The sequence below is a fragment of the Noviluteimonas gilva genome (assembly GCF_009740395.1).
Taxonomy (GTDB): Bacteria; Pseudomonadota; Gammaproteobacteria; order Xanthomonadales; family Xanthomonadaceae; genus Noviluteimonas; species Noviluteimonas gilva.
In genome coordinates this window covers 56819-111572 of sequence record NZ_WOXT01000005.1, presented here as the reverse complement: position 1 = coordinate 111572, position 54754 = coordinate 56819, and the positions used below count along the sequence as shown (strand labels likewise).

The window sequence follows — 54754 nt, the reverse complement described above, 5'->3', positions numbered from 1 at the left end:
GTTGGGTCGATCGGATCGCGTCGATCGATCTTTGAACAACACGCGATGCCCGGCCGGCAATGGGGCCGGCCGGGCCCGGAGGAGATCACAAGTGTTTCGCCGCCGGTGGCCGCGAATGCGGATGGAACTACAACAACCCTGTCACGGTCGCCAGGTTCCGTCCATTTCGTCGCGGTCGTCGTCGGTTTTCCTGTTCCATGCGGTGAATGCCGGCGGAACTACATCTGGTGCTTCCGGGTTCGATTCCCGGTTGCTCGGCAGGCAGCGATGCCCGTCGCGCTAAACGTTCCGCCACTTTTGTCACCGCGCCATTTCATTTTTCGGATTAACTTATGAGCATGCAGAACTACGACGTCATCCAGGATCAGGGGTCCGCGCCCATCAAGTTGTGGACGCGCGGCGTGCCGCTGGAGGATGCCGCGCGCGAGCAGTTGCGCAACATCGCCAAGCTGCCCTTCATCCATCGCTGGATCGCGGTGATGCCCGACGTCCACCTGGGCAAGGGCGCCACGGTGGGTTCGGTCGTGCCGACCATCGGCGCCGTCGTTCCCGCGGCGGTGGGTGTCGACATCGGCTGCGGCATGATCGCCGCGCGCACGACGCTGACCGCCTCCGATTTGCCCGACGATCTTGCCGGGCTGCGCAGCGCGATCGAGCGTGCGGTTCCGCATGGGCGTACCGCTGGCCGCGGTGTGCGCGACAAGGGCGCGTGGACGAATCCGTCCGCGCAGGTGGAGCAGGGTTGGTCGACGCTGGTCGATGACTTCAAGGTCATCTGCGACCGTCATCCGCGCCTGAAGAACACCAACAACCTCAACCATCTGGGAACGCTCGGCACGGGCAACCACTTCGTCGAGGTGTGCCTGGACGAGGAGGACCGCGTGTGGTTCATGCTGCACTCCGGTTCGCGCGGCGTGGGCAACGCGATCGGCACGCACTTCATCGAGCTCGCCAAGCAGGACATGCGCCGCTGGATGATCAACCTGCCGGACCAGGACCTCGCGTATTTGCCGGAGGGCAGCGAGCATTACGGCGACTACGTGTTCGCGGTCGACTGGGCGCAGCGTTATGCGCGCACCAACCGCGCGATCATGATGCGCCACGTGGTGCAGGCCGTGCGCGGCGTGATCGACAAGCCGTTCGAGGCGGACGCCGAGGCGGTGAACTGCCACCACAACTACGTCAACCGCGAGCACCACTTCGGCAAGGACGTGCTGGTGACGCGCAAGGGTGCGGTGAGCGCGCGCAAGGGCGAGCTCGGGATCATCCCGGGCAGCATGGGCGCGAAGAGCTTCATCGTGCGCGGGCTCGGCAACGAGGACAGCTTCCACAGCTGCAGCCACGGCGCCGGCCGCGTGATGAGCCGTACCGAGGCCCGCAAGCGCATCAGCGTCGACGACCACGCACGCGCCACGGCGCACGTGGAGTGCCGCAAGGACGCCGAGGTGGTGGACGAGTCGCCGGCGGCCTACAAGCCGATCGAGGCGGTGATGGAGGCGCAGCGCGATCTCGTGGAAATCGTGCACACGTTGCGCCAGGTCGTGTGCGTCAAGGGATGAACGAAAGGGAATGAAGCTTCAGAACGCCACCATGGACATGATCGAACTCGACGGCGTCGCGGGCGGCGGCCAGTTGTTGCGCACCGCGCTGAGCCTGGCGTTGTGCACCGGCACCGCGTTCACGATGCGCAACATCCGCGCGACGCGTTCGCGTCCGGGCCTGCTCCGCCAGCACCTCACGGCGGTGCAGGCCGCGGCCGCGATCGGCAACGCGCGCGTGCACGGTGCGGAACTCGGTGCGACCTCCATCCGGTTCGAACCGGGTGACGTCGCGCCGGGCGATTACAACTTCGCGCTCGGCACCGCCGGTTCCACCATGCTCGTGTTGCAAACCTTGCTGCCGGCGTTGTGGCACGCCGGCGGTTCGTCGCGCCTGCGCCTGGAAGGCGGCACGCACAATCCGATGGCGCCGAGCGCCGACTTCATCGCCGACACTTTCCTGCCCGTGCTTGCGCGGATGGGCGTGCGCGCGACGCTTTCGCTCGAGCGTCCGGGCTTCTATCCGGCCGGTGGCGGCGCGGTGGACGTGGTGGTGGAGCCGTGCGCGTCGATGTCGCAGCTCGTGCTCGACACGCGGGGTCCGCTCGAATCGATCGAGGCGACGGTGCTGTTGTCCGCGTTGGAGGCGAGCATCGGACGTCGCGAACTGGCCGTGCTGGCCGAGCGCTTCGATCTGCCGGAAGACCGTCAGCATTTCCGCAGCGTTCGCCCGGCGATCGGTCCGGGCAACGCGCTGATGGTGCGCGTGCAGCACGCCAGTCACGCCGAAACCTTCACCGGCCACGGCGAGCGCGGCGTGCCCGCCGAAGTGGTGGCCGAGCGACTGGCCAGGCAGGCGCGCGCGTATCTCGACGCGACGACGGCCTGCGTCGGCGAACATCTCGCCGACCAGTTGCTGTTGCCGATGGCGCTGGCCGGCGGTGGGTCGTTCACGACGCACGTGGCGAGCGATCACCTGCGCACGAACGCGACGCTGATCCAGAAGTTCGTCGAAGTGGATATCGACGTGCTGCCGGTCGACGACGCGGCGTGGCGCGTGGTGGTGACCGGCTGACGCCGCGAAACAGTTGCAGGCCACTTTGCCTGTGGCGCTGCCGGATGATACTAAGTCTCCGGCAGCGCCTCGCCGGGGAAGGCGGGGCGTCACATCAGGGGATCGACATGGGGATTCGGCGGGCGGCGCGCAAGCGGCTTCCAGAGAACTTCGAGCCTTCGGGTGTCGACCGAGCGCGCCGCGAGGTGCTGCTGTGACCAACCGCGCCATGGAGATCGCACGTGCACGTGCGCGCCTGTATCGCACGTGGCCGCGCCTGCAGATGAGCGTCATCGTGCTGGTCACCGCCGCGGCGGGACTGTTGTCTTCGTTCGCGCTCCGCGCGGCGGGGATGGACGGGATGCTGCTGCGCTACCCGCTGGCGATCGTCATCGCGTACGCGATCTTCCTTGCGCAGATGTGGATCTGGATTCGCTGGCGCGAGAGTCTGCTCGACGCCGTCGATGCCGGGTCCTTCGAGCCCCGTGGCGGCGGTGATGATTGGGCGGGCGGCGGTGGCAGTTCCGGCGGTGGCGGAAGTTCGGCGTCGTGGGAGTCTTCCCTCGATGCGGGCGCCTCCGCCGACGTCTCCGTGCTCGACGTCGTCGACGGCGATACGGCGCTTCCGTTGTTGGCGATCGTCTTGCTCGTCGTGGTCGCGGCGGTTGCGTTCGTCGCCGCGGGGTGGGTGGTCTGGTCGGCGCCGGCGTTGATGGCCGAGCTGCTCGTCGACGCCGCGATCGGTGCAGGTCTTTATCGACGCGTGCGCGGCATCCAGGCGCAAGGATGGTGGTGGCTGTGCGTGCGCCACACGTTCTGGCCGTTGCTCGTCGTCGTGGTGTTCTTCGCGGCGCTCGGCGGACTCCTGCAATACCTGGTGCCCGACGCGACGACGCTCATGGAAGCGATTCGCGCGCTGTGAAGGAAGCAACGCATGCTTGAGCGCCCCTTCACGTTCAGCTTCCTAATGTCGGCGCGCGTGGGTGCTTTGATTTCACATCGCCCCGGGCGCTAGCATCGATCGCCAGAGAAGAGGAGCTGGTCTTGGCTGAATCGGTTTCCGTTGTGGCGCTGTCGCGTGCGTTGGCCGATTGTTTCGGCTTCGAGGATCTCGTTGCGAAAGTCGCGGGCAGCGCACGCGCGCTGATCGGCTGCGACGGCGCAACCGTCGTGATTCGTCGCGAGGGCAAGTGCCACTACGTCGAAGAAGACGCCATCGGCGCCCTGTGGAAGGGGCAGGCGTTTCCGCTCGGCGATTGCGTGTCGGGCTGGGCGATGACACATCGCCAGCAGGTCGTGATTCCCGACATCCGCAGCGATCCCCGTGTCCCGCTGCAGTTGTACCTGGCCACGTTCGTGCGCAGCATGGCGATGACGCCCATCGAGCGGAACGGCGAGTCGATCGGCGCGATCGGCGTGTACTGGGCGTCGTATCACCAGGCTACGGACAGCGAATTGCTCGCGATGCGTGCGATCGCGCAGAGCGTGGCGCCGGTGTTGCTGTCGGCGCGCTCGGCAGCGATGTCCTGAGGGACGATCCGGTGATCAGGTCGGGGTAAAGGCGCGCGTCGCCTTCTTCTCTTTCTTCTCGTCGCGCTTTTCCTTCATCGTCTTCGCCGGCTTCTTCTTGTCTTCCTTCTTACGATCCATGCCTTTCATTTTCGACTCTCGCTAGATCGGCCCTGCGGATGTGCCGGGCGGGCCGGAGTGGTTTCGGGTGTGGTGGTCTGCAGCTTCTGCAACACGTGCGTCGTGCCCAGCTTTTCGATCTTGCCGCCGTTTTCGCGGAAGTTGTCCATGTCCGCTTCAAGTTGTTCCCGCGAGATCGAGCCCTTGGGCGTCTTGCGGTCGAAGGTTCTGGGCGATGAATTCTGTGAGGCGGTCATGCACGGCTCCTGCCAGGCGGAGCTGCACGGAGGCTCGGGTCACGACGCAGGAACCCCTGCATCGAGTGCAGGCCATCATAGCCTCCCGGGCCCCCTGAACCGTGAAGCCCATCAGGGCGCGGCGGGCATGTCACAGGAACAGGCGAGGGGGGGTGAGCTTCCGGCCCGCCCCCGGTGCGGACCGTCCGGGTGCTTTCGGCGATGACATTCATGGATCGACCGGAATGGGCGGGGAAGGGGGATGGTTTGCCCCACGCCCCAGGCGCGCCGCTTCTTCCAGTGCGATGCCGTGCGCCAACGGATCGGCATGTCGATGCGCGAGGCGCCAGGTGTCGCCGTCGCGGCGATAGACGAGCGTGACGCGCAGCGCCCAGGGTTGCGCCGGCAGTCCGCCGACTTCGACGTCGGCGCGCTCGATCAACGCGAGCACGACCATGTCGTCGGTGGCGAAGGTCTGCACGACTTCCTGTTCGAGCTTGCCGTTGCGGAAGAACTGCCCGATCGACTTCAACTTCTCCGGCGTGTACTGGCCGTGCGACGGCGCGCCGCCGAACGGGGACATCAGGACGAAGTCTTCCGTCAGCGGGCTCAGCGCTTCCCAGCGTTCGACATCGCCTTGCAACAGGGCGGCATTGGCCGCGTGCGAACGTTCGACCAATGTGTTGGTCGACTCGGTGAGCGGCGAACCGGCAATCGCCGGCAGCGCGAATGCGCCTGCGACCAGGGCAGAGGCGACGAGCGCCCGGGAGGTGGAGCGCGACTTGGAACGCGACATCGTGGAACTCCTGCGGCTTGGGGGCGCCGCTTCGGGGTGCCGAAAGCGTGCTCGACGGAGCCTCCTGAATCCAGTGATATGATTTCAGCGACATGCTGAATCAGACTGACCTCGCGCGCGTCGACCTCAACCTGCTGGTGTTGTTCGAAGCGGTGATCGAAACGCTGCACGTCGGGCGCGCCGCCGAGCGCCTGTACGTCTCGCCGTCCGCTGTGAGCCATGGGCTCGGTCGCCTGCGTCGGTTGCTCGACGATCCGCTGTTCCTCAAGACACCGCGCGGCGTGGTGCCCACTGCGCGCGCGCTCGAATTGACCAAGCCCATCGCGGACGTGCTGGCCGGCGTGCGCGGCGTGGTTGCCGCGGCCACGCCGTTCGATCCCGCGACGTCGACGCGTCGGTTCGCCATCGGCGCACCCGATGCGGTGTCGGTCGTGTTCCTGCAACCGCTGCTCGCGGCCGTGCGCGCGAAAGCACCGGGGATCGACCTGACGCTGCGACAGTTGTTGCCGGTGCCCGGCGAATCCGCGCCCGAGCGCGCGTGGCGCGGAGCATTCGCCGACCTCGACGACCGCGCGCTCGACATCGCGATCGTGCCGATGAATGCCGTTCCCGCACGGTTCGATTCGCGCCTGTTGTACGACGAAGACTTCGTCGTCGCCGCGCGTGCGGGACATCCGTTCGCGAAGGCGCCGACGCTGGATCGGTTCTGCGCGATGCACCACCTGGTGACGTCGCTGGGCGGCGATCCGCACGGATTCGTCGATGACGTGCTCGCCAAGCAGGGACGGTCGCGCCGCGTCGCGCTCACCGTTCCGAACTTCATGCTCGCGATGGCGGTCGTGGCCGACAGCGATCTCATCGCGGCGTTGCCGCGCCGCTTCGTCCAATCGCATGGCAAGGCCGCTGGCGTCGTGGCGATCGAACCCCCGATGCCGCTCGGGCAATCCCAACTCAATGCGGTGCTTCCGCGCGCCGCGGCGACCGACCAGGGCCTGGTCTGGCTGGCCGATCGCCTCGTGGACGCGGTAGGGCGCAAACTGTCGACAAGGAAGACACGGAGTCCACATGGAACAGAAGGACTACAGCATCGCGTTCGCGCGACTCAACGGCGGCCTGTCCGCGACGGTGCGGGGTGAGCGGACGCTGGGTAACACCGTCGCCTACTGGGAGCGGATCCTGGAGCAGATCCGCGAACAGCGCCCCAGGTGGGTGTATCTGTGCGATCTCCTGTCCGGCGACGAGCTCGCCATCTCGGAGTGGCGCGCCCTCGTCGAGACGATGAAGGGTCGCGGATTGGAAGGCCTTCGCATCGCGCACGTGAAGCCCAACGGCATGGATCACCTGGAGTATTGCGAAATCTTCGCGCGCGAGGCGGGAATCGATGCGCGCGCATTCTCCGACGCTGGCGTTGCGGATCGATGGTTGCGTTACGGCGTCGACGAAGAGTCGGCATGACGTAAGACATTGTGAGGCGCGAATAAAAAAGGCGGAGCCAGAGGCTCCGCCTTTTTCATCCGCGTCGAACTACCGGCTCAGCGCTGGGACTTGCCCGACGCATCATCGCTCGGTTCTTTGGTTTCGTTCTTCGCGTCGGACTTGGGCTCTTCCACCTTCGCCGGCTGCGCGTCGACCTGGGTCTCGCTCTTCTCGCCGAAGTTGGCCGGCTGGCCGGAGGTCTTGCTGGTATCCGTGCTGTTCGAATTGTTCATGCGTCTCACCTTGGAAGGATCCGTTGGGATCGATTCTTGGCCATGGCCAAAGATGGCCTGCGGAAGCAGGCCTCAGGGCTCAAAGGCGAGGGTGCAATTCGGTGAGTGCCGCCGGACAGACATCCATGCTGTCGGGTGCCCATGCAGAGTGGGCGCGCACCGATGACAGAAGCGTGATCCGACCTTCACGCTGGACGCGGGCTGCTACTGGAACAGGATTTCGCTCAACGCGATCGACACGATCGTCGGCTCGGGCGCCGTGCTTCCATCCGGATTGCGCGGCAGCACCCAACGCCTGGTCGGCACCGGGATGCCCGATACGTCGACATGGTCGGCCGTGTAATGCGCGGCCGCGGTACCGCCCAGAATGTCGGCGCTGTAATCGTGTCGCTTCAGCAATCGATCGGCGTCGAAGTAGAACGTCTGGACCGTGCAGTGGCTGGGAAGGTGGGCGGGCAGGGTGGCCTGCACGCGTCGCCAGCGTTCGCCATTTTCTTCCCAGGGCGAAAGCTCCTCCGTTTGCACGCCGTTGTATGCGAACAGGAACGGTGTGTTGAGGTAAGTCCACATCGCGTAACCGGCGAAATAGGCCAACTGCAACAGCGACCACGGCGTGTCGAGGCCGTGCCCGTCGAACGAACGACGCGGTTCCAGGAGTTCGGCTTCCACGTTCCCGTCGGCGTCCTCGATCGCGACGCGATGCGGTTGGAACGACGTGCGCAAGTGCGGCGCGGTGAACGGGAAATGCGACGCGCGCGGTTCGCGCAAGCTCACGCGTACGAAGATGTCGTCCATGACGCCGGCCTGTTGCTTCAACCCCCACAGCGCACCGCCGACGCCCAGGCGCGCCTCCACCGTGTCGAACCGATTCCAGCGGTCGAGGCCGCCGTAGCGTTCGATCACTTCGTTTGCGAGCGGCGCCATGATCACCCAGCATCATCGCTGGCGGAATGCCGCTTCCGTCATCACCGGATCGGGCGATTGCGCGCACGACCGGCCCGCACTTCTGAATGTAATATCCGGGCGCATCGGCGATGACGGGAGTCCACCATGTTCGCAAGGTTGCTTGTCCTGCTTGGCGCGCTGCTCGTCGTCGGCGATGCGACGGCGCAGGAGGCCGCAAAGCCCGCGCCGACGAAAGTCATGATCGTCGGCACCTTCCACCTGGACAATCCGGGACGAGACGTCTTCAACGTCCAGGTCGACGACGTGCTTGCCAAGAAGCGCCAGGCGGAACTGGCCGACATCGCCAAGGGGCTCGCGCGATTCGAACCCACGCAGGTCATGGTGGAGTGGCCGCAGGCGACGACGGACGAACAGTACGCGAGCTACCGAACCGGCAAGCTCGCGCCTTCGCGCAACGAAGTCGTGCAACTGGGATTCCGGTTGGCGGCGCTGCGTGATCTGGAGCGCGTCAACGGCATCGACGTCGGCGGTGAGTTCCCCTTCGATGCGGTGAAGGAATACGCAAGCACCCATGGCATGCAGCCGCGATTGGATGCGGCCCTCGCCGGCGCAGGGAAGGAAGTGAAGAACCTCAGCGAGCGCGTCGCAAGCGGCAGCCTCGGATCGGTCCTTCGCTACATGAACACGCCGGAGCGCGCGCTGGAGAACCACGGCTTCTACGTGGACATGCTGCGTTATGGCGAAGGCGACACGCAGCCGGGTGCGCGCCTGGTGAGCGCCTGGTATGCCCGCAATCTTTCGATCTGCGCCCGGCTGCTGCAAAGCCTGCCGGAGGGTGGGCGCGCGGTCGTGTTCTTCGGCGAGGGCCACGCCTATCTGTTGCGCCAGTGCATCGTCGAGGCGCCGGGCGTCGAACTGGTCGAGCCGAACGATTACCTGCCGAAGTAGGTCCTCCATTCGGCGCGCACAAAAAAAGCCCGCAACGTGTGCGGGCTTTTTCGTAACGCCTTGAATCGCATGGTGGCCGGGGAGGGAATCGAACCCCCGACACGGGGATTTTCAATCCCTTGTTTTGGAGTCTCACATCGCCCAGTACCGGATCGCATCTCAAGGCAATGCACTGAAATTACTGCAATTTGGCCTCCCAGTGCGTTCCAAGACGATCCATGCGATCCTGATGGAAACGGGCACCGGACGGGCACCAATGAGCGCGAGCAACAGCCGAGGTCGCTTGACGTCGCGGCGCGTGGCTACGCTGCGGGTCGGCGAGAGCGCGGCTGATCCGGCGGCTCGTGGGGCGGGCGTATTACAGGTCCGGCGTCTGGCCAATGGCCCGACGTTTTACTACCGCTACACGGCACCTGACGGCGAGCGCGTGCGTCTCCCGCTGGGGACCGGCCTCAACCTTGCCGATGCGCGGCGCCTAGCCGATGCCCTCTCGCGGCGCTACCAATCTGGAGAGCGGGACCTTCGGGCGGCGATTGACGCCGAGCGCCGGGAAGCGCATCGCCAGCAGGAGGCTGACGCACGTGCGGCCGAGGCCGAAGCGGCTGCGAAGCGCGCCACGCTAGGAGCCGTGCTCGCTGGATACGTCGCGCAGCTCGAACGAGAGGAAAAGGCGAGTGCCGCGGAGGTAAGGCGCGCGCTGTGGCGTCACGTCCATGACGCATGGCCGGTGCTGTGGTTAACCCCTGCCGGACAAATCACTGCGGATGACCTGCTGGCCGTAGTGGCAAAGCCTGCTGATGCCGGGAAGCTGCGCGAGGCTGCGAAGCTGCGTGCATATCTCCGGGCTGCCTACGCAGCGGCGGTGCGTGCGCGCCAGGACGCAAGAGCGCTTCCCGCGCTGCGCGAGCTTCGCGTCACTGCCAACCCCGCGCGGGACCTGGTGACGATTGAGGGCGCATCGCAGGCACGCCAGCGCGCGCTATCGGTTGCGGAACTGCGCGCCTACTGGCGACGCCTGCAGGTGTTGCCGGACCCTGGCGGGGCGTTGCTCCGATTCCACCTCATCACTGGTGGGCAACGAATCGAACAACTTGCGAGACTGACGCTTGACGATCTGGATTCCGACCTGCAAGTAGTGCGCTTGCGCGATACAAAGGGACGCCGACGCCAAGCGCGCCCCCATGACGTGCCGTTGATCGAACAGGCCATCGTTGCCCTTCGCGCGCTTCAAGGCGGAACATTGGGGACGTATTTGTTTACCGTTACCGCAGGCGAGTCAGGTGCCGTGTACGCGACGGTTCATCACCGCTTGCGTTCTGTGGTGGACGCAATGGTAGGGGCAGGCGAACTGGAAAAGGGGCCGTTCACCGTTGGCGACCTGAGGCGAACGGTGGAAACTCGACTTGCTGCCGAGGGGGTAAGCGCTGACGTCCGGGCACAGTTGCAATCGCACGGCCTGAGCGGCGTGCAGGCGCGGCACTACGACCGCCACGACTACCTACCAGAAAAACGCGATGCGTTGGAAACACTACACCGCTTGCTGATAGGCGTATCCGCGAAGGTGACACCAATTCGCAAGCGCAAGGCATAACGAACAGCCGCGCCTAGCCCGACGGGGCGAAAATGCCGTAACCCTGCGGCGCTGGCGCGGCCACTTTTCGGGGGCGCTGGGGCGCGCATGGACGAGCAAGACTTCGCGGATATCGCAAGCAAGGCGAAAGAACTCGGCGTTAGTGAAAGTGTCATTAGGGCCCGCGCCATGAGCGGCCAGATGGACGCATTCGTTTTTCTTCGCGAGCGCGTTGCAGCGACTCAGGAAGAGTTTCTCCCGCCTTGGTCGTATGAGGAGTATCCGAACGTACGTTGGAGGGATCTTGGGACGCCGTATGATCCGAGTGATACATACGAGCACGGCACGCGACACCTAATCGCAGGCAAGAAGCGAACGCTAACCCCGAATCCGCGATATGAGATGACGGGGTGGGTTCGCCTGACGCCGGAGTTTGCGGCCACCGTATTTACAAGGAAGACCCCTGTGAGCCTTCGGGGCTGGCATGTAGCAATTGATGGGCGCGACGATGGATTCACCGCCGTTGAAGTTATCGGGTCTTCAGAATTCCTTGGCGTTGAAACTAGCTACGTGACAAGCTGCCAGAAGGTCGCTTCCGAGGATGTGATGTTCTCATCCGAACAGCCGAAGGAAAGTGTCCGCGCCAATTTGGATGCCAGGCGCGAGAAAAGCCTGTTGAGGATCATTCGTGCTCTCGATGTCATGGCAAAGCTTCCCAACCGGGGTTCGGCTGGCTCAATTGAGAAACAATTGCAGGAACTTGGTTTTAGCGGGCCCAACGACGAAACCATCCGCAAAGTCATTGAGGAGGCCCGGGGCTTGGCCGTGGATGGCTAATAGGGAAAGAGCGGTGTCCTAATCGCCCATCGTGTCGGTCCTGCCACGGCTAAATACAACCCAACACGGCGCGTCAGGGTCGCTGCATTCCGCGGCGTCGCGCGCTGTGAAGGGTGAAATATGCGACATGGCATCCCGACAGCCACCAATGTCCTGCTGCGACTGCCGCAGGTCAAAGCCCGTACCGGGCTATCCCGTTCCGAAATCTACCGCCGCATTTCGTCTGGCGACTTCCCAGCACCCGTCAAGCTGGGCGAGCGTGCCAGCGCATGGCCCGAGAATGAGGTGACCGAATGGTGTGAGGCCCGCATTGCGGCCCGCGATGCAAAGGCGGCGGCATGACGAGCACAAAAAAGAAACGCCACGGCGGCAACCGTGGCGTTTCGGAAAATGCTGGCATTTGCGATGGCAGCGGGAGTGAGCATACCCACGACGACGTCGCTCCGCTATTCCTGGCCCGCGTGACGTTGGATGCTGCGCGGGCGCAACTAGACCGCCTGGACGCGGAGGCAATCGGACTAGCCCAATCAACCGATTCTGCGCACTCTAAAAAGGGCTGGAATTGGGGTGCCGCATGATGCCCCCGCGACTGACCGGCAACCGTTGCCAATGTCCGTCATGCGGCGACTACTTCGGCAGCGTTCGCGGCTTCGACCGTCATCGTATCGGCGCGATCGGTTCGCCCGAACGTCGCTGCCTCAGGGCAGTAGAGATGCTGCGTGCTGGCTGGCGTCGCAGTGAGCGAGGGTTCTTGCTGACACCTGATGCCAGACGTGCCGGGGCTAGCATTTCAAGCCAACGCAAGACCCCGCCCGCTACTGGGGTACAGGGGGTGGTGCCATGAGCCGACGAAGCCGCGAACGGTTCAAGGGGCGACGCGACAGCGGCTGGTTCTTTCGAATGCCCGTGGAAGTGTTGGACAGCCCGGCATATTGCGCGCTGTCCTTCAAGGCGCGTGCGTTGCTGCTGGACCTGGGCGCGCAGTATCGGGGCAACAACAACGGCGACATGGCTGCACCGTGGTCATGGATGAAGATGCGTGGCTGGAAGTCGAAAGACACCCTGCGTCGCGCGCTGCTGGAATTGCTGACGTCCGGGATGATCGAACAGACGCGACAAGGCGGTCTACATTGCCCGACGCTCTACGCGGTGACGTGGCTTGGCATTGACGAATGCGGCGGGAAGTTGGAGGTGCAATCCACTTCCGTTCCGTCCGGTCGTTGGCGACGCCAGGTTGTGAGAGAAGCGGCATGACCGGCATAAACGCGAAGCCCACCCCGACCGTCGGGGCACACTGCCCCGACGATCGTGGGAAGGGTTTGGCCCATAGGTACGAGCATCGGGGCGCACTGCCCCGACCATCGGTCCTAAGTCGCCCAATTCGCCCGCGTGTGCGCCCCGACCATCGGGCTCCTTCTAAGAATCTACCAAGCGGTACGCGCCTGCCGCGACCAATGATCGCGCCATCCGCGATCCCAGCCTTCAACGAAATGAGGCCGCAATGACCAATGGCTACTTGAGCAAGGACCGCGCGTACCTGGCGAGCCTGCAACGCAAGCGCAGGGCCAGTATCCGGCGCTTGGACTACATGCCGGGCGCGGCGGCGCTCGCGATCATTGAAGCGAGGCGAGCGATGGAAAGGTCAGGCAGCGTTGCGGCGACCAATAGCGCCATCCTGGACGCCATCGTTTGCGACTGGGGGCGGCTGACCGGACTAAACAATCAAAAAATAGAGCCGTCCATGACTTCGAGCGCGGGTGCCGGAATTAACAGACGGAAACGCGCGGGCGCGTATGAGTTCGGAGAAGGCTTAGGGCCTCGCGACACCGCACTGACGTGCGCACGAGCGCAAAAGAACGCGCTCGACATGCCGACATGGGCTGACCGGTGGCTAGCTGAGAGCAGGGAGAAGCAAGCCCGGCGGCGCGTACTTTGTGGTGCGAAGCGCCATCGGGATGGACAGCCGTGCAAGGCTCTAAGCGAACCTGGAAAGAAGCGTTGCCGATTCCACGGCGGACGTTCCACCGGCCCGCGCACGCCGGAGGGTAAAGCGCGCGCGCGGGCCAACCTACGGAGGGGGAGGGGGGACCAAAAAGTCAGGGGATGCGATCCGGACACCGGTCGCGCCCAGTCGTCCGGCTAAACCGTGACAATTTTCAATGTCCGCTTTCGGCCAGAAGCGGACATTCGCTCGGCGTTGTGGCGCCGAAGCTTTCAGCGCCGATCAGTACGGAAGAGCCAACGGAACGCACCATACTTTGGTGCCAACAGGCTGGTTCCGCACAAGACACAGCGGGCCCAATCGCCAGCGGCGCCCCCTCCCTCCACGGCCTTCAGGACAGGTCCGCGGAGGTGGCCTCACCCACGTGATCCGCCCCGCGCGCGATCAGATCCACCAGTTCGGCAGTCCAGTCTTCCGCGAACACCTGCATGTGTTGCGAAAGCCAGTCGCTCGATCGTGCATCGGCAGGCAGGGCATACGCCTGCGCGACCCGATCCGCGCGAAGCCTGCGCCATTCCTGCAGCAGCGCGTCTGGTTGTGAGTGGCTGTGCACCAGGCTTTGCAAAATCAGGTGCTGCACCGCCACTTGTGCCTGGAGAATCGCAAGTTCGTCGCGCCAGTTGTCCATGTCCCGCTCCGGGCGATGGTTAATTCGGCTCGTTCCGGGCCGTCGCAAGCGATGCCTGCTGGATCTCGTCGACGACCAGGTCCCACGAGGGCTCGTCGGCGCCGCGCAGGTCTTCCCAGGCTTCAGCGAGCACGGGTTCCAGTTCTTCCCACGTCGCGTGCTCGCACTCCTCCTTGGCCGTACGGATGATTGCCGTCAGCAAGTGGGGATCGGCCGCGTTCGGCAGTGTGTTGAAGTACGACATGGCGCCACCGTTTCATATGCAGAATGGGGTCGTTGCATTCCCTCAGTGCAGGAACCAGGTTTCGCGAACAAAGTCGCGTACGTGTTCCCAGGGCAAACGTTCCCGGAGGGGTGAACGCTCGGTCCACGCCTGGCGGGCTCGCGGCTCCACTTCGTTCCAGCGCAGGCCCCAGCAGAGCTTCTGCAGGAACTTGGCGAAGGACGCGACCTCGGCGGCATCGGAGAGGAGCTCCCTGGTATCCATGGCATCCACCCGGCATAGCGGCCGGCCCACCCTCGTGAGCCGGCCGGAGAAACGCTCACTGCCTGGAGGTTTGGTCCTCAAGCACGCGGCCACCGAGGTGGTTCACTTGGATGCGGCGGGGGGTCGTTTCGGGTCGCTTCGGGATGGACACTTCCAGCACCCCGTTGCGGCCTTGCGCCGAAATGCCCTGGGCATCGGCGCTACCTGGCAAGGCGAATCGCCGATGGAAGACCCCGTAGCTGCGCTCGATGCGCGAGAAGCGATTGGTGCGAGATGCAGTCTCGCTTTTGCGCTCGCCCTTGATGGTGAGGATGCCGTCGTCCATCGAGACCTCGATGTCGGCAGGCTCCATGCCCGGCAAGTCGGCGAGCAGGACGAACCGCTCGGGCTCCTCGAGGACGTCCACGCGCGGTGTCCATTGACTGGTGACGATGGAGCTGTCGTCGGAAGCGTCCTGTTCGAACCTGCCGCCTTCGAACATGCGGTCGACGACGCGGCGAAGTTCATTGTGCAAGTTGAGGCCCGTGGTCCAATCAGTCTGACGAACCATGTTCATGGCAAGTCTCCGAATTTTCCTGTGTTGATCCTGGTGGCGACGGGGGTTCCGTCGCGCGGGAAAATACCAATTCCGCTGCGAGTTTCAAGCCATCGGCGATGAGCGTTCTCAGGAAAAATTCAGGCAGATTTTTGCGGCGCACAATGCGGCGATGAGCCTCGGGAATCTGCTGAACACGCCAGCAGCCAGGGCTTGCCAAGCGTAAAATTCCGTCCGGCAAAATTTCGCCTAGCGATCAATGGCTGGCCCGTACAGGGGCTCTACACAACTGACGTAGCTGGAGACGCCAGCGCCGCGCGAACTAAGTATCGCGTTCGCGCCGATCCTCGAGACCCCGCCCTGCGCGGGGTTTCGTTTTTTCGTTTTTCAGTCACCTCATGGGGGGTAAATCGTTCCGGCAAACCCCGACGCGCTCAAGGATGTGCGCCAGGCGAGAATTGTCGACAGACACGCCGAATGTCCACGGTCATGCCGAATGTCCGCTATGGGTCGAAAGCGGTCACTGGGAGGCACGGTCGGTCACGGGGGTGACGGGCTGGCGGCGGAATGTCCGCTAACGACCCAAAGCGGACATTCCGTAGTCTTTGCCCATAACGCAGCGGCCCCGGCCCGGTGGGTCCATACTTACATTGTCACAAGCCATCCCCTACAAGGGGGATTCAGCCATGTCCTTCGATTTCGACGCGTTGCTTGAGGGCGTAGCTTGGGAAAGCACGCCATTGAGCGACCGTCGAACGTGGCCGCGGTCGCTCCAGACCGTACTTGCGCTTCTTCGGAAAAGCCAGCGTCCGCAGTATCTCGTTTGGGGACCGGACTACCGTTTTTTTTATAACGAAGCCTTCCTCCCGGTCATTGGGATCAAGCATCCCGCTGGCTTCGGAATGCCGATGCCCGATGTATGGCCCGAAGTGTGGGAAGACATCGAGCCGTTAGTGTCCAGCACCATTCGTGACGGCGTATCCCACTATTACGAGGACATGCCGTTCGTTCTTCAGCGAAATGGTTACGACGAACTGACGTATTTCAGTTTCTCCTACACGCCGGTGCAGGATGACGAAGGGAAAGTCGCGGGGCTGATGTGCGTGCTGAGCGAACGCACGCGCGAACTGCTCGCGCAGGCGAATCGAAGGTCCGAACTGGAGCGCTTGCGCCGACTGTTCCGCCAAGCACCGGGGTTCATGTGCGTCACCGAAGGGGCCTCGCACGCGTACGCACTCGTGAATACCGCTTACGAACAACTGGTAGGCCATTCGGACAGCGAGGTGATCGGGCGCAATGTCTCCGAGGTGCTCCCCGAGGTTGAGGACCAGGGCTACATCGCGTTGCTCGATAACGTGTTTTCGCAGGGTGAATCATTCGTCGGACGCGCGATGCCGGTCCGGTTGCAGCGCAACGCTGGCGCCGCGGAGACCTATTACGTGGACTTCGTCCACCAACCTATCTTCGACGAGGACGGCGGCGTTTGGGGCGTCTTCACCCAAGGCTCGGACGTGACTGAGCGCGTGTTGGCCGAAGCCGAGCTTCGCTCCACCGGACATGCGCTGCAGGAAGCCAACGAACGGAAGGATCAATTCCTAGCGGTCCTGGGCCATGAGCTGCGCAACCCGCTTGCACCGATCCACAACGCGGCGCACGTTCTGCGCCATCTAGTCGGCGACAACGCGTCGGCGCTCAAGTGCGTGGACGTCATCACGCGCCAAGTACAGCAAATGTCGAGCCTCGTCGAAGACCTCGTGGACATCGCACGGATTAGCCACGGGCTCCTGACGCTCAAGCGCGAGCGCATGGACTTGAACTTAGTTATGCGGGAGGCCGTCGAACAGGTGCGTCCCAAGGCGAGCGAACGCGGCCATGATGTCCGCTCCATGGCCATGGATGTACCCGCATATGTCGTCGGGGATCGCCACCGAGTGAGGCAGGCCATCACAAACCTACTATCCAATGCGATCCGCTACACACCGCGCGGCGGGGTTATCGAGGTAGAGATAGCGCAATGCGGTGAGGACATCCGCGTCGACGTCTCCGACAATGGCGAGGGTATTGCGCCAGAACTCATGCCGAATCTGTTCGAACAGTTCGCACAGGAAAAGCGCTCAGCCGATCGCGGCGGTGGATTGGGTGTCGGCCTGCCACTCGTGAAGGCATTGATGGATGCTCACGGCGGGCGAATCCAGGTGGTTAGCGAAGGGCGCGGCAAGGGAAGCCGCTTCAGCCTTCTTTTTCCGACGGACAGGACGGATGCTCAGTAGGTGGGCTCTCAGCGTAATGACCTACCACCGTTTTTTGGCCCTGTCGTGCGCGTTCATGTGCTACCGCCCTTGTTGCGCGCATGTTGCACATTGGTCCCCGAGCAGGTCATCGCAGTGGCGCATCAAATCATAGTCGGGCCGGAGTTCGTCGAAGTCGTGCATACCGGCGAAGTTCGCTACGCCGATCGGGTTTCCGCCTTGGCTGCCCTCAAGGCCGAAAGTGTGAGTGAGCGCCTTCCGGTCTTGATAAATTTTTTGGACGCATCGTTGGTGGTGGGGCGCGAAGACCGCGAGCCGGACGATCAAGCTCGGGTGGACTACATGGCCCGTGCAATCATCGATCAGTTCTTCTGCCACCGGGGCGTGGCCATGGTCGGAATTTCGAGTCTCGACGCTAAGCCCGCCGCCACAGCAGCACTAGTGCGAAATATCCCCTTCCAAGTATTTGAGCGTCGCGAGCAGGCGGTCGTTTGGCTCGCTAATTTGGGCTAGGCGAATGTCCGCTTCTGGCCGAAAGCAACATGAGCTAGCGCGGACCCTCAGTTCTCTGCTGCGTTTTGGCCGCGCGCCACGCCGCGTAGATGGCCGGGCGCGCCTCGTACCACGACTTGCCGTCGCCTAGATCCAACCACAAGGCTTCAAGTGTTGGGGCAACTTCTGCCCAGTCCTGCCTGACGGAAGCTTTCCCCGCAGACTGGCCAATTCGCCAGGCTAAGTCCCACTGCTCCCCGTAGAAGGACTGCTCCGGATCGAACCAAGTCAAATCCTCATGGCTCTGCATGGTCGCCCCTTGGGATTCACCCGAGGTCAACGGCCTGTAAAGGCTAAAGCGGTCTTGACCGACAACCCCGTGGGGCCTTGTAGCGCAAAACAAACCGTTGGCCGATTTGCTTCAGCCGCCCGAGATACGACACCGCTAGATGGCGGGAGCCCGATCCCCCGGCTGCGTCGAGGCAGCGGTCTCCACCGCCCCGTTTCCGACAAAGGCCCCGGCCCCCTCGGGGGCCTTTTTTGCGGACCTACGTCCACCGCTGATCTTTCACTCCGCCGCAAGCCCCGATTAAAGTGCGAGCGTATGAGCCGCCAGGCCCTGGCTGCCTCTGGTTTGCGATGGAGTCCAGCATGGAACTGCGTGAAATCGAGATGGAAACGAAGTGCGGGCTTGTTTTAGCGCGCGTCGAGCGCTTTGAACCCTCGCGTGCTGCATGGTCAACCGTGGCGTACTTGGTGCGTGACAGCAATACGTGGAAACGATCTTTTGAAACGGGGTCCACGCCTAACGAGGCGCTTGCCGCGGCTCGGGAATTTATGCGCGAGATGGCAGCCTCTAACGGATAGTCCTGCGCAGCGTTCGCGAATGTCCGCTTCTGGCCGATAGCGGACACTCACCGGGCAGTAATCGGCCGTGAGCCCAAGTTCTCCTCCCGGTTCGGGAACGGAGGACGTCATGAACAAACCGTGCAAAAGAGCAGCTTGGAATAGAGGCAAGCTCGTGGGGCAGAAATCCCCACTCAAGCTCAAGGAAATATGGGCCATCCGATTCCACCTTCAACTCGAAGGGGACATTCGGAAGCTCGCCCTCTTCGATTTGGCCATCGACAGTAAGCTCAGGGCATGCGACCTCGTTAGCCTGCATGTGCGCGACGTGACGCACGGGGCCCAGATTGCGCCGCGTGCGCGCGTGATCCAGCGCAAGACCAGACGCCCGGTGCAATTTGAAATCAGCCAAGCGACCCGCGACGTTCTGACCGAATGGATCGAATTTCGGCATCTGCCGCCGGATGCTTACTTGTTCCCGAGCCGCCAACATGACGGTTCTCACCTTTCGACGCGGCAGTACGCTCGCATCGTCAAAGGATGGATGCGAAGCATTGGACTCGGCGAGCCCGGCTACGGCACGCACTCGCTGCGGCGTACGAAGGCATCTCTGATCTATCAACGCACCAAGAACCTGCGTGCCATACAACTACTGCTTGGCCATACCAAGATCGAGAGCACGGTCCGCTATCTGGGCGTCGAGGTAGACGACGCTCTTAGCATGGCTGAACAAACCGAAGTTTGACCTGTAGCTGCAGCGGCAATCAGGTGGCCGACTCTTCCGGAATTTCCCGCCGCATCGCGGGCGGGCGCGAGCGCGTATGACTTCGGCGCGAATGTGCCGGGGGCGGACCCAGCTCAATGGGCGAGCGGCCTTCGCCCCATCCGGCAAGGGGGCGCCGCGAGACTATTGCGAAGGGGCACCCAACGGGCACCGCCAAGTCTCCGTTCAAAGAAAAAGGGCTGCGCTTTCGCGCAACCCTTTGAAATCACTGGTGGCCGGGGAGGGAATCGAACCCCCGACACGGGGATTTTCAATCCTAGTTGCCGCTCATCGGTGATCTACGGCGTACTACGATTTAACCCCTTACATCAAGCATTTAGACGCGGTAGCCTACGGACGAACACCGACAGTAGCGGCCTTTCCTGCTACCCCGGTGCTACCCGAGGAGGTCGTCATGGCCATCGTCGTCCGGTTCACCGAAGCCCAGGTCAAGAAGCTTCGCGCGGAGGTGCGTCCCGGCGAGCGCCCGGAATACCAGGACGCCGAGGTGTCCGCGCTGCGGCTGCGGGTGAGCACGAAGTCGGCGAGTTGGAGCGTACTCAAGCGCATCCCCGGCGGCGACATGAAGCGTGTCCACATCGGCAAGGCCGACGACATCGTGGCCAGCGAAGCGCGCAAGCGTGCGCTCGTCCTCGTCGGCGACATGCAGAAAGGCATCGACCCGAACGCCGAGAAGCGCCAGCGGAAGAAGGACAACTTGCGGCGCGGCCTGACCCTTCGGGAAGGGCTGGACATCTACTTTGCCGAGAAGGACCTGCGCGAAGCCACCTGTCGCACCTACGAGCGCGATCTGCGGACCACGTTCGGCGACTACTGGGATCGCCCACTGATCGACCTGACGCCCGACGTCGTGCTCAAACGACACCGTGATCGGAAGACCCGGCCCCTGCGCTCGCAGGCGCGCGTACAGAGCGCTTCGGCGCGCAAGCGCATCACCGCCAGCCCGAGCCGCGCCGACGGCGCCGCACGCGCGCTGCGGGCCGTCGTGAACTACCTCAAGGTCACGCGCAACATCGACTTGCCGGACGTGGCGGCGCAGATCACGGCGACGGGCGCGTGGGGCAACGTGCGCCGCCGCAAGCGGACGCTGGGCGACCGACTCGACGACTTCGTGCGCGCCGTCAGGGCGCTGCCCGATGACTTGCCGCCCGACCTCACCGGCACGCAGCGTGACCTGACCTTGTTCCTGCTGTGCACCGCGTTGCGATGGTCGAGCGCCGCTGGACTGCGGTGGGACGAAGTCGACTTCAAATCGAAGACGATCACGATCGGCGCCGACCGAATGAAGGGCAAGTCCGAGCACTCGTTGCCGCTCGGGGCCGAGATCATGGCGATGCTTCGAGGGCGTTTGGCGGTGCGTCGGTCCACCACGTATGTCTTCCCGGGCCTGCCGAAGTCGATCGACGAACCAGACGATTTGCGCCCCTTCGGGAGGGTCACGAAGCACTTTACCGACAAGATCGTCGACCGCGACGGCGAGCGCATCGTCTGGTCCCCGCACGACCTCCGGCGCACGGCACTCAACGTACTGGAAGCCATGGATGTGTCGGCGTACGCGCTCAAGCGCATCGTGGCGCACAGCGAGGGCGGCGACGTGACGGCCGGCTATCTGACCGATGACGTGAGTCGCCTGCGCGCGCCGATGGAGCGCTTGGAGGCGAGGGTGTTTGGCCATCAGGGGAAGGTCATCGAGTTGAAGAAGCCCCTCGGGCGGCGGCGCTAACGGAACATGGAGGCGAACGTGCACGACCGGCAAGAAGAGATCGAATGGCAAACGCGCGCGATCGACAGGGCCGGCGCAGGCGACGAGGCGAGCGCCTGGATCGTCGTGCGCGCGATCATGCTGGAACTCGACGTGCGCTACTCCGACGCCGCGATGCTCAAGGGCGTGACCGAGTTCATCGAGGCGCTGCTGGAACTGAAGGATGCATCTGGGCACCGTAGCCCCGCGCGTGATCAACTCGCCGGCCTTCTCGATCGGCTGCGGATCACGCGAGCGCCCGGAGAACGCAAGGTCGACGAGAGCGCATGGAGCAAGCTGCGCGTCGCGGTCGACGTCTTGCAGGTCGACGAGGCGCCGGTGCTCCGGCACGCTGCGGAGTTCATCGAGCGCCTCCTCGCGATCAAGTCCCTGGCGTCGAACGCTGCGCCCACGCGCGATGACCTCGTCGACGCCTTCGCCGTGCTCGACCTGCTGCCGAATCCCCACCGACCGGCAACGAGCGACTACGAGCTTCTCGGGCGCCTCGCCGCTGAGGACCTCGAAGTGCGCTTCAACGAGCGTAGCGTTGCGCAGGCGCGCGCTCACTTGCAAACCGGCAAGTACCGGCTCGGCGAACTGCGTCAGCGCGACATCCGCACGAAGCGTCCCGACTTGGTCGACCTGATCGACGGCGCGGACCGGAAGGAACTCGAAGGGTTCATCGAGAACTTGGACCCGAAGATGTAATCACCCCCCTTTTCGCTGACTTTGACCCCCGGGGGCCGGGCCGAAGATCGCGCCGTCCCGCCGCACTAGGCGTAGCGAAACGGTGAAGCAGATGGCTGTGATCCTCCACGAACGGCGTCGCCTGAGCGAACGCGAGGCCGCCGCGTACCTCGGGCCGGTGACGGCGCGCACCCTGCAAGACTGGCGCACCAACGGCGTCGGCCCCGCGTACTCGAAGCTGGGTCGTCGAGTCTGTTACGCGATCGAGGATTTGGACGCCTTCATCGCCGGTGGTCGTGTTGAACCGAAATCCGCCGCCTCGGACGGAGTCGGCGATGAAGGTTGACCTGAATAAGGTGCCGCGATCCAGCAAGCGACGTGCGCGCAATAAGGGCAGGCAGGCGACCAAGCCGTTCGTCGGTATCCCGCACGAGGTCCTCAACTCGTTGCAGTTCGGTGCTCTGTCCGCCCACGCGACGAAGCTGCTCATCGAGTTGGCCCGTCAATTTCGCGGCAAGAACAACGGCGACTTCTCGGCGTCGTACACGCAGGTAAAGAAGCGCGGATGGCACAGCCCGAGCACGTTGGACCGCGCGAAGAAAGAGTTGCTCGCATCGGGCTTCATCATGCTCACGCGGCAAGGCGGGCGGCATCGCTGTTCCCTTTACGCCGTGACCTGGTGGCCGATCGACGAGTGCGGGGGCAAGCACCACGAGCCGCCCACGACCGTGGCGCCGAACTGGTGGCGGGACGCGAAAGTCGTAGTCCAAGACCGTACCAATGTGGTCCCGATCCGTACCAAAACGTCGATTCGGAAGTCGATGGACGCCGACACTGGTCCGGATGTGTACGAGTCGCACCGTGCGTGCTGACTCTTGTAGTCCGGCTGCGTACACCTTCTTAGATTTACCAGCGGGCGCAGCCCTAGTTCGCTCCTGTCACCCGAAATCTCCTTGGCGCGTGCGCGCGCGCGAATGACTTTGGTGCGACGCCATGAAGACGAAGTTCGTCATACGATGCGGCGCGTTGACGCAGGCGGGCGGGAAGTGCAACGCGAAGCCGGTCGGCGCGTGCGGTCGATGTAAATGGCATGGCGGGTACTCGACCGGCCCACGCACGGACGAGGGAAAGGAGAAAGTCGCGCTAAACTTGCCGCGGGTCTTCGCTGCGCGCGCCCGCGCGAATCGACCTTAGGAAACTGTTGCCTATCGACACTAGGTGGTGCGGGAAGGCCGGGGACGCACTGAACTGTCAGGCGACCGGGGGGCTTTTGTCGGGGGTGCCCTAAACACATGGCCGACAGCGTCCTCGGCATGCGCCACGACAACGGCAGCCGAATCACCGGAGTTCACGGTGAATCACCGTGGCCCCCCGCCGCTGCGGAAGGGGGTGGGCTGCAAGTACCGGCCCACAGGAAATTCGGGTCCTGCAATGCGCCCATCGACCTCCACGCGCCGCGCGGCACGTGCGCCGCTATCTGATCATTTCGTCGCTGCTTGCCAGGTCATCCAATATCGGGCAGCTCGGTCGCGAGTCACCGTGGCAGCGCTTCGCCAGATGTTCGAGCGTGCGCTTCATCGCTTCCATTTCCCTGATGCGCGCGTCGAGGTCGTCGGCATGCGCACGGGCAAGCTTCTTGACGTCGGCGCTGCTGCGTCGCTTGTTGTCCCACAACCCGAGCAGGTCATGGATCTGCTTCATGGAAAACCCCAGTGACCGCGAGCGCTTGATGAAGCGGATGCGGTGCAGGTCGTCGTCGGTGTAGAGGCGGTAGCCTGCGAACGTGCGACCCGCTTCGGGCATCAAGTGGATGCTCTCGTAATGGCGGATCGACTTCGCGCTGACGCCGGTCAGCGCGGCAGCCTCGCCGATGTTGTGCATGCCCTGCTGCTTAGCGTCGGAGAGTTCGGGGCGGGGGGCGTGGCGGGGCATGGCGAGGGACCTCACGGGGCGGGCGTCCAGCGGCGCAGCAACAGGGTATTCGACACAACGCTGACCGAGGAGAAGGCCATGGCGGCGCTGGCGATCACGGGGTCGAGCAGCCCCATCGCGGCGAGTGGAAGGCCGACGACGTTGTAGCCGAAGGCCCAGAACAGGTTCTGGTGAATCTTGCGGGTAGTGCGGCGGGAGATGTCGATCGCGTCGGCGACGAGGCCCGGATCGGAACGCATCAGGGTGATCCCTGCGGCGTGCATCGCGACGTCGGTGCCGCTGCCCATCGCGATGCCGACGTCGGCGGCGGCGAGTGCGGGCGCATCGTTGATGCCGTCGCCGACCATCGCAACGCGGGCTTCGAGCTGAAGTTCGCGCACGACGTCGGCCTTCCCTTCCGGCAACACTTCCGCGCGGACTTCATCGATGCCGAGTGCGCGCGCGACCACCTCGGCTGCGCCGCGGTTGTCGCCGGAGATCATCACGGTACGCAGGCCCATGCCGTGCAGCCGTGCGATCGCCTCGCGTGCACCGTGACGCGGTTGGTCGCGGAACGACAGAAGGCCGAGGAGCCGCGCACCGTCGCGGGTGCGCTCGGCGAGCCAGGAGACCGAGTGGCCCGACGCCGCCAGCAGGGCTTCGCGTTCGGCCAATGGCGACAGGTCGACGCCTTCCTCGCGCATCCAGACGGTGCTTCCAAGGAAAAGGGCACGTCCTTCGACCGAGCCACGCAAGCCACGACCAGGAACGGCGTGCAGGTCGTCGGCAGTCGCGACAGGTTCGTCGTAGGCGACGACGACGGCCTTCGCGAGCGGATGCTCGGAGCCACCTTGCAGCGCCGCGGCAAGGCGGAGCAATTCGCGGGTATCGCCGTCGACGGCCGCCCGCTGCGCGAGCACCGGCTTGCCCTCCGTGAGCGTACCCGTCTTGTCGAAGGCGACGATCGCAACGTTCCTCGCGAGTTCCAGTGCCTCGGCGTCCTTGAACAGCACGCCGGCGCGCGCGGCCACGCCCGTGCCGGCCATGACGGCAGTCGGCGTTGCCAGACCCAAGGCACAGGGGCATGCGATTACCAAGACCGCGATAGCGTGCAGGATCGCCGCGCTCCAATCGCCGGTGACCAACCCCCATGTCGCGAAAGTCGCCAACGCGATCAACACGACGATCGGCACGAACACGGCGCTCACCTTGTCGACGATTTGCTGGATCGGCGCCTTGCGGGCCTGCGCGTCTTCGACCATTCGGATGATCCGTGCAAGTACGCTCTCCGCGCTGACCGCGGTTGCGCGTACCGTCACCCGGCCTTCGCCGTTGACGGCGCCGCCGGTGACGCGGTCGCCGACGACTTTTGCAACAGGCAACGACTCGCCGGTCACCAACGATTCGTCGGCATGTGTGCGCCCCTCGACCACGTCGCCATCGATGGGAAATCGTTCGCCAGGGCGCACGACGACGATGTCGCCCGCCGCCACTGCGTCGATCGCGACCTGCTGCTCGACGCCACCGCGCAGCACACGCGCCGAGTTCGGTCGCAACGCTTGCAGCGCACGAATTGCGTCGGTCGTTTGTCGCTTCGCTCGGCCTTCCAGCCACTTGCCGAGCAGGATCAGCGTGATCACCGCGGCCGACGCCTCGAAGTAGAGGGGCCAGTCGCCGTAATGGTTGGGAGCGCGCAGGAGATTGAACACGCTCAACCCGAAGCCGGCGGATGTGCCGACCGCGACGAGCAGGTCCATGTTGCCGGTGCCTGCGCGCAGTGCCTTCCACGCGGACTTGTAGAAGCGCAGCCCCAACCAGAACTGCACCGGCGCCGCGAGGGCGAGCTGCCACCACCCCGGCAGGCTCCAATGTCGGCCGAGAGGCATGCCCACCATCGGCAGCACGAGCGGCAACGACAGCAGCGCGGCGACGACAAGGTTCCGTGCTTCCGTCGACAGACCGCGTGCCGCAGGTGGCCCTGAGATCGTCTCAGCGCGCACGCCAGCGTTCACGACGTACCCGGCGTCGATCACCGCCCCATGAAGCACGTCGTCGGCAATACCATCGCCGACCTGCACGGTTGCACGCTCGGTCGCAAGATTGACGGTCGCTTCGATGACGCCCGGCACCTTCCGCAGGGCGCGTTCGATTCGGGCCACGCACGACGCGCATGTCATGCCTTCGACTGCGAACTCGGACGTCCGCAACGAAGCTTTCGAGGGGACTGCGATGGCGTTCATGGAGATGGCCTCGGGGGGATGGGTGGAGCGGACCATCCACCTTCCTATGATGGGAAGGTCAACCGCCTCGGTTTCCTTGACCTTCCCACCGGGGGAAGCCTCAGGGTCACCCCCTCGGCCATCCGGGCCGTTGGAGAAGCACCATGAAGTTGAACGTCCAGGGCATGGCATGCAGCCACTGCGTCGGCATCATCACCAAGGCCATTCGGGCCATTGATCCGAACGCCCGCGTAGACGTCGACCTCGACGCGGAGACCGTGACCATCGAGGGCGGCATCGATCAGGGGTTGGCGATGGCGGCCATCGAGGCGGAAGGCTATGGCGTCGAACCGCAGTCGACGGCGGCCCCGAAAAAAGCCTGTTGTGGTTGCAGTTGACCTGACCTTCGCTGCCTTGGGGTAAAGTGTCCCCATGCGTCTGCGCGCCATCCTCCTCCGCCTGCTGCTGTGCATCGCCCTCGTGGCGAACGGCACGTCGGCGGTCTATGCGAGCACGTTGATGGCGTCCGGGGCAGGCATGGTCACCACGTCCGACGTCACGCAGTCGGCCGACCAGCCGTGCCCCGACATGCAGTCAATGACGCATGCGGCGATGACGGCTGATCACGACGCGCCCATGTCGTCGACGCCGCCGTCGCACGACGATTGCTGCCCACCGGGTGCTTGCCTGTGCAGTTGCGTTTCGCATGTGCCGACGATTTTGTCGGTGCAGTCGTTTGCCACGCAGTCAGGCGCATCGCCTGCGCCCGTCGCCGCGCTGCGCGTCTCGTTCGCGAGTCGCGCGCTACCCAATCTGATCCGACCTCCCATCGGCTAAGCGGTCTCCCAGCGCCTTAGCGGCGCTACCGCTCGTGCGCGCTCGATCGCGCACGCATACCCGATTTCTTGGAGTGGTTGGATGTCTTCCGATCGTTATCGTGGTGCGCCTGCATTCCCGGCGCGCCGTCAGTTCCTGCAAGGGCTTGCCGCAGCAGGCGTGCTCGCCGGCTTCGGCGGGTTGCCGCTGCGTGCGTCGCCTGGGGTGGCTCGTAACGCCACGTTGAGTGGCACCGAGTTCGATCTCGTCATCGGCGAGTCGCCAGCAAATTTCACTGGCCGGACGCGCACGGCCATTACCGTGAACGGGTCCATCCCCGCGCCGTTGTTGCGCTGGAAGGAGGGTACGACGGTCAACTTGCGCGTGAGCAACGCGCTGCCCGCCGGCTCGATTCATGGCCATGAAGCGTCGATTCACTGGCACGGCATCTTGCTGCCCGCGAACATGGATGGCGTGCCGGGCATCAGCTTCAACGGCATCGGTCGCGGCGAAACATACAACTACCGCTTCACCGTGAAGCAGGGCGGCACGTACTGGTATCACAGCCACTCGGGCTTCCAGGAACAGGCGGGCTTGTACGGCCCGCTCGTGATCGATCCCATCGCGCCGGAGCCGTTCTCGTACGACCGAGAGCACGTCGTGATGCTCACCGACTGGACCGACCTCGACCCGTCAGCGTTGTTCGCGCGCCTGAAAATAATGCCGGGCTACGACAACTACTACAAGCGCACCGTCGGCGACTTCATGCGTGACGCGAAGCGCGACGGTATGTCGGCCACGATCGACGATCGAAAGATGTGGGGAAAGATGCGGATGACGCCGACCGACCTGTCGGACGTCAACGCGAACACCTACACGTACCTGATGAATGGCGCGACGTCGCTGGCCAACTGGACCGGCTTGTTCAAGCCCGGCGAGAAAGTGCGCCTGCGCTTCATCAATGGTTCGTCGATGACGTACTTCGACGTGCGCATTCCCGGCTTGAAGATGACGGTCGTCTCGGCGGATGGCCAGTACGTGCATCCGGTGACGATCGACGAGTTCCGCATGGCACCTGCGGAGACGTACGACGTGATCGTCGAACCCACCGGGCAGGATGCCTTCACGATCTTCGCGCAGGACATGGCCCACACGGGCTACATCAGCGGCACGCTCGCGGTGCGCGACGGTCTGCGCGCGCCGGTGCCCGCGCTCGACCCGCGCGCGATCCTGACGATGGCGGACATGGGGCACGGCGCGATGGGCCACGAAATGCCCGGCATGGGGGACGACGGCATGCAACACGACATGGCCGGAATGGACCATGCGGCGATGGGCCACGACATGTCGGCCATGGGCCAAGGCGCATCGATGCAAACGCATCCGGCGAGCGAGTCGAATAACCCCTTCATCGACATGCAAACGATGTCGCCGACGCCGCGACTCGACGACCCCGGCATCGGCTTGCGCGAAAACGGTCGCGCTGTCCTGAGCTACGGGATGTTGAAGAGCGCGTTCGAGGACCCCGATGGCCGCGACCCTGGTCGCGAGATCGAGTTGCACCTGACCGGACACATGGAACGCTTCGTGTGGGGCTTCAACGGGCAGAAGTTCTCGCAGGTCGAACCGTTGCGACTCAACTACGGCGAGCGCCTGCGCATCGTGCTGGTCAACGACACGATGATGTCGCACCCGATCCACCTGCATGGCATGTGGAGCGACCTCGAAGACGAGCAAGGCAACTTCCAGGTGCGCAAGCACACGCTCGACATTCCGCCAGGCACGCGCCGCAGTTATCGCGTTCGCGCCGACGCGCTCGGCGGCTGGGCGTACCACTGCCATCTGTTGTTCCACATGGAAGCCGGAATGATGCGCGAAGTGAGGGTCGAAGAATGAAGACGCGCTCGATCACGACCCTTGCGGTGGGCTTACTTTTGTCGACCGGCGCGGCCGCGCAGCATCACGATCATTCGTCGATGCCGATGACGATGCCGATGCCGCAACCCGCTCAGTCGCCGAAGGCAGCGCCGCAGCCGAAGGCGGCGCCGAAACCTGCGGGGAAACCGAAGCCGAAGCCGAAACCTGTGAGCAAGCCGGCCGCGGAGAAGCCCGTCGACCACTCGACGATGGACCACTCGCAGATGCAGATGGACCGATCGACGATGTACCACTCGCAGATGCAGATGGACCACTCGATGAGTGCGCCCGGCGCGCTGCGCACGCCCATTCCCGAGTTGACCGACGCAGACCGCGAAGCTGCGCGACCTCCCGCGCACGACCACCCTGTGCATGACAACACGGTGCACTCGAAGGTCATGTTCAACCGCCTTGAAGCTTTCGATGCCGACCACGGCAACGGGCTGGCATGGGAAGGGCAGGCGTGGGTCGGCACCGATACCGACAAGTTGTGGCTGCGCTCCGAAGGTGAGCGCGTCGATGACCGCACCGAAGCCGCCGACCTCGAAGTCATGTACGGCCGGCCGATCGCGCGCTGGTGGGATGTCGTCGGTGGCGTGCGCCATGACTTCAAACCAGGTGCTTCGCAAGACTGGGCTGCCATCGGCGTCGTCGGCATCGCGCCTTACAAGTTTGAAGTGGAAGCGACCGCGTACCTTGGGGCGTCGGGTCGGACGGCGGCGCGCATCGAAGCCGAGTACGAGCTGTTGCTGACCAATCGGCTCATTTTGCAACCCCTCGTTGAAGCCAACTTCAACGGCAAGGACGACGAGCGCCGCGGCGTTGGTTCGGGCTTGTCGACGATGGAGGCGGGGCTGCGCCTCCGGTACGAGGTGCATCGCAAGTTCGCGCCCTACATCGGTGTCGTGCATGAACGCGCGTTCGGTGACACGGCGGACTTCCGCCGCGCGCTGGGCGAAGACAAGAGCGACACCCGCATCGTTGCGGGCGTTAGGGTCTGGTTCTAAGGGGAATGCAAAAATGCCTTTCGTAAAACGATCGACGCTCCTGACGCTCGCGGTTCTCTCCGGCGTGGGCGTTCTCGCCTTCGCCGGCTTCGTTTACTCCGGCGTGTACGACGTCGGCGCCGACAACGCGCATACGCGCCCGGTGCTGTCGTTGTTGCAGACGATGCGCGAGCGTTCCATCGCGAGTCGCGCGGAGAAGCTCACGTTGCCGCCGTTACACGACCCCGCCCGCATTCGCCAGGGCGCGGGAAACTACAACGCAATGTGCACCGGGTGCCATCTCGCACCCGGTGTTGCAGAAACCGAGTTGAGCAAAGGTTTGTACCCGACACCGCCGAACCTGACGCGCGAGCAGGTCGATCCGCGCGAAGCCTTCTGGGCGATCAAGCACGGCATCAAGGCATCGGGCATGCCGGCATGGGGCAAGAGCATGAAGGACGACTACATCTGGAACATGGTCGCGTTCCTGCAACAGTTGCCGTCGCTCGACGCCGCGAAGTACCACGAGATGGTCGAGAAAAGCGGCGGCCACTCGCACGGTGGCGGCGAGAGTGGGGCGGGGCATCACCACGGCGGCGAACCCATGGAGCACGACGACGCGGACCACGCCGACGAAGCGCAGGAACACAGCGAGCACACGGAACCGGCGTCGCCCAGCACCGTGCCCGAGCACGGCAAGCCGGGACACCATCACTGATTGACAGGAGGCAGTCGTGGCTTCGACGCACGAGCACAATCACGATCATCAGAAACACGGCGTTGCGCACGGGGCGAAGGACCCCGTGTGCGGCATGAACGTCGATCCGGCAACCACTGCATTCCACGCGCAGCACGAAGGGGTCGAATTTCACTTCTGCTCCGCTGGTTGTCGCGACAAGTTCGTTGCCGCGCCCGACACGTACCTGACGAAAAAGCAGACGCTGGCCGACGACAAGGTGCCGACCTCCGCCGACACGATCTACACGTGTCCGATGCACCCGCAGATTCGCCAGCGCGGCCCAGGCGTTTGCCCCATCTGCGGCATGGCGCTCGAACCCGAGATGCCGACGCTCGACGACGACGAGAACCCCGAACTGCGCGACTTCAGTCATCGCTTCTGGTGGACGTTGCCGTTGACCGTCGTCGTCTTCGTGCTCGGCATGTTCGGCGACCGCTTGCCGTTGTCGGTGGGCACTCGCAGTTGGGCCGAGTTGATTCTCGCTTCGCCGGTGGTGTTGTGGGCCGGGTGGCCGTTCTTCGTGCGCTGCATGCATTCGATCCGCAACCGCAGCCCGAACATGTGGACCTTGATCGGGATCGGCGTGGCGGCGGCCTACGCCTACAGCACCGTCGCGGTGATCGCGCCCGAGCTGTTTCCGCCGTCGTTCCACGCGCACGGCCGCGTGGCGGTCTACTTTGAGGCGGCGGCGGTCATCGTGTCGCTGACGCTGCTCGGGCAGCTTCTCGAACTGCGCGCGCGCTCGAAGACATCGGCGGCGATCAAGGCATTGCTCGGCCTCGCGCCGCGCACTGCGCGGCGGGTTCGCGACGACGGGACCGAGGAAGACATTCCACTCGACGAGGTTCGAGTCGGCGACACGCTGCGTGTGCGACCAGGCGAGAAGGTGCCCGTGGATGGCGTCTCGGTCGAAGGTCGATCGAGCATCGACGAATCGATGTTGACCGGCGAACCGATCCCGGTGGAAAAGGCGCCGGGCGATCGCGTGATCGGTGCAACCATCAACGGCACTGGCAGTCTGATCATTCGCGCTGAGCGGGTAGGCGGCGACACAATGTTGTCGCAGATCGTGCAGCTCGTCGCACAGGCGCAGCGTTCGCGCGCGCCCATGCAGCGCATGGCGGACAAGGTGGCGTTCTGGTTCGTACTCGCGGTCCTGACGATCGCGGTCGTCACCTTCTTCGCGTGGGGTCTGTTCGGCCCGTCGCCGTCCTGGACCTATGCGGTGCTCAACGCCATCTCCGTGTTGATCATCGCGTGCCCCTGCGCGCTGGGGCTGGCGACGCCGATGTCGATCATGGTGGCGACCGGACGCGCAGCGCACAGCGGCGTGCTCTTCCGCGATGCAGAAGCGATCGAGCACCTTCGTCGGATCGACACGTTGATCGTCGACAAGACCGGCACGCTGACGGAAGGCCACCCGGCCTATCAGGACGCGATCGGCGTCGGCGACTTCGCGCCTGCGGAGGTGCTGCGCATCGCAGCCAGCCTGGATCAGGGCAGCGAACATCCGCTCGCCGCTGCCATCGTTTCCGAGGCTCGCCGGAGGAATCTGGCGCTGTCGCGCGCCGACGATTTCGAGTCGGTGACAGGGCTGGGCGTGCAGGGGAACGTCGATGGGCGTTCAGCGCTGTTGGGCAATACGCGGCTGATGGAATCGGCAAACGTACCCACGGACGACATGCGCGAGCGTGCGGAGCGGTTCCGCGGGGAAGGTGCGAGCGTGATGTTCCTGGCCATCGACGGCCGTCTCGCGGGACTTGTGGCGGTCGCCGATCCGATCAAGGAATCGGCCGCGCCTGCGCTCGACGCATTGCGTCGTGCCGGCATGCACGTCGTCATGGCCACCGGCGACGGCGCGACGACGGCGCACGCCGTAGCACGCAAGCTCGGCATCGACGAGTTCTACGGCGAAGTCAGCCCGGCTGACAAGAATGCGCTGGTGCAGCGCCTGAAGTCGCAGGGCCATCGCGTCGCAATGGCGGGTGACGGGATCAACGACGCACCGGCGCTGGCCGCGGCCGACGTCGGGATCGCAATGGGCACTGGGACCGATGTCGCGATGTCGAGCGCGCAGGTCACACTGGTGAAAGGCGACCTGCGCGGCATCGTGCGTGCACGCGCATTGTCGGAGGCTACCGTGCGCAACATGAAGCAGAACCTCGGATTCGCCTTCGCCTACAACGCGATCGGCGTGCCAGTGGCGGCGGGCGTGTTGTACCCGGCGTTCCACTTGCTCCTGAGTCCGATGATTGCGGCGCTCGCCATGAGTTTGAGTTCGGTTTCCGTCGTGGCGAATGCGCTGCGGCTCAGTCGCGTCAAGGTCGACGAGGAGGAAAACAAATGAAGCACCAGCACGCAGAGCACGGACAGCATTCGGCGCAAGGGAAAGGGCATTACCTGAAGTTAGCGGCGATGATCGTGCTGTCGTTCCTCGCGATGTACGCGCTCATGTACGCGATGGTTGACCGCTTCGCGAACGTCTACAACAACGTCAACCAGTTCTACATGGCGGGCCTGATGGTGGCGCCGATGCTGGTCATCGAGTTGGTACTGATGTGGCACATGTACCCCGATCGGAAGATCAACTCGGTGCTGCTCGCGATCGGTGTCATTGCAGGCATCGCGTTTTGGTGCTTGATTCGTCAGCAGGCGGCCGTGTCGGAAAGTCAGTTCTACCGTTCGATGATCCCGCATCACGCCGGCGCGATCCTGATGTGCGAACAGCGCAAGACGGACAGCGCCGACGTCGCGCGTTTGTGCGGCGAGATCATCAAGTCGCAGAAGGCTGAGGTCGCGCAGATGAAGGTGCGCCTGGGAGAAGCGCCTGATGCCGAATAGGCGTAAAATCCGCCCCATGCCGCTGCGCCCGCTCGCCCGCATCGCCCTGCACCTGATCGTGGTCGTCGCCATGATCGTGGGTGGTGCGGTCGCGCCAGCCGTTGCCGCTACGGCGGCGTTGGAGAGCATCCCGGCGTCCGTTGAGGCGGCGCCGGATGCGATGCCATGCGACAACATGTCGGCCATGCAGATGGGCGACAAGGCGCCTGCGCATCAGCCGCAAGGACCCTGCATGACCCAACACTGCGATCTGAGCGCCTGTCTCGGGGTCGCGTGTCTTGTCGAGCTGCCCGTGGTTTCGAGGTCGCTTCCACGCGTTGACCTCGGGATCGCCAACGGCAATCTGACTATTCCGGCTGGCGTCATCGACACACCATTGCGGCCTCCAAACGCCTGAGTTCTCTCCGCTTAGCGAACGGGCGCATTACGCGCCCCTTGCCGCCGTGCGCGGCATCCATGGAGAACTCCAATGCGAGTTGCATTACGCGCAGCATCGTTCGTTCTGCTTGGCCTGTTGCCGTTCGTGGCGACGGCGAAGCCCATCGCGTTCGCGAAGGGTAAGACCCTGATGTTTGAGTACGGCGCGGGCACCATGAACGAGGCGCAGTTTTTCTATGCGCCGCGTTATTGGTATTCGGTAGGCGGCGGGTGGCTCGAACTCGAAAGCGAAGATCACACCAAGCTGCGGCACATCACGTACGTGCGCGCGAACTTCCTCGCGAAGAGATGGAATATGCCGGGCGCGCAAGCGAACGTGTTCGTGTGGGGCGGTCTTGGCAACGCGACCGGCAACGATTTCGAGGGCAGCGAACTGGCGCGCAACGTCGGCGCGCAGGTCGATTTCGAGACGCGCCGCGTGTACGGCGCTGTCCGCTCCGACCTGAACGAAACCGATCGCTTCTCCCACCGCATTGATACGTTGCAGCTCGGTTGGGCGCCCTACGCGCACGATTACGACACGCTGGCCACCTGGTTCGTCGTGCAGGGCCGTCGTTACACCGGCGATCTCGCCGACGGCACCGAGACGGCACTGCTCGTCCGCTTCTTCAAGGGCGGGACGTGGGTCGAGATCGGCGCGACGACTGACGGCAAGTTGCAAGCCATGGCCATGTTCAACTTCTGAATCCGGAATACACCTACATGAAAATCATCAAGACGCTGTTGCTGACCGCGCTTCTCGCCCTGCCGATGCTCGCCTCCGCGAAGACCATCGAAATGGACGTCAACGGACTCGTGTGCGCCTTCTGCGCGCAGGGCATCGAGAAGACGCTGAAGACCTTCCCCGCGACCGAGGCCGTGTACGTCAGCCTGGAACACCGCATCGTCGCGGTCGAGCTGAAGGATGGCCAGGACATCGACGACAAGACGCTGCGCAAGGCGCTCACCGACTCCGGCTACACACTGGTGAAGGTGCGCCGCACCGACGAGACCATCGATGCCGTGCGTGCGCGTGTGTCGAAGGAGAAGGCGTTGCCGGCCGTCGACCCTGCCAAGCACAGCCACGACGAAAAGGCGATGCCGGGCATGGGTCACCATGAGTGAGGTGGCGAATGCCAACGCACCGCTGCGCCGGAATCTCGGCGCAGCGATTCTGACGTTGGTCGCGAGTGGCGGCACGCTCGTGTGCTGCGTGCTGCCGGCGGTAATGGTCTCGCTGGGTGCGGGCGCGGCGCTCGCCGGGTTGGTGACCAACGTGCCGCAGTTGATCTGGATGTCGGAGCACAAGGCGTTGGTGTTCGGCGTCGCGACGGTGATGCTCGCGTTGTCCGGCGCCATGCTGTGGCGCGCGCGATCGTTGCCTTGTCCCGCCGACCCGGCGGCCGCGGCAACATGCCGGCGCCTGCGGACGGCCAGCGCGGCGCTGTGGTGGTTCGCCCTCGTCGCGGTCACCACGGGGGCCGCGTTTGCCTTCGTCCTGCCATTGCTGGTCGCGTGATTCATCGGCCGGGGACGCTTGCAAGCGGTCCGTTTCTGCTGCGCCATTCGCTGAGCAGCATCGGGCGGCGCGACGGCGACGCGCAGGCGAGGGTCCGGATCTGGCATCACAGCAAGCCTGGGCGCGGGTCACTGTGCTCAAGGACGCCAGGCGGCTTGGTCCAGACCCTTGGCCGAGGTTCGTCGCGCGCTTCGTTGAGACTGAGGTAGTCGTCGCACGCCCTGTGACCAGATCAGGCTAGAGTTCCTCCGCCGCTCCCCACCGACCGCCGCTCGACCTTCGATACACTGACCTCCATGGGAATCTCGATGCACGCACAGGGCGCATTCGGAGTAGGCATCTACTCCTACGCCGACGCTGCGCGTTTCATCGGAACGGAATCGCGTGAACTCCGGCGGTGGCTGAAGGGGTATTCCACCAGCAGGCACGGCGAGGTGCATGAGTACGACCCGCTTTGGCGCCCTCAGTTAGCGGAGACGGGCATCGATGGCATCGGATTTCGAGATCTGATCGAGCTAAGGTTTGTTCGGCTGTTCGTGACCGCGGGCGTTCCGCTTGTCCTCATCCGGCGCACCATCGACGAACTGCGTGAGCGACTCGGAAAGGAGTATCCCTTCACGAGTACCTCCTTCAAGACCGACGGCAAGCGCATTTTCATGGAGATGCTCAACGACAACGGCGACAAGGCGCTGGTTGACGTTGTGCGTCGCCAGGACGTAATGCCGAAGGTGATCGGTCCATCGCTTCGTGAAGGCATTGAGCTGAACGTCGACGAAGAAGCGACCCGCTGGTATCCGATGCCGAGATCGAAATCAGTGGTCTTCGACCCCGCGCGGAGCTTCGGTCAACCCATCCTGGCGGACTTCGGCGTTCCGACCGTTGCAATCGCCGAGGCCGTTAAGGCCGAAGGCGGCGATGCCAAGCGAGTCGCCCGTCTTTACGAAATACCCGTTGCCGCAGTCCGCAGGGCCTTGGCGTTCGAGGAACGGGTCGCGCATTGAAGGTTCAGATCGACGAGAACCTTCCTCCGGCCCTAGCGCGGGCGCTCAACGCCATTTCCGCGATCGACGACCACGAAGTTATCCATGTGTCCGATTTCGCGAAGGGCGCGCCCGATCTTGAACTCTTCCAGCGTGCGGTCGATTCCGGAGTCAAGGTCCATGTCACGCAGGACCACCATCACCGCCGCATGGTCCAGAAGGAAGCGATCGCGCGGCTAGGTCTGACCGTTTTTGAGTTGGCGAGCGGTTGGAACAACATGGGCCATTACCAAAAGGCCGCATGGCTGATCGAGTGGTGGCCCAACATCATGGATGTTGCCAAGTTGACGACCCCCGGGTCGATCTACGTTGTGCCCGCCTGCAATGCGCGTCGGGGCCGCTTGAAGCCCGCGCGCCGCTGAAGCCGCCGTCTGTAGACGGGTGCTACCCAGGTGCTACCCAGTGACGCCAAGTGGCGCAAACGAAAACGCCCCGCGTGGGCTGAAACCCAAGCGGGGCGCGAGATTCGCATGGTGGCCGGGGAGGGAATCGAACCCCCGACACGGGGATTTTCAATCCCCTGCTCTACCAACTGAGCTACCCGGCCAGCGAGCCGCGCATGATACGGAGACCGCCGGGGCAGGGCAAGCCGGATAGACGCTGAATGGCGTGCGGGCTGGGTCGAACCGCATGCGTCGGTCGGGAGCAAGATGCAGTGAGCCGGCCCTGCGATGGGGCCGGGATACCGGAGGTTCCCATGAAAGGCCAGCTGCTTTCCGCGATCGCGGCGGTCTCCGCGACTTTGGCGCTAGCCGCGTGCTCGTCGGGCATGACGCGCGCCGAGCGTCTGTCTCTTTACGAAGCCAGTGCCGGCGAGCCGGTGGCGAGGATCAATTTCTTCTCCCCGCAAAGCTGGGAAGAGATCGACAAGAACCACATCGCCGTGACCATGCGTCCAACCGAGACGTATCTGATGCGCCTCAGCGGCCCGTGCCTGGACTACGACAACGGTGCGGCGGGGATGCTCATCACCACGCAGACGGGCTCGTGGGTCCAGGCGAAATTCGACCGGGTGTCGTTCGGTTCCAACTTCACCTGCCGCATCGAAGAAATCCGGCCTCTCGATGTCGAAGCGCTTCGCACAGGCAGGAAGGCGTTCGACGGCCAGAAGGCGATCTGACGGATCAGGCGTCGGGCGCCACGAAGCCCGCGGGTTTCTCGGCGCCATCGCCGAAGAGGAACTTCTCCATCTCGGCCTCGAGCATCGCGCGATGCTTGGGGTCGAGCGGCGACAGCCGGTTTTCGTTGATCAGCATGGTCTGGTGCGCCAGCCAGCGTTGCCAGGCCGGCTTGCCGACGTGTTCGAACACGCGCTTGCCCGCCGGGCCGGGCCAGGGAATGAAATCGAGGCCGGCGGTCTCGACCTGGTCGACGATGCAGAACACGGTGCGGGGCATTTTCAACCTTCCAGTAATTTGCGGACCGGCGCGGGCAGGCCGAGCGTGCCCAGCGACGCGCGCGGGATCCAGCGCAGGTCGCCATTATCGCTCGTCGCGCGCGGCGGATCCGTTCCGCGCCAACGCAGCGGCTGGATCTGCAGGCGGTAATGCGTGAAGCCATGCGCAACGGGCGCCAGGGTTTCGGCGGATTCGAACTCGGCGGCGATGTGTTCGGCGAACCAGGCGCGCGCGGCGTCGCGATCGGCGTGTTCGGGGAACGACCACAGCGATCCCCAGATGCCGGCCGCGGGTCGGCGCTGCAACAGCACGCGGCCTTGTGCATCTTCGATCCACAACATCAGCGCGCTGCGTTCGGGCAAAGGCTTGCCGGGTTTCGGCGTGGGCAGCTCGGCCGTGCGGCCTTCGCGCAACGCGACGCATGTGCTTTGCATCGGGCACAGGATGCATGCGGGATCGGCGCGCGTGCACAACGTGGCGCCGAGGTCCATCTGCGCCTGCGTGTAATCGGCCATGCGCGCGTCGGGCAACTGCGCTTCGGCGATTGCCCACATTCGTTTTTCGATCGCGGGCAGGCCGGGATAGCCTTCGATGCCATGGATGCGCGCGAGCACGCGCTTGACGTTGCCGTCGAGGATCGGAAAGCGATCGCCCCACGCTTGCGACAGGATCGCGCCCGCCGTGCTGCGGCCGATGCCGGGCAGCGCCATCAATGCGTCGAGGTCGCGCGGCAACTCGCCATCGTGAAGTTCGACGCACGCCTTCGCCGCGGCATGCAAGTTGCGTGCACGTGCGTAGTAGCCGAGGCCCGCCCACAACGCGATGACGTCATCGAGCGGCGCCGCGGCAAGCGCACGCACATCCGGCAGCACGGCGACGAAGCGTTCGAAGTACGGAATGACGACGCGCACCTGCGTCTGCTGCAGCATCACTTCCGACAACCACACGCGATACGGCGCGCGCGGATGTTGCCAGGGCAGGTCGTGCCGGCCTTCGAGTTCGAACCACGCGAGCAGGCGGCCGGCGAACGAATCGGGTTCGATCATGGGGCCGCGGTGTCGAGGGTCGCGTCGTGCAGTCGCACATCGACGCCTTCGAGGATCACGCCGTCGATGTCGAGCGTCGGCGTCGTGAGCCGGCCGCTCAACGGCGGCAACGGCGAAGTCGGCGGCGCATCGATCCACGCAAGCACCGCAGGCAGCGCAAAGCGCGCGTCGAATCGCGTGTCGTCGCGCGCCAGTTGCAGGCGCGCAACCGACGAGAAATCGAACGGGCCCGCGTAATCGAGGATGACCGGCAACGGCGACGTCGATTGCCCGATCGGCGGCGGCAACGCGGGCCAGGCGTCCGGCCAGGTCGCGAGCGTGCCGGCCAGGTGCAGCATCGCCTTGTCGGTGTACGCGAAGGCCGCGCGTCCATCGAGATTCGGCACCAGGCCTTTGCCGCGCAATGCGATACCCGCGGGCGACAGCGAAACGGCGCCGCTTTCCATTCGCAGCGGCCCGTTGAGGGCGAATGCGAAGGGGAGGTCGACATCCTTCTGCGTGTAGCGCGCCGCGATCGACGCACGCAGCGGTGCGATCTGCATGCCATGGTCGTCGACGTGCAACGGGCCCGACACGCGCAACGTCGCCGGCATGCGACGGCCGGGTTGTTCGAGCGTGACCGTGCCATGTGCGCCGAGGCCGGCGTCGTTCGCGGGCTTGGTCATCGTCAGCGCGAGTGCGAAGGGCACGCGCGTGTCGGAGGCGACATAACGGCCCGATACGTTCGCTTCGACGGCTTTGTCCGGCATCACGCGCGGCACGTCCAGCGCGAGCGCATCGACCGACCAGCCCGCACCCAACACGCGTCCATCGCGCACGCGCAGGCCGTCGGAGAGTGTCGGCGTCTTCTGTTCGCTTTCGGGCCGCGATGCGAGCCATGCCTGCAGCATCGGCACATCGAGCACGGGGGCGTCGAGTTCGATGCGCTTGATCGCAAGGTCCGCGCCGCGCGAACGCACGGTCGACCACGGCACGGACACATCGACGCTCGCGGCGCGCAACATCGGACGCGCGGCACCGGGCGCGCGCGCTTCGACATCGCGCAACACCAGGCGCGGTCCCCCGGCCAACCAGTATTCCGAACTTCCGCGCGCGGTAATTTCCAGGCCGAGCGCAGAGCCCAGTTGCGACGTCACCATCGACGCCACGCGTTGCGGCCGCGAAGCCCACCACGCGACGAGCGCGAGCAGCAGCGCCACCGCCGCGAAGGCCAGCAGCCAGCGGCGCGCGCGCGTCATCAGGTGCCGAGCGATTCCGGGAGCAGGGCGTCGACGAAGGCTTCCGCGTCGAACACGCGCAGATCCTCCGGACGCTCGCCGATGCCCGCGTAGCGGATCGGAATGCCGAACTCGCGTGCGAGCGCGAACACCACGCCGCCCTTCGCGGTGCCATCGAGCTTGGTGACGACCAGGCCGGTCACGGTGACCGCCTGGTTGAACTGGCGCAGTTGCGAAAGCGCGTTCTGCCCCGTCGTGCCGTCGATCACCATCAGCACTTCATGCGGCGCGGAGGCATCGACCTTCGCGATCACGCGGCGGATCTTGCCGAGTTCGGCCATCAACCCTTGTTGCGTGTGCAGGCGGCCGGCGGTGTCGGCGATGAGGACTTCGACGCCACGCGCCTTCGCCGCATTCAACGCATCGAATGCGACCGACGCGGCATCCGCGTTCTGCCCCTGCGCGATCACGGGCACATCGTTGCGATCGCCCCACGCCTGCAATTGCGCGACGGCGGCGGCGCGGAACGTATCGCCCGCGGCGAGCATCAGTGTGCGGCCTTCGTCCTTGAAGCGACGCGCGAGCTTGCCGATGGTCGTGGTCTTGCCCACGCCGTTGACGCCGACGGTGAGCAATACGAAGGGCTTGGCATTCGCGTCGATCACCAGCGGCTGCGCGACGGGCGCGAGCATCGCGATCAATTCCGCGCGCAGCGAGCGCAGCAATTCCTTGGCGTCGGCGAACTCGCGGCGCTTCATGCGCTGGCGCAGGCCTTCGAGCAGCTGCGTCGTCGCGGCCACGCCGACATCGGCGGTGAGCAGCGCGGTTTCGATCTCGTCGAGCAGGTCGTCGTCGAGTTTCGGATTGCGCGAGAACAGGCCGCCGAGGCTCTTGGCGAAGCCGCTGCCGCGCAGGCGTTCGCGCCAGCCCGGCTTGCCGGGCGCAGCTGCGCGTTCGACGTAGGGTGCCTCGACGACCGGTTCGAAGTTGCGGTCGATCTCGACCGGCGCCGCCTCGGGCTCGGCGGCAGGCAGCACGTCGGCGCTGGGCGCGTCGGTCGGAAGGTCGGTCGAAGGCGGCGCGCCGTCGTCGGATTTCTTGCGTCGGAACCAGCGCATGCGGCCGCGGCATTCGATGTTGGACAATGGCCGGCATGGTAGCACCCGCCCCCAGAGCGCCCCGATGACGCGTCGCGATCCTTCCGCGGGCCATGTCCGCATCGTCGGCGGCCGTTGGCGCGGCACGAAGCTGCGCGTGCCCGATCGCCCAGGCCTGCGCCCGAGTTCGGATCGCGTGCGCGAAACGCTGTTCAACTGGCTGATGCCGATGTTGCCGGGCGCGCAGGTGCTCGATCTGTTCGCCGGCACCGGCGCGCTCGGGTTCGAAGCCCTTTCGCGCGGCGCGGCGAGCGCGGTGCTGGTCGAACACGATCGCGAGGCGGTCGCCTGCCTGCGCGAAGCCGCCGGACGCCTGCAGGGCGGGGAGGCCGCGCAGATCGTGCAGGCCGACGCGATGGCCTGGCTGCACGCGCAGCCCGACGCGAGCTTCGACCTGGCCTTCGTCGACCCGCCGTTCGACGCGAACCTGTGGGGCGGCGTGCTGCCGGTGCTGTCCCCGCGCTTGCGCGAGGACGGCTGGTTGTATGTCGAAGGCCCCGCGAGCGATGCCGCGCCGCCGCCGGAGGGCTGGCGCCTGCACCGCGAAGGCCGGACGCGCGAGGTGCGCTATGCGCTTTATCGACGGGGCGCCGGGGCGGGTTGAGCCGAACTTCAAACCAGCTGTTTCAAGTCGGTTACACTCGCCACGACCTTCCAAGCCGAAACCGCGCACCACAATGCCCGTGGCCACCCGCATCGCGGTTTATCCCGGCACGTTCGATCCGATCACGAACGGGCACGTGGACCTCGTCGACCGCGCCGCGCCGCTGTTCGAGCGCATGATCGTCGGCGTCGCGCACAGCCCCGGCAAGGGCCCCGCGCTGCCGCTCGACCTGCGCGTGGACCTGGCCAGGCAAGCGCTCTCGCATCACCCGAACGTGGAAGTGCGCGGCTTTTCCGGCCTGCTCGCGCATTTCGTGACCGAAATGGGCGCCGGCGTGCTGCTGCGCGGTCTGCGCGCGGTGTCGGATTTCGAATACGAGTTCCAGTTGGCGAGCATGAACCGGCACCTGATCCCGGGTGTCGAAACGCTCTTCCTCACGCCCGCCGAGCAATACGGTTTCATTTCCTCGTCGCTGGTACGCGAGATCTCCCGCCTCGGCGGCGATGTCTCGGGGTTCGTGCCGGCGGCGGTTGCCGCCGCGCTGCAGGCCGAATGGCAGCGCACTTCCGTCTGACCGACTTTCTTTAGTTCCGGGGGATTCACCATGCAACACAAGCTGCTCACGATGTCCCGCACTGCGCTGCTCGCGCTGCTCGCTGTCGTCGCCCTGTCGGCGTGCAAGAAGGAAGAAGCCCCGAAGGCGCAGGCCGCCGCGGTGGCCGTGCCCACCAACGGCGATCCGAATGCCTGGCAGGCCTACGCCAGCGACGTGGTCAAGAAGAACATGGACGGCGTCAACAGCGCGCCCTTCGTGTACTTCCTGCCGGAAGAGTCGGATCCGAACTTCCAGGACCAGTACGACGCGCAGGCCGAAAAGGTGAAGAGCGATCTCACCCGCGGCATCCTGGAAGGCAACATGCTCGCGTTCGTCTCGCCGGCCTCGGCGAAGATGGGCGACCTGGTGATCGCCTCGTTCGCCGACGTCGCCGCCGGTTCGATGAAGGGCGTCAAGGTCCTTTTCATCGGCCAGGCCGCGGACAACGAACGCGTCAAGGCGGCCGTCGCGCCGTCGGGCGTCAACTACGTGTTCGTCGAAGCGAAGTAAGCAACACCCGGCGCGTGGCCGCACGTCGGCCACGCGCTCTGGTCCAACCTCCATGTCCCTCAAGATCAACGAGCTCTGCGTCAACTGCGACGTCTGCGAGCCGGTCTGCCCCAACAAGGCGATCTCCCAGGGCGAAACGATCTACGTGATCGATCCGGCGCGCTGCACCGAGTGCGTCGGCCACTACGACGAACCGCAATGCGTCGTCGTCTGTCCGGTGGAATGCATCGATCCGGATGCCGCGCATCCCGAATCCAACGAACAACTGCTCGCCAAACTCCTGCGCCTGCAGCAGGAAGACGGCACCACGGAGCCTCCTGCATGACGCCAGCGTTGCGCCCGGTCATCCGGCAAGCTTTCACCTTCTGCGCGACGCTGACGTTGTTCGCGGCCTTCCAGGCGACGGCGGCCGACGCGCGCCCGCGACATCCGCCGGGCACCGTCATCGCCAGCGCACAGGCGCTCGCCACCGACGCGGGCTTCGAAGCGATCCGCAACGGCGGCAACGCTTTCGACGCGGCGGTCGCGACCTCCGCCGTGCTCGCGGTCGTCGAACCGATTTCCTCGGGCATCGGCGGCGGCGGGTTCTTCCTGTTGCACGATGCGAAGACCGGTCGCGATGTGTTCGTCGACGCGCGCGAAACCGCGCCGGAATCGGCGACGCCCGAGGCTTATCTCGACAAGCAGGGCGAACTCGACGTCGACCGCGCGGAAAACGGCCCGTGGTCGGCCGGCATTCCCGGTTTACCCGCTGCGCTGGTGCATATCGCATCCAAGTACGGCCGCCTGCCGCTGCGCACCACGCTTGCGCCCGCGATCAAGTTGGCGCGCGAAGGCTTCGAGGTCTATCCGCGCCTCGAGCGTGGTTACGGCAGCCGACGCGAAGTGATGGAGCGTTACGCCGGCACGCGCGCGGTGTTCCTCGCCGACGGCACGCCGCCGAAGGCCGGCGAAATCCTCAAGCAGCCCGATCTCGCGCACACGCTCGAACTGCTGGCCGAAAAAGGCCGCGACGGTTTCTACAAGGGCGAAGTCGCCGAGAAGTTGCTGAAGGGTGTCGCGGATGAAGGCGGCAAGTGGACCGCCGCGGAACTGGCGAGCTACCAGGTGCGCGAACGCGAACCGCTGCGCTTCAAGTACCGCGGTTGGGATGTCATCACCGCGCCGCCGCCGTCCTCGGGCGGCGTTGCGCTCGCGCAGATGCTGCAGATCCTCGAAGGCTGGGACCTGGCCAAGCTCGATGAAGCGCACCGCGTCCACGTCACCGTCGAAGCGATGCGCCGCGCGTTCCGCGATCGCACGATTTACCTGGGCGATCCCGATTTCGTGACCGTGCCGATGGCGCGCCTGATGGATCGCAATTACGCCGCCGGCCTGCGCGCGTCGATCCATCCGGAGAAGGCCACGCCCAGCGCGCTGATCTCCGGCAAGCCCGCGCCGCTGGAAGACGACGAGACCACGCACTTCGCGATCATCGACGCCGACGGCAATCGCGTGAGCACGACGCAGACCGTCAACCTGTTGTACGGGTCGGGCATGATCCCGCCGGGCACGGGCGTGCTGCTCAACGACGAGATGGATGATTTCGCGCTGCGCCCGGGCACGCCGAACGCGTTCGGCGTGATGGGCTTCGAAGCGAACGCACCGAAGGCCGGCAAGCGCATGCTCAGCTCGATGACGCCGACGTTCATCGAGAACGCCGACAAGTCGATCGCGATCGGCGCGCCGGGCGGCAGCCGCATCATCACCGAAGTGCTGCTCGGCATCCTCGGTTACGACGCGGGCCTGACGCCGCAGGAAGTCGCTGCGCTTCCGCGCTTCCATCATCAGTGGATGCCGGACGTGATCTCGGCGGAGAAGGGCGCGTTGTCGCCCGAAGCGGTCAAGGCGCTCGAAGCGATGGGCCACACCGTCAACGCCGCCGAACCGACGTGGGGCAACCTGCAGACCGTGCAGTGGGATCGCCGCACGAACACGCTGTCGGGCGGAAGCGATCCGCGCAATCCGGTCGGCAAGGCCGAAGTCCAACCGAGCGACGCGAAGGGCAAATGAGCGAGCAACCGCCGAAGAAGCCCTCGATCCACCACGTGCCCGCGATCCTGACGGGCGCGGCGGCGCTGATCGCATCGCTGACCGCGGTGTACGTCAATGTGCGCGGCGATCGAAATCCGCCGCCGCCCGCGGCCGCCATCGCGCCGGCGACGCCGAGCGTCGTCGCCGAAGCTGCGCCCGCGCGCGAAGCCCCCAAGTCTGTTGATCGCTTCACGATCACCGTCGACCGCATCGCCGTCGAACACGATGGATCGCCGGGCACGACCGACTGGCGCTTCACCGTGGAAGCCGACGACGACGCGCTGTTCGCGTTCCAGCAGGACGCGCTCGACGACACCGGTGGCCGCAACGTCGCGGTGCCGAAGGACGCCTCGGGCGTGCTGCGCCTGGAAGGTCGCCCCGGCGCGCGCATCGTGATCAAGGGCTGGCGCGGGCGCCTGTTCGGGCTGGGGCGTGCGCCGGACGCGACGGGGGAGGGCCGCCTGTCGGCCAATGGCGCGATCGGCGCGATCCGCGTGGCCGCGGCCGAACCCGAAGGCGGCGCCTTCGTGTTCCATCTGTCCGCCGATCCGGCGCGCTAGCGATCCGTTAACCACGTCACGGCTTACAATCGGCCGCATGAAGCTCTGGTCGATCCTCGGCAACTCGCAGAAGCTCGATGGCGGCGCGATGTTCGGCAACGCGCCGCGCGCGTTGTGGTCGCGCTGGTCGGCGCCCGACGAAGCCAATCGCATCGCGCTGGCCTGCCGCGCGCTCCTCGCGAGCCCCCTCAACGGCAAGACGGTGTTGTTCGAAACCGGCATCGGCGCGTTCTTCGATCCGAAGATGCGCGAGCGCTACGGCGTCGTCGAAGAGCGCCACGTGTTGCTCGAGTCGCTGCATTCGGCGGGATTCGAACATGACGACGTGGATGTCGTCGTGCTCTCGCACCTGCACTTCGACCACGCCGGCGGCCTGCTCGCACCGTGGGCCGAAGGCCGCGCGCCGGAACTGTTGTTTCCCAACGCGACCTACGTCGTCAGCAAGGAATGCTGGGAACGCGCGAACCATCCGCATGCGCGCGACCGCGCGTCCTTCATTCCCGAGTTGCAGGTGCTGCTGGAAAAGAGCGGGCGCCTGGAACTGGTCGAAAGCACGCACACGCCGGCGCTGGGCAAGAGCGTGCGCTTCCACTTCAGCGATGGGCACACGCCCGGGTTGATGCTGTCCGAAATCATCGGGCCGGATGCGAGCAATGGCGAATCGCACGGCGGCGTGGTGTTCTGCGCCGACCTGATCCCGGGGCGCCCGTGGGTGCATGTGCCGATCACGATGGGTTACGACCGCAACGCCGAATTGCTGATCGACGAGAAACGCGAATTCCTGGAAGACAAGCTCGCGCGCAACGTGCATCTGTTCTTTACCCACGATCCCGAATGCGCGCTCGCGCAGGTGGTGCGCGACGCGACGGGCCGCTTCGGCACGACGCACGAAGTGGCGGAACTGCACGCGCGGGCCCTGGCCGCATGAGGCCCGCACTGCGCGGCATCCTCGCGCTGCTGATGTTGCTGGCGGCGGGGTTCGTGCATGCGCAGGAAAGCGAACCGGTGTCCGATGAAGTGGTGCGCGATCGCGAGTTCGGCGTCAGCGCGCGGCACTTCGGGCTGGAGCGGCGCGTGGAGATGTACCAGTGGCGCGCGAAGGACGGCGGGTTCGAACGCGTGTGGAGCGAAACGCCGATCGATTCCAGCGGTTACACGCAGGGCCACGAGAATCCGGAATTCCCGATGCGTGGGCGGCGTTGGACCGCCGAGCATGTGACGCTCGACGACAAACCCGTCGATCGCAGCGTGATCGAACAATACGGTCAGTGGCGCCTGTTCCGTCCGAATTTCTCGGCTCTGCCGGGGAATCTCGCCGCCACGTTCCAACCCGAAGGCGATGGCCTGGGCAGTGCGGAGAATCCGCTGGATCCGCAGATCGGCGACCTGCGCATCGGCTGGCGCGAGTTGACCTTGCCGCCATTGAAGGGGCGCGTGTCGCTCGAACGCGGCACGTGGTTTCCGATCGCGGGCGATCCCATCGGCGACGATCCGCCGTTGCCGCAATTGGCGACGCAAGCCGTCGCGATGCCGCTGCCGACGACGACGTTGTTGTTCGCCGCGCTGCACGCGCTGATGTTGATGGGATTGACCGCGCAGGTGTCGCGCTGGCGCGCGAAGGCGCAGGTCGGCATCGGCGCCGGCGATTGCAAGGAGTTGAAGCGCTGGGTCCGGGTCCACGGCAACTTCACCGAATACGTTCCGATGACGTTGTTGTTGCTCGCGCTGCTCGAAATCACGGGCGTCGGGCGCCAGTGGATCTTCACCGGCGGCGCGCTGCTGCTGCTCGGTCGCGTGCTGCACGCGTGGGGCCTGGGCCGCCACGCGGGGACGTCGATCGGTCGTTTCGTCGGGATGGTGCTGACGATGGTGGTGCTGGGGAGCGCGGCGGTGGCCGCGCTCTGGGTCACGATGCGCTGACTCCCTCCCCTGCGAAGGCAGGGGAGGGCCGGGGTGGGGTTGCGTGGCTTCGCGACGCGCCTTTACGCCGCCGCAGCCTGCGTCTGTCGCGGGCCTTCGACCAGCGCACGCTTCACCATCGACACCAGCAGGTCGATTTCTTCGCTGTCGACCATGAAGTGCGGGGTGAAGCGCAGCGAGTTCGCGCCGCCGTGGATCACGCCCATGCCGTGTTCGCGCAGCCACTCTTCGGTCGAGCCGACGCCGTAACCCTTGAACTGCGGCGCGAGTTCGCACGAGAACAGCAGGCCCGTGCCCTGGACCTTGGTGATCAGGCCGCCGAGTTCATTCTTCAGCGCTTCGAACTTGGCGATCGCTTCCTTGCCGCGCTCGCGGATGTTGGTGCGCATCGCGGGCGTGAACTGTTCGAGCACCGCGACCGCGACGTCGAGCGCGCGCGGGTTGGTGGTCATCGTGTTGCCGTAGGTGCCGGCGCGATACAGCTTCTCGGCGCGCGCGGTGACGGCGAGCACCGACAGCGGGTACTGCGCGGCGTTGAGCGCCTTCGAATAGGTTTCCATGTCCGGCGCTTCCAGGCCTTCGAAGCCCGGGTAGTCGACGATCGACAGCACGCCGTTCGCGCGCAGGCCGGCCTGGATGGAGTCGACGAGGAACAGCGAGCCGTGCGTCTTGGTCAGCTCGCGCGCGGCGGCGTAGAACGCCGGCGGCACGCTGCGGCCCGGGTCGCCTTCGCCCATCACCGGCTCGAGGAACATCGCCTCGATGAACCAGTTGTTGGTCTCGGCGTCCGCGAAAATCTGCTTCAGCTGGTCGATGTCGTAGGGCTCGACGGTCAGCAGCGTGTCTTCGCCACGGAAGCTGGCCAGGTGCTGCAGGTAGGTCTTGCGCGAGGAATCCGAATACAGCGCCGGGCGCTCGGTGCGGCCGTGGAAGCTGCCCTTCACCACGATGCGCTTGATCGCGCGACCGGCGTGCTTGGCACCCGGATCGGTCATCAGCTTGGTGTTGACGTCGGCGATGCGCGCGGCGAGCGACACGCTTTCCGAGCCGGAGTTCAGGCACAGGAACTTGGTGTACGGGGTGCCGCCGCGGGTGTGGCCGATTTCCTTGCGCATCGCGCGATCGAAGCGCAGCTGCGAAAGATTGGGCGTCATGATGTTGGCCATCGCTTGCGGGCGCGCCATCGCGGCGATCACCGCATCCGGGGTGTGGCCCAGGCCGAGCATGCCGTAGCCGCCCGAATCGTGGAGCACCGCGCCCTTGAGCGTGACCACCCACGGGCCGCGCGCGGCGATGGCGATGTACGGGTTCACCGCATCCATCGAATAGAAATTGACGAAGCCGGCCTGCACGGCGCGGATCTGCGCGTCTTCGTCCAGGTCCAGCAGGTCGGCGAACTCGGCGCGCACGCGCGCGTATTCGGCGGCGGCGGCGGCGATGGCCTGCGCGAGTTCGGGGTGGTTCGCGGACAGGCGCAGCAGCGTGGCGTCGTCGAGGCCTTGCGTCCGACGCGTGCCGGCATGGGCACGAAGGGGGGCGAGGGGGGCGAGCAAAGCGTTGGCGTTCATGGCACGAACCTCGGGAAAATCTTGACGATGGGAACCCTTGAAAACAAAAACGCGGCGGGGCCGCGCAGTGCGTGTTTCCTTGGGATTTCAAAAGCTTGCGCGAGTCTACCACCCCCCAGACCCCGATATAACCCCCGGCGGCCGCTACACTAGGCGGCCTTGCTCCACCGGCCCCGCGGCCACCCGCCTTGAAGCGCTCCGACTTCCATTACGACCTGCCGCAGGCGCTGATCGCGCAGGCGCCGCTGCCCGAACGCTCCGCCAGCCGCTTGCTGGTCGTCGAACCCGCGCCCGCGCCCCTGGCCGACCGCGGCGTGCGCGACCTGCCGGATCTGCTGCGCGCCGGCGACCTGCTGGTCTTCAACGACACCCGGGTCATCCCCGCGCGCCTGTTCGGCCAGAAGGCCAGCGGCGGGCGCGTGGAAATCCTCATCGAACGCCTGCTGCCGGGCGACGAAGCCCGCGCCCAGGTCGGCGCGAGCAAATCCCCGAAGCCCGGGTCGCGCATCGCGCTCGATGCCGGCGGCGAGGCCGAGGTCCTGGGCCGCGAAGGCGAGTTCTATCGCCTCCGCTTCCATGTCGACGGCCCCTTCGCCGATTGGTTGCAGCACGCCGGCCGTTTGCCGCTGCCGCCGTACATCCATCGCGACGCCGATGCCGCCGACGATGCGCGCTACCAGACCGTCTTCGCGAAGGAAACCGGCGCGGTCGCCGCGCCGACCGCGGGCCTGCATTTCGACGGCGCGTTGCTCGATGCACTGCGCGCGAAAGGCATCGACTTCGGCCATGTCACCTTGCATGTCGGCGCGGGCACGTTCCAACCGGTGCGTGTCGACGATCTGTCCGAGCACCGCATGCACAGCGAGTGGCTCAATGTCGGCGCGGCGCTGATCGATCAAGTCAACGCAACGCGCGCACGCGGCGGGCGCGTGATCGCGGTCGGCACGACCGTCGTGCGTGCGCTCGAATCGGCCCTGGTCGACGGCGCGCTGCAACCCTTCGCCGGCGAGACGTCGATCTTCATCCTGCCGGGCTATCGCATTCGCAGCGTCGACGCGTTGCTCACCAACTTCCATCTGCCGGAGAGCACCTTGCTCATGCTGGTGTCCGCGTTCGCCGGCAAGGCGCGCATCTTCGAGGCCTATGCGCATGCGATCGCGCAGGGCTACCGTTTCTTTTCCTACGGCGACGCGATGCTGCTGTGGCCGTCGAGCGAGGCCGGCGCATGAGCCGCATGCGTTTCGAATTCCTCGGCCAGGATGGCGCCGCGCGTCGCGGAAGGCTGCATTTCCCGCGTGGCACGGTGGAAACGCCGGCGTTCATGCCGGTGGGCACGTACGGGTCGGTCAAGGGCGTGTTTCCCGACCAGATCCGCGGGCTCGGCGCCGAAATCATCCTCGGCAACACCTTCCATCTGTATCTGCGCCCCGGGCTCGAAGTCATCGAAGCGCACGGCGGCCTGCATGGCTTCGCGCGCTGGGACGGGCCGATCCTCACCGACTCCGGCGGCTTCCAGGTCTTCTCGCTCGCGCATCGCCGCAAGATCACCGAGAAGGGCGTGACCTTTGCGGCGCCGACCGACGGCTCGACCGTCTTCCTCGGCCCGGAAGAAAGCATGCGCATCCAGCGCGTGCTCGATTCGGACGTGGTGATGATCTTCGACGAATGCACGCCGTATCCGGCGACGCATGAGGTCGCGCAAGCCTCGATGCAACTGAGCCTGCGCTGGGCCGAACGTTCCAAGCGCGCGCACGAAGGCAACGACGCGGCGCTGTTCGGCATCGTGCAGGGCGGGGTGCATCACGATCTGCGCAGCGCGTCGGCGGCCGGCTTGCGGGACATCGGCTTCGATGGCTATGCCATCGGCGGCCTGGCCGTCGGCGAGCCCGAGCACGAACGCAACGCGATGCTCGACCACACGTGTCCGGCGTTGCCGGAAGATCGCCCGCGCTACCTCATGGGCGTGGGCCGGCCCGAGGACCTGGTCGAAGCGGTCGCGCGCGGCGTGGACATGTTCGATTGCGTGATGCCGACGCGGAACGCGCGCAACGGCCACTACTTCACGAGCACGGGGACGGTCCGCATCCGCAACGCGAAGTACGAGAAGGACTTGCGGCCGATCGAGGAGGGCTGCGGCTGCCCCACCTGTTCCGGCGGCTATACGCGGGCGTACCTGCGCCACCTGGATCGCTGCAACGAGATGCTGGCGCCGATGCTCGGCACCCTCCACAACCTCTGGTACTACGAAAAGCTGATGGCGGACATGCGCGCGGCCATCGAGCGGGGAACCTTCGCGGCATTCAGGGAGTCTTTCCACGCCGCCCGTGCCGCGATCCCCGGGGCGCAGCCCACCCACGTGGCATAATCCTCCGCCTTTTCACATTGCCGGACCCAGCAAAATGGACCTGCTCGACCTGTTGATCGCCCCCGCCCACGCCCAGGCCGCCGCGCCTGCCGCCGGTGGCAGCATGTGGCAGACGCTTTTGCTGCCGATCGTCTTCATCGGCCTGATGTACTTCCTGATGATCCGTCCGCAGATGAAGCGCCAGAAAGAACACCGCTCGATGCTGGACAAGCTCAATCGCGGCGACGAGGTGATCACCAGCGGCGGCATCGCCGGTACGGTCACCGAAATGGGCGACAACTTCGTCACCGTCGAAGTCGCCACTGGCGTGCAGCTGCGCGTGCAGCGCGGCGCGATCGCCAACGTGCTCCCCAAGGGCACCTTGAAATCCGCCTGATCCGTTAGTTTTTCCAAGACTTTTCACGAAACGCAGTTGCGGCGGCCGGATGGTCGCCGCGGGGTCGCCCGATGCTTGAGTACGCGCGCTGGAAATACGTCGTCATCCTGTTGGTGCTGGTGCTGAGCACGCTGTACGCGTTGCCCAACATCTATCCGCAGGATCCCTCGGTGCAGGTCACCGCCAACCGTGGTTCGACGGTGGATGCCACCACCAAGGCGCGCGTCGAAGGCGTGCTGAAGAAGATCGGCGTCGCCCCCAAGGCGGTGGAGATCTCCAAGGACGGCAACCTGCTCGTCCGCCTGCGCGACCCCAACGTGCAGATCAAGGCGGCCGACGCCGTCCGCGAGGCGATGGGCACCGACTACGTCGTCGCGCTCAACCTCGCCTCGACGGTGCCGGCGTGGCTGCAGAAGATCGGCGCGCGCCCGATGCTGCTGGGCCTGGACTTGCAGGGCGGCGTGCACTTCCTGATGCAGGTCGACCAGCAGGCCGCGCTGGCCAAGCGCTTCGAAGCCACGGCTGAAGACGTCCGCGTGCTGCTGCGCGAAAACGGCGTGGCTTACACGTCCGTCGAGCGCCGCCCCGACAACAGCATCATCGCCACGCTCGCTTCCAATGCCGATCCGGCGAAGGCGCGCGACCTGATCGCGAAGCAATTGCCGACGCTGCAGCCGCTCGACAGCGCGCTGCCGAACCAGGTCGCCGTGCGCATCCCGCAGGCCGAGCTGGACAAGGTGGCGAGCGAAGCCATCGAGCAGAACGTCAGCACGCTGCGCAACCGAATCAACGAACTCGGCGTGGCCGAGCCGATCATCCAGCGCCAGGGCACCGACCGCGTCGTCGTGCAGTTGCCGGGCGTGCAGGACACCGCGCAGGCCAAGCGCATCCTCGGCGCCACGGCGACCCTGGAATTCCGCGGCGTGCACGAAGGCAGCATCGAAGACGCGCGGAATGGCAACGTCCCGCCGGACGCGCGCCTGTTCACCGCGCGCGGCAGCAAGGGCGGCCCGAGCTATCCGGTGCTGCTCAAGAAGCGCGTCATCGTTTCGGGCGAACAGCTCGTCGGCGCGCAGGCCACGCGTTCGCCGGACGACGGCTCCCCGGCCGTGTCGATCACGCTCAATGGCCCGGGTGGCCAGCGCATGTTCGACTACTCCAGCGAAAACGTCGGCAAGGGCCTGGCGGTCGTCTACATCGAACGCATCCCGGAAGTGAAGGTCGTCGACGGCAAGGACGTGCGCAGCACGCGCGTCAAGGAAGAGGTGATCTCGGTCGCCAACATCCGCGAACCGCTGGGCAAGAACTTCCAGACCTCCGGCCTCGACAGCCCGAAGGACGCCTCCGACCTCGCGCTGCTGCTGCGCGCCGGTGCGCTGGCGGCGCCGATGGAATTCGTCGACGAACGCACCGTGGGCCCGAGCCTGGGTGCGGAGAACGTCGAGCGCGGCCTGACGGCGGTGCTGTACTCCTTCGGCTTCGCGCTGGTGTTCTTCCTCGTGTACTACCGCATGTTCGGCATCATCACGTCGGTGGCGTTGCTCATCAACCTGCTGATGGTGATCGCGGTGATGTCGATCCTCGGCGCGACGCTGACCCTGCCGGGTTTGGCGGGTATCGCATTGACCGTCGGCATGTCGGTCGACGCCAACGTGCTGATCAACGAACGTATCCGAGAGGAGCTACGCCTCGGCATGCCACCGTTGGGTGCGATCAAGGAAGGCTACGAGCGCGCGGCGGGCACCATCGCCGACGCCAACATCACGGCCATCCTCGCGGGTATCGCGTTGTTCGCGTTCGGTACGGGCGCGGTGAAGGGGTTCGCGGTCTCGCTGATCGTCGGCATCCTGACGTCCATGTACACCGCGGTGTCGGTCTCGCGCGGCATCGCCACGCTGATCTACGGCCACCGCCGCAAGCTCAAGTCCATCGCGGTCTGATCGGGAAGCCAAGCAAATGAAACCGTTCAACGTCTTCCCGTACGACAGCAACATCAACTTCATGCGCATGCGCTGGGTGTCGCTGATCGTGGCCGCGCTCATCATGTTCGTCGGCCTCGGCGCGATGGTCACCAAGGGCTTCAACTTCGCGCTGGACTTCACCGGCGGCGTCGGCGTCGAGCTGCGCTTCCAGAAGCCGGCGGACGTCGACGGCGTGCGCTCGCGCCTGGAAAAGGCCGGCTACGCCAACGCGCAGGTGCAGACCTTCGGGACCGGCAGCGACGTGCTCGTGCGCCTGCAGGACCGTCCGCACGGTGCGTCGCAGGCCGGTGGCACGTCGTCCAGCATCGCGCAGGAAGTCCGCACGCTCGCCTCCACGCCCGACAACCAGGCCGAGGTGCGCAGCAGCGCGCAGATCTCGCCGCAGGTGGGCAAGGAACTCGCGCAGAACGGCGTGTACGCGTTGCTGTTCGTGCTGTTCGGCTTCGGCATCTACATTTCGGCGCGCTTCGAATGGAAGTTTGCTGCGGCGGCGATCGTCACCACGCTGCACGACGTCATCGTCGTGGCGGGCTGGTTCGCGCTGAGCGGGCACGAGTTCGACCTGACGGTGCTCGCCGGCGTGTTGTCGGTGATGGGCTACTCGATCAACGACACGATCGTGGTGTTCGACCGCGTGCGCGAAAACTTCCGCGGCATGCGCGCGCCGCCGTACGAGGTGCTGAACAAGTCGGTCAACCAGACGCTCTCGCGTACGGTGATCACCTCGTTCGTGGCCTTCCTGACGGTGTTCGCGCTGTACGCCTACGGCGGCGGTTCGCTGCGCGGCATGGCCGAGTCGCAGATGATCGGCATCGTCATCGGTACGCTGTCGTCGATCTTCGTGGCCTGCCCGTTGCTGCTGTGGTTCGGCGTGAGCAAGCAGGACCTGATGCCGAAGGCGCGCGACGAAGCCGCGCTGGCGCGTCGTCCCTGATCCGATAAGCGTCAAAGCGCGACGCCCGTCGGCGTCCGGCAAACCAGAAAAGGCCGCGCATCCAGCGCGGCCTTTTCTGTTGGCGCGTGCACTTAGCCTGTCGACTCGACCACTGAATGGTCGGCCGCATTCGCGGACCACTTGACAGGAGTCGCTTTTAAGCGAAAATCGCATGGAGCTTGAAGTACGGCATTACCGCTCGCGGGCGGGGAGGGACGTCTACCAGGAATGGATGGACGGATTGCGTGATCCGCGCGGGAAGGTCGCTGTCATGCGGCGCGTCGTCCGCGTCGAGCGAGGCAACTTCGGAGATCACGCCACCTGCCGCGATGGCGTTTCGGAATTACGGGTCGACGTGGGGCCCGGATACC

The 54754-nt window shown here is 65.3% G+C and carries 65 protein-coding genes and 1 tRNA gene (2 of these 66 cut by a window edge); 50 read left to right on the top strand and 16 right to left on the bottom strand.

The window, feature by feature from the left end:
* The 5 genes from GN331_RS14695 to GN331_RS14675 form a co-directional block, all read left to right on the top strand.
* Positions 1-35, top strand: the end of a protein-coding gene (locus tag GN331_RS14695; protein WP_156643049.1) for a VWA domain-containing protein. The gene continues 1516 nt to the left of window position 1, outside the view; the window shows 35 of its 1551 coding nt (coding positions 1517-1551); the start codon falls outside the window, past its left edge; the stop codon is at positions 33-35.
* A 297-nt stretch (positions 36-332) separates the two neighbouring features.
* Positions 333-1559 (top strand): RtcB family protein, encoded by a 1227-nt coding sequence (locus tag GN331_RS14690; RefSeq protein WP_156643048.1) that lies wholly within the window; start codon positions 333-335, stop codon positions 1557-1559.
* A 31-nt stretch (positions 1560-1590) separates the two neighbouring features.
* Positions 1591-2613 (top strand): RNA 3'-terminal phosphate cyclase, encoded by a 1023-nt coding sequence (gene rtcA, locus GN331_RS14685; RefSeq protein ID WP_156643047.1) that lies wholly within the window; start codon positions 1591-1593, stop codon positions 2611-2613.
* Between the two features lie 208 nt (positions 2614-2821).
* Positions 2822-3514 (top strand): hypothetical protein, encoded by a 693-nt coding sequence (locus tag GN331_RS14680; RefSeq protein ID WP_156643200.1) that lies wholly within the window; start codon positions 2822-2824, stop codon positions 3512-3514.
* A 122-nt stretch (positions 3515-3636) separates the two neighbouring features.
* Positions 3637-4122: a GAF domain-containing protein gene (locus tag GN331_RS14675; RefSeq protein WP_197427164.1), complete on the top strand. Its 486-nt coding sequence runs from the start codon at positions 3637-3639 to the stop codon at positions 4120-4122.
* Positions 4123-4247: 125 nt separating this feature from the next.
* Here the strand turns inward: GN331_RS14675 and GN331_RS14670 are convergent, their stop codons facing one another.
* Both GN331_RS14670 and GN331_RS14665 read right to left on the bottom strand, forming a co-directional pair.
* On the bottom strand, positions 4248-4478 hold the full coding sequence (locus GN331_RS14670; protein ID WP_156643045.1) for a hypothetical protein: 231 nt from the start codon (positions 4476-4478) through the stop codon (positions 4248-4250).
* 208 nt (positions 4479-4686) lie between these two features.
* Positions 4687-5253, bottom strand: a complete 567-nt coding sequence (locus GN331_RS14665) for a YybH family protein (protein WP_156643044.1) — start codon at positions 5251-5253, stop codon at positions 4687-4689.
* Between the two features lie 92 nt (positions 5254-5345).
* Here GN331_RS14665 and GN331_RS14660 point away from each other — a divergent pair, with 92 nt between their 5' ends.
* Together GN331_RS14660 and GN331_RS14655 are read left to right on the top strand one after the other, a co-directional pair.
* Positions 5346-6389: a LysR family transcriptional regulator gene (locus GN331_RS14660; protein ID WP_156643043.1), complete on the top strand. Its 1044-nt coding sequence runs from the start codon at positions 5346-5348 to the stop codon at positions 6387-6389.
* The gene (locus GN331_RS14655) at positions 6319-6708 is read left to right on the top strand and encodes a hypothetical protein (protein ID WP_156643042.1); all 390 of its coding nucleotides are present in this window, start codon (positions 6319-6321) and stop codon (positions 6706-6708) included. The genes GN331_RS14660 and GN331_RS14655 overlap by 71 nt, the downstream gene beginning before the upstream one ends.
* A 77-nt stretch (positions 6709-6785) precedes the next feature.
* On the opposite strand, the gene GN331_RS14650 is transcribed toward GN331_RS14655, so the two are convergent.
* Positions 6786-6962, bottom strand: coding sequence for a hypothetical protein (locus tag GN331_RS14650; protein ID WP_156643041.1), 177 nt, complete (start codon positions 6960-6962; stop codon positions 6786-6788).
* 204 nt (positions 6963-7166) lie between these two features.
* Complete coding sequence (locus tag GN331_RS14645; protein WP_156643040.1) at positions 7167-7886, bottom strand: hypothetical protein; 720 nt, start codon at positions 7884-7886, stop codon at positions 7167-7169.
* Positions 7887-8012: 126 nt separating this feature from the next.
* Here GN331_RS14645 and GN331_RS14640 point away from each other — a divergent pair, with 126 nt between their 5' ends.
* The 6 genes from GN331_RS14640 (at position 8013) to GN331_RS17045 (ending at position 13366) form a co-directional block, all read left to right on the top strand.
* Positions 8013-8816 (top strand): DUF5694 domain-containing protein, encoded by an 804-nt coding sequence (locus GN331_RS14640; protein WP_156643039.1) that lies wholly within the window; start codon positions 8013-8015, stop codon positions 8814-8816.
* 199 nt (positions 8817-9015) lie between these two features.
* The gene (locus GN331_RS14635; RefSeq protein ID WP_156643038.1) at positions 9016-10407 is read left to right on the top strand and encodes a tyrosine-type recombinase/integrase; all 1392 of its coding nucleotides are present in this window, start codon (positions 9016-9018) and stop codon (positions 10405-10407) included.
* 87 nt (positions 10408-10494) lie between these two features.
* Positions 10495-11223 carry a hypothetical protein gene (locus GN331_RS14630; RefSeq protein WP_156643037.1) on the top strand — a complete coding sequence of 243 codons (729 nt, stop codon included), beginning with the start codon at positions 10495-10497 and terminating at the stop codon, positions 11221-11223.
* 120 nt (positions 11224-11343) lie between these two features.
* A complete protein-coding gene (locus tag GN331_RS14625; protein WP_156643036.1) occupies positions 11344-11565 on the top strand; it encodes a helix-turn-helix transcriptional regulator in 222 nt (73 codons plus the stop codon).
* Positions 11566-12123: 558 nt separating this feature from the next.
* Positions 12124-12477, top strand: coding sequence for a hypothetical protein (locus GN331_RS14620; RefSeq protein ID WP_231734527.1), 354 nt, complete (start codon positions 12124-12126; stop codon positions 12475-12477).
* Between the two features lie 247 nt (positions 12478-12724).
* Entirely contained in the window at positions 12725-13366 is a 642-nt protein-coding gene (locus GN331_RS17045) for an HGGxSTG domain-containing protein (protein WP_425489301.1), read from the top strand.
* A gap of 190 nt (positions 13367-13556) precedes the next feature.
* On the opposite strand, the gene GN331_RS14615 is transcribed toward GN331_RS17045, so the two are convergent.
* The 4 genes from GN331_RS14615 to GN331_RS14600 are packed head-to-tail and all read right to left on the bottom strand — an operon-like array spanning position 13557 to position 14896.
* Entirely contained in the window at positions 13557-13853 is a 297-nt protein-coding gene (locus GN331_RS14615) for a hypothetical protein (protein ID WP_156643034.1), read from the bottom strand.
* A gap of 19 nt (positions 13854-13872) precedes the next feature.
* On the bottom strand, positions 13873-14097 hold the full coding sequence (locus GN331_RS14610) for a hypothetical protein (protein ID WP_156643033.1): 225 nt from the start codon (positions 14095-14097) through the stop codon (positions 13873-13875).
* A 42-nt stretch (positions 14098-14139) separates the two neighbouring features.
* Complete coding sequence (locus tag GN331_RS14605) at positions 14140-14340, bottom strand: hypothetical protein (protein ID WP_156643032.1); 201 nt, start codon at positions 14338-14340, stop codon at positions 14140-14142.
* Positions 14341-14395: 55 nt separating this feature from the next.
* The gene (locus GN331_RS14600; RefSeq protein ID WP_156643031.1) at positions 14396-14896 is read right to left on the bottom strand and encodes an Hsp20/alpha crystallin family protein; all 501 of its coding nucleotides are present in this window, start codon (positions 14894-14896) and stop codon (positions 14396-14398) included.
* Positions 14897-15561: 665 nt separating this feature from the next.
* Between GN331_RS14600 and GN331_RS14595 the strand changes: the two genes are divergently transcribed.
* From GN331_RS14595 to GN331_RS17040, 9 genes are all read left to right on the top strand, one after another.
* The gene (locus GN331_RS14595) at positions 15562-17145 is read left to right on the top strand and encodes a sensor histidine kinase (protein ID WP_156643030.1); all 1584 of its coding nucleotides are present in this window, start codon (positions 15562-15564) and stop codon (positions 17143-17145) included.
* A gap of 114 nt (positions 17146-17259) precedes the next feature.
* Positions 17260-17637, top strand: a complete 378-nt coding sequence (locus GN331_RS14590; protein WP_156643029.1) for a hypothetical protein — start codon at positions 17260-17262, stop codon at positions 17635-17637.
* A gap of 630 nt (positions 17638-18267) precedes the next feature.
* Positions 18268-18483, top strand: coding sequence for a hypothetical protein (locus tag GN331_RS14585; RefSeq protein ID WP_156643028.1), 216 nt, complete (start codon positions 18268-18270; stop codon positions 18481-18483).
* A 109-nt stretch (positions 18484-18592) separates the two neighbouring features.
* The gene (locus GN331_RS14580) at positions 18593-19207 is read left to right on the top strand and encodes a tyrosine-type recombinase/integrase (protein WP_156643027.1); all 615 of its coding nucleotides are present in this window, start codon (positions 18593-18595) and stop codon (positions 19205-19207) included.
* A 433-nt stretch (positions 19208-19640) separates the two neighbouring features.
* Positions 19641-20969, top strand: coding sequence for a tyrosine-type recombinase/integrase (locus GN331_RS14575; protein WP_156643026.1), 1329 nt, complete (start codon positions 19641-19643; stop codon positions 20967-20969).
* Positions 20970-20975: 6 nt separating this feature from the next.
* Entirely contained in the window at positions 20976-21695 is a 720-nt protein-coding gene (locus tag GN331_RS14570; RefSeq protein ID WP_156643025.1) for a hypothetical protein, read from the top strand.
* Positions 21696-21786: 91 nt separating this feature from the next.
* A complete protein-coding gene (locus GN331_RS14565) occupies positions 21787-22020 on the top strand; it encodes a helix-turn-helix domain-containing protein (protein ID WP_156643024.1) in 234 nt (77 codons plus the stop codon).
* Entirely contained in the window at positions 22010-22546 is a 537-nt protein-coding gene (locus tag GN331_RS14560) for a hypothetical protein (protein WP_156643023.1), read from the top strand. The genes GN331_RS14565 and GN331_RS14560 overlap by 11 nt, the downstream gene beginning before the upstream one ends.
* Before the next feature lie 121 nt (positions 22547-22667).
* Entirely contained in the window at positions 22668-22868 is a 201-nt protein-coding gene (locus GN331_RS17040) for an HGGxSTG domain-containing protein (RefSeq protein WP_425489300.1), read from the top strand.
* A gap of 279 nt (positions 22869-23147) precedes the next feature.
* Here GN331_RS17040 and cueR read toward each other — a convergent pair whose 3' ends face one another.
* On the bottom strand, positions 23148-23606 hold the full coding sequence (gene cueR / locus GN331_RS14555; RefSeq protein WP_156643022.1) for a Cu(I)-responsive transcriptional regulator: 459 nt from the start codon (positions 23604-23606) through the stop codon (positions 23148-23150).
* Positions 23607-23617: 11 nt separating this feature from the next.
* Complete coding sequence (locus GN331_RS14550; protein ID WP_269448222.1) at positions 23618-25825, bottom strand: heavy metal translocating P-type ATPase; 2208 nt, start codon at positions 25823-25825, stop codon at positions 23618-23620.
* Positions 25826-25968: 143 nt separating this feature from the next.
* Between GN331_RS14550 and GN331_RS14545 the strand changes: the two genes are divergently transcribed.
* The 13 genes from GN331_RS14545 to GN331_RS14485 all read left to right on the top strand — a co-directional run bounded on the left by GN331_RS14545 (position 25969) and on the right by GN331_RS14485 (position 36441).
* Positions 25969-26202, top strand: coding sequence for a heavy-metal-associated domain-containing protein (locus GN331_RS14545; protein ID WP_156643020.1), 234 nt, complete (start codon positions 25969-25971; stop codon positions 26200-26202).
* A 34-nt stretch (positions 26203-26236) separates the two neighbouring features.
* The gene (locus GN331_RS14540) at positions 26237-26641 is read left to right on the top strand and encodes a CopL family metal-binding regulatory protein (RefSeq protein WP_197427163.1); all 405 of its coding nucleotides are present in this window, start codon (positions 26237-26239) and stop codon (positions 26639-26641) included.
* A gap of 81 nt (positions 26642-26722) precedes the next feature.
* Positions 26723-28516, top strand: a complete 1794-nt coding sequence (locus tag GN331_RS14535) for a copper resistance system multicopper oxidase (RefSeq protein WP_156643019.1) — start codon at positions 26723-26725, stop codon at positions 28514-28516.
* Positions 28513-29544, top strand: a complete 1032-nt coding sequence (locus GN331_RS14530) for a copper resistance protein B (protein WP_156643018.1) — start codon at positions 28513-28515, stop codon at positions 29542-29544. The genes GN331_RS14535 and GN331_RS14530 overlap by 4 nt, the downstream gene beginning before the upstream one ends.
* Positions 29545-29557: 13 nt before the next feature.
* Entirely contained in the window at positions 29558-30241 is a 684-nt protein-coding gene (locus GN331_RS14525) for a c-type cytochrome (protein ID WP_197427162.1), read from the top strand.
* Positions 30242-30257: 16 nt separating this feature from the next.
* Positions 30258-32609: a heavy metal translocating P-type ATPase gene (locus GN331_RS14520; RefSeq protein WP_331713499.1), complete on the top strand. Its 2352-nt coding sequence runs from the start codon at positions 30258-30260 to the stop codon at positions 32607-32609.
* A complete protein-coding gene (locus tag GN331_RS14515) occupies positions 32606-33103 on the top strand; it encodes a DUF305 domain-containing protein (RefSeq protein ID WP_197427161.1) in 498 nt (165 codons plus the stop codon). The genes GN331_RS14520 and GN331_RS14515 overlap by 4 nt, the downstream gene beginning before the upstream one ends.
* Before the next feature lie 16 nt (positions 33104-33119).
* The gene (locus tag GN331_RS14510) at positions 33120-33500 is read left to right on the top strand and encodes a hypothetical protein (RefSeq protein ID WP_156643017.1); all 381 of its coding nucleotides are present in this window, start codon (positions 33120-33122) and stop codon (positions 33498-33500) included.
* A 72-nt stretch (positions 33501-33572) separates the two neighbouring features.
* On the top strand, positions 33573-34226 hold the full coding sequence (locus tag GN331_RS14505) for a hypothetical protein (protein ID WP_156643016.1): 654 nt from the start codon (positions 33573-33575) through the stop codon (positions 34224-34226).
* 17 nt (positions 34227-34243) lie between these two features.
* Positions 34244-34645 (top strand): heavy-metal-associated domain-containing protein, encoded by a 402-nt coding sequence (locus GN331_RS14500; protein ID WP_156643015.1) that lies wholly within the window; start codon positions 34244-34246, stop codon positions 34643-34645.
* On the top strand, positions 34638-35039 hold the full coding sequence (locus tag GN331_RS14495; RefSeq protein ID WP_156643014.1) for a hypothetical protein: 402 nt from the start codon (positions 34638-34640) through the stop codon (positions 35037-35039). Before GN331_RS14500 ends, GN331_RS14495 begins: the two co-directional genes overlap by 8 nt.
* 296 nt (positions 35040-35335) lie before the next feature.
* On the top strand, positions 35336-36040 hold the full coding sequence (locus GN331_RS14490; RefSeq protein WP_156643013.1) for a DUF433 domain-containing protein: 705 nt from the start codon (positions 35336-35338) through the stop codon (positions 36038-36040).
* Positions 36037-36441 carry a DUF5615 family PIN-like protein gene (locus GN331_RS14485; protein WP_156643012.1) on the top strand — a complete coding sequence of 135 codons (405 nt, stop codon included), beginning with the start codon at positions 36037-36039 and terminating at the stop codon, positions 36439-36441. The genes GN331_RS14490 and GN331_RS14485 overlap by 4 nt, the downstream gene beginning before the upstream one ends.
* Before the next feature lie 109 nt (positions 36442-36550).
* Here the strand turns inward: GN331_RS14485 and GN331_RS14480 are convergent.
* A tRNA-Phe gene (locus tag GN331_RS14480) sits at positions 36551-36626 on the bottom strand.
* 150 nt (positions 36627-36776) lie between these two features.
* Between GN331_RS14480 and GN331_RS14475 the strand changes: the two genes are divergently transcribed.
* Positions 36777-37199: a DUF6491 family protein gene (locus GN331_RS14475; RefSeq protein WP_156643011.1), complete on the top strand. Its 423-nt coding sequence runs from the start codon at positions 36777-36779 to the stop codon at positions 37197-37199.
* A gap of 4 nt (positions 37200-37203) precedes the next feature.
* Here the strand turns inward: GN331_RS14475 and GN331_RS14470 are convergent, their stop codons facing one another.
* From GN331_RS14470 to ftsY, 4 genes are read right to left on the bottom strand one after another with little or no spacing between them, the layout of a single operon-like run.
* On the bottom strand, positions 37204-37476 hold the full coding sequence (locus GN331_RS14470) for an oxidative damage protection protein (protein ID WP_156643010.1): 273 nt from the start codon (positions 37474-37476) through the stop codon (positions 37204-37206).
* A gap of 2 nt (positions 37477-37478) precedes the next feature.
* Positions 37479-38522, bottom strand: coding sequence for an A/G-specific adenine glycosylase (gene mutY / locus GN331_RS14465; protein WP_156643009.1), 1044 nt, complete (start codon positions 38520-38522; stop codon positions 37479-37481).
* Entirely contained in the window at positions 38519-39760 is a 1242-nt protein-coding gene (locus tag GN331_RS14460) for an AsmA family protein (protein ID WP_156643008.1), read from the bottom strand. The genes mutY and GN331_RS14460 overlap by 4 nt, the downstream gene beginning before the upstream one ends.
* Positions 39760-41106, bottom strand: a complete 1347-nt coding sequence (gene ftsY, locus GN331_RS14455; protein ID WP_425489299.1) for a signal recognition particle-docking protein FtsY — start codon at positions 41104-41106, stop codon at positions 39760-39762. The genes GN331_RS14460 and ftsY overlap by 1 nt, the downstream gene beginning before the upstream one ends.
* On the opposite strand from ftsY, the gene rsmD reads away from it, so the two are divergent.
* The 8 genes from rsmD to GN331_RS14415 all read left to right on the top strand — a co-directional run bounded on the left by rsmD (position 40988) and on the right by GN331_RS14415 (position 47158).
* Entirely contained in the window at positions 40988-41500 is a 513-nt protein-coding gene (gene rsmD, locus GN331_RS14450; protein ID WP_425489305.1) for a 16S rRNA (guanine(966)-N(2))-methyltransferase RsmD, read from the top strand. The genes ftsY and rsmD overlap by 119 nt on opposite strands.
* A gap of 73 nt (positions 41501-41573) precedes the next feature.
* Positions 41574-42074 carry a pantetheine-phosphate adenylyltransferase gene (coaD, locus tag GN331_RS14445; RefSeq protein WP_156643006.1) on the top strand — a complete coding sequence of 167 codons (501 nt, stop codon included), beginning with the start codon at positions 41574-41576 and terminating at the stop codon, positions 42072-42074.
* 30 nt (positions 42075-42104) lie between these two features.
* Positions 42105-42605: a hypothetical protein gene (locus tag GN331_RS14440; RefSeq protein WP_425489298.1), complete on the top strand. Its 501-nt coding sequence runs from the start codon at positions 42105-42107 to the stop codon at positions 42603-42605.
* A 52-nt stretch (positions 42606-42657) separates the two neighbouring features.
* Positions 42658-42930: a YfhL family 4Fe-4S dicluster ferredoxin gene (locus GN331_RS14435; RefSeq protein WP_156643005.1), complete on the top strand. Its 273-nt coding sequence runs from the start codon at positions 42658-42660 to the stop codon at positions 42928-42930.
* Entirely contained in the window at positions 42927-44657 is a 1731-nt protein-coding gene (ggt, locus tag GN331_RS14430; RefSeq protein ID WP_156643004.1) for a gamma-glutamyltransferase, read from the top strand. Before GN331_RS14435 ends, ggt begins: the two co-directional genes overlap by 4 nt.
* Complete coding sequence (locus GN331_RS14425) at positions 44654-45238, top strand: hypothetical protein (protein WP_156643003.1); 585 nt, start codon at positions 44654-44656, stop codon at positions 45236-45238. Before ggt ends, GN331_RS14425 begins: the two co-directional genes overlap by 4 nt.
* A 37-nt stretch (positions 45239-45275) precedes the next feature.
* The gene (locus GN331_RS14420) at positions 45276-46166 is read left to right on the top strand and encodes an MBL fold metallo-hydrolase (protein WP_156643002.1); all 891 of its coding nucleotides are present in this window, start codon (positions 45276-45278) and stop codon (positions 46164-46166) included.
* Complete coding sequence (locus GN331_RS14415) at positions 46163-47158, top strand: TMEM43 family protein (RefSeq protein WP_197427160.1); 996 nt, start codon at positions 46163-46165, stop codon at positions 47156-47158. Before GN331_RS14420 ends, GN331_RS14415 begins: the two co-directional genes overlap by 4 nt.
* A 62-nt stretch (positions 47159-47220) precedes the next feature.
* Here the strand turns inward: GN331_RS14415 and GN331_RS14410 are convergent, their stop codons facing one another.
* Positions 47221-48726: an aminotransferase class III-fold pyridoxal phosphate-dependent enzyme gene (locus tag GN331_RS14410; RefSeq protein ID WP_156643000.1), complete on the bottom strand. Its 1506-nt coding sequence runs from the start codon at positions 48724-48726 to the stop codon at positions 47221-47223.
* Positions 48727-48914: 188 nt separating this feature from the next.
* Between GN331_RS14410 and queA the strand changes: the two genes are divergently transcribed.
* The 6 genes from queA to GN331_RS14380 form a co-directional block, all read left to right on the top strand.
* Positions 48915-49955 (top strand): tRNA preQ1(34) S-adenosylmethionine ribosyltransferase-isomerase QueA, encoded by a 1041-nt coding sequence (gene queA / locus GN331_RS14405; protein ID WP_156642999.1) that lies wholly within the window; start codon positions 48915-48917, stop codon positions 49953-49955.
* Positions 49952-51091 carry a tRNA guanosine(34) transglycosylase Tgt gene (gene tgt / locus GN331_RS14400; protein ID WP_156642998.1) on the top strand — a complete coding sequence of 380 codons (1140 nt, stop codon included), beginning with the start codon at positions 49952-49954 and terminating at the stop codon, positions 51089-51091. The genes queA and tgt overlap by 4 nt, the downstream gene beginning before the upstream one ends.
* Positions 51092-51125: 34 nt before the next feature.
* A complete protein-coding gene (gene yajC / locus GN331_RS14395) occupies positions 51126-51467 on the top strand; it encodes a preprotein translocase subunit YajC (RefSeq protein WP_156642997.1) in 342 nt (113 codons plus the stop codon).
* Positions 51468-51538: 71 nt separating this feature from the next.
* Positions 51539-53407 carry a protein translocase subunit SecD gene (secD, locus tag GN331_RS14390; protein ID WP_156642996.1) on the top strand — a complete coding sequence of 623 codons (1869 nt, stop codon included), beginning with the start codon at positions 51539-51541 and terminating at the stop codon, positions 53405-53407.
* 16 nt (positions 53408-53423) lie between these two features.
* Complete coding sequence (secF, locus tag GN331_RS14385; RefSeq protein ID WP_156642995.1) at positions 53424-54383, top strand: protein translocase subunit SecF; 960 nt, start codon at positions 53424-53426, stop codon at positions 54381-54383.
* A 172-nt stretch (positions 54384-54555) separates the two neighbouring features.
* Positions 54556-54754, top strand: the 5' portion of a protein-coding gene (locus GN331_RS14380; RefSeq protein WP_156642994.1) for a type II toxin-antitoxin system RelE/ParE family toxin. It continues 146 nt past the right edge of the window; 199 of the gene's 345 nt are visible here — the first part of the coding sequence; it begins with the start codon at positions 54556-54558; its stop codon lies beyond the right edge, outside the window.

Bases quoted from the DNA above. Each gene is read 5' to 3' on its own strand.
- GN331_RS14460 (WP_156643008.1), bottom strand. From the start codon at position 39,760: ATGACGCGCGCGCGCCGCTGGCTGCTGGCCTTCGCGGCGGTGGCGCTG.
- GN331_RS14655 (WP_156643042.1), top strand. From the start codon at position 6,319: ATGGAACAGAAGGACTACAGCATCGCGTTCGCGCGACTCAACGGCGGC.
- GN331_RS14615 (WP_156643034.1), bottom strand. From the start codon at position 13,853: ATGGACAACTGGCGCGACGAACTTGCGATTCTCCAGGCACAAGTGGCG.
- GN331_RS14605 (WP_156643032.1), bottom strand. From the start codon at position 14,340: ATGGATACCAGGGAGCTCCTCTCCGATGCCGCCGAGGTCGCGTCCTTC.
- GN331_RS14525 (WP_197427162.1), top strand. From the start codon at position 29,558: ATGCCTTTCGTAAAACGATCGACGCTCCTGACGCTCGCGGTTCTCTCC.
- GN331_RS14545 (WP_156643020.1), top strand. From the start codon at position 25,969: ATGAAGTTGAACGTCCAGGGCATGGCATGCAGCCACTGCGTCGGCATC.
- GN331_RS14620 (WP_231734527.1), top strand. From the start codon at position 12,124: ATGCCCGTGGAAGTGTTGGACAGCCCGGCATATTGCGCGCTGTCCTTC.
- GN331_RS14505 (WP_156643016.1), top strand. From the start codon at position 33,573: ATGCGAGTTGCATTACGCGCAGCATCGTTCGTTCTGCTTGGCCTGTTG.
- GN331_RS14600 (WP_156643031.1), bottom strand. From the start codon at position 14,896: ATGAACATGGTTCGTCAGACTGATTGGACCACGGGCCTCAACTTGCAC.
- secD (WP_156642996.1), top strand. From the start codon at position 51,539: ATGCTTGAGTACGCGCGCTGGAAATACGTCGTCATCCTGTTGGTGCTG.
- GN331_RS14425 (WP_156643003.1), top strand. From the start codon at position 44,654: ATGAGCGAGCAACCGCCGAAGAAGCCCTCGATCCACCACGTGCCCGCG.
- GN331_RS14515 (WP_197427161.1), top strand. From the start codon at position 32,606: ATGAAGCACCAGCACGCAGAGCACGGACAGCATTCGGCGCAAGGGAAA.
- GN331_RS14630 (WP_156643037.1), top strand. From the start codon at position 10,495: ATGGACGAGCAAGACTTCGCGGATATCGCAAGCAAGGCGAAAGAACTC.
- GN331_RS17045 (WP_425489301.1), top strand. From the start codon at position 12,725: ATGACCAATGGCTACTTGAGCAAGGACCGCGCGTACCTGGCGAGCCTG.
- GN331_RS14625 (WP_156643036.1), top strand. From the start codon at position 11,344: ATGCGACATGGCATCCCGACAGCCACCAATGTCCTGCTGCGACTGCCG.
- cueR (WP_156643022.1), bottom strand. From the start codon at position 23,606: ATGCCCCGCCACGCCCCCCGCCCCGAACTCTCCGACGCTAAGCAGCAG.
- GN331_RS14580 (WP_156643027.1), top strand. From the start codon at position 18,593: ATGAACAAACCGTGCAAAAGAGCAGCTTGGAATAGAGGCAAGCTCGTG.
- GN331_RS14670 (WP_156643045.1), bottom strand. From the start codon at position 4,478: ATGACCGCCTCACAGAATTCATCGCCCAGAACCTTCGACCGCAAGACG.
- GN331_RS14550 (WP_269448222.1), bottom strand. From the start codon at position 25,825: ATGAACGCCATCGCAGTCCCCTCGAAAGCTTCGTTGCGGACGTCCGAG.
- GN331_RS14640 (WP_156643039.1), top strand. From the start codon at position 8,013: ATGTTCGCAAGGTTGCTTGTCCTGCTTGGCGCGCTGCTCGTCGTCGGC.
- GN331_RS14680 (WP_156643200.1), top strand. From the start codon at position 2,822: ATGGAGATCGCACGTGCACGTGCGCGCCTGTATCGCACGTGGCCGCGC.
- GN331_RS17040 (WP_425489300.1), top strand. From the start codon at position 22,668: ATGAAGACGAAGTTCGTCATACGATGCGGCGCGTTGACGCAGGCGGGC.
- GN331_RS14585 (WP_156643028.1), top strand. From the start codon at position 18,268: ATGGAACTGCGTGAAATCGAGATGGAAACGAAGTGCGGGCTTGTTTTA.
- GN331_RS14565 (WP_156643024.1), top strand. From the start codon at position 21,787: ATGGCTGTGATCCTCCACGAACGGCGTCGCCTGAGCGAACGCGAGGCC.
- GN331_RS14435 (WP_156643005.1), top strand. From the start codon at position 42,658: ATGTCCCTCAAGATCAACGAGCTCTGCGTCAACTGCGACGTCTGCGAG.
- yajC (WP_156642997.1), top strand. From the start codon at position 51,126: ATGGACCTGCTCGACCTGTTGATCGCCCCCGCCCACGCCCAGGCCGCC.
- GN331_RS14470 (WP_156643010.1), bottom strand. From the start codon at position 37,476: ATGCCCCGCACCGTGTTCTGCATCGTCGACCAGGTCGAGACCGCCGGC.
- GN331_RS14575 (WP_156643026.1), top strand. From the start codon at position 19,641: ATGGCCATCGTCGTCCGGTTCACCGAAGCCCAGGTCAAGAAGCTTCGC.
- tgt (WP_156642998.1), top strand. From the start codon at position 49,952: ATGAGCCGCATGCGTTTCGAATTCCTCGGCCAGGATGGCGCCGCGCGT.
- GN331_RS14650 (WP_156643041.1), bottom strand. From the start codon at position 6,962: ATGAACAATTCGAACAGCACGGATACCAGCAAGACCTCCGGCCAGCCG.
- GN331_RS14500 (WP_156643015.1), top strand. From the start codon at position 34,244: ATGAAAATCATCAAGACGCTGTTGCTGACCGCGCTTCTCGCCCTGCCG.
- GN331_RS14410 (WP_156643000.1), bottom strand. From the start codon at position 48,726: ATGAACGCCAACGCTTTGCTCGCCCCCCTCGCCCCCCTTCGTGCCCAT.
- GN331_RS14570 (WP_156643025.1), top strand. From the start codon at position 20,976: ATGGAGGCGAACGTGCACGACCGGCAAGAAGAGATCGAATGGCAAACG.
- GN331_RS14530 (WP_156643018.1), top strand. From the start codon at position 28,513: ATGAAGACGCGCTCGATCACGACCCTTGCGGTGGGCTTACTTTTGTCG.
- rtcA (WP_156643047.1), top strand. From the start codon at position 1,591: ATGGACATGATCGAACTCGACGGCGTCGCGGGCGGCGGCCAGTTGTTG.
- GN331_RS14420 (WP_156643002.1), top strand. From the start codon at position 45,276: ATGAAGCTCTGGTCGATCCTCGGCAACTCGCAGAAGCTCGATGGCGGC.
- GN331_RS14495 (WP_156643014.1), top strand. From the start codon at position 34,638: ATGAGTGAGGTGGCGAATGCCAACGCACCGCTGCGCCGGAATCTCGGC.
- mutY (WP_156643009.1), bottom strand. From the start codon at position 38,522: ATGATCGAACCCGATTCGTTCGCCGGCCGCCTGCTCGCGTGGTTCGAA.
- GN331_RS14440 (WP_425489298.1), top strand. From the start codon at position 42,105: ATGCAACACAAGCTGCTCACGATGTCCCGCACTGCGCTGCTCGCGCTG.
- GN331_RS14535 (WP_156643019.1), top strand. From the start codon at position 26,723: ATGTCTTCCGATCGTTATCGTGGTGCGCCTGCATTCCCGGCGCGCCGT.
- GN331_RS14490 (WP_156643013.1), top strand. From the start codon at position 35,336: ATGGGAATCTCGATGCACGCACAGGGCGCATTCGGAGTAGGCATCTAC.
- coaD (WP_156643006.1), top strand. From the start codon at position 41,574: ATGCCCGTGGCCACCCGCATCGCGGTTTATCCCGGCACGTTCGATCCG.
- GN331_RS14660 (WP_156643043.1), top strand. From the start codon at position 5,346: ATGCTGAATCAGACTGACCTCGCGCGCGTCGACCTCAACCTGCTGGTG.
- GN331_RS14560 (WP_156643023.1), top strand. From the start codon at position 22,010: ATGAAGGTTGACCTGAATAAGGTGCCGCGATCCAGCAAGCGACGTGCG.
- GN331_RS14665 (WP_156643044.1), bottom strand. From the start codon at position 5,253: ATGTCGCGTTCCAAGTCGCGCTCCACCTCCCGGGCGCTCGTCGCCTCT.
- GN331_RS14610 (WP_156643033.1), bottom strand. From the start codon at position 14,097: ATGTCGTACTTCAACACACTGCCGAACGCGGCCGATCCCCACTTGCTG.
- secF (WP_156642995.1), top strand. From the start codon at position 53,424: ATGAAACCGTTCAACGTCTTCCCGTACGACAGCAACATCAACTTCATG.
- GN331_RS14510 (WP_156643017.1), top strand. From the start codon at position 33,120: ATGCCGCTGCGCCCGCTCGCCCGCATCGCCCTGCACCTGATCGTGGTC.
- ggt (WP_156643004.1), top strand. From the start codon at position 42,927: ATGACGCCAGCGTTGCGCCCGGTCATCCGGCAAGCTTTCACCTTCTGC.
- GN331_RS14645 (WP_156643040.1), bottom strand. From the start codon at position 7,886: ATGGCGCCGCTCGCAAACGAAGTGATCGAACGCTACGGCGGCCTCGAC.
- GN331_RS14475 (WP_156643011.1), top strand. From the start codon at position 36,777: ATGAAAGGCCAGCTGCTTTCCGCGATCGCGGCGGTCTCCGCGACTTTG.
- GN331_RS14595 (WP_156643030.1), top strand. From the start codon at position 15,562: ATGTCCTTCGATTTCGACGCGTTGCTTGAGGGCGTAGCTTGGGAAAGC.
- GN331_RS14415 (WP_197427160.1), top strand. From the start codon at position 46,163: ATGAGGCCCGCACTGCGCGGCATCCTCGCGCTGCTGATGTTGCTGGCG.
- GN331_RS14540 (WP_197427163.1), top strand. From the start codon at position 26,237: ATGCGTCTGCGCGCCATCCTCCTCCGCCTGCTGCTGTGCATCGCCCTC.
- GN331_RS14690 (WP_156643048.1), top strand. From the start codon at position 333: ATGAGCATGCAGAACTACGACGTCATCCAGGATCAGGGGTCCGCGCCC.